The 55,156-nt window shown below is 69.5% G+C and carries 55 protein-coding genes and 1 tRNA gene (1 of these 56 cut by a window edge); 37 read left to right on the top strand and 19 right to left on the bottom strand.

All coding sequences use genetic code 11. From position 1 onward, the window contains the following. Nucleotides 1-892, bottom strand: partial view of an HWE histidine kinase domain-containing protein gene (locus VGT80_RS08370; protein ID WP_327454727.1) — the 5' portion only. Its footprint begins 134 nt before the window's first position; 892 of the gene's 1,026 nt are visible here — the first part of the coding sequence; the start codon lies at nucleotides 890-892; the stop codon falls past the left edge of the window. Between the two features lie 195 nt (nucleotides 893-1,087). Between VGT80_RS08370 and VGT80_RS08365 the strand changes: the two genes are divergently transcribed. Beyond that, nucleotides 1,088-2,035 (top strand): calcium-binding protein, encoded by a 948-nt coding sequence (locus VGT80_RS08365; RefSeq protein WP_327454725.1) that lies wholly within the window; start codon nucleotides 1,088-1,090, stop codon nucleotides 2,033-2,035. 76 nt (nucleotides 2,036-2,111) lie between these two features. Here VGT80_RS08365 and VGT80_RS08360 read toward each other — a convergent pair whose 3' ends face one another. Then, complete coding sequence (locus VGT80_RS08360) at nucleotides 2,112-2,360, bottom strand: hypothetical protein (protein ID WP_327454723.1); 249 nt, start codon at nucleotides 2,358-2,360, stop codon at nucleotides 2,112-2,114. Nucleotides 2,361-2,700: 340 nt separating this feature from the next. Between VGT80_RS08360 and VGT80_RS08355 the strand changes: the two genes are divergently transcribed. The 4 genes from VGT80_RS08355 to VGT80_RS08340 all read left to right on the top strand — a co-directional run bounded on the left by VGT80_RS08355 (nucleotide 2,701) and on the right by VGT80_RS08340 (nucleotide 7,389). Then, nucleotides 2,701-2,943: a hypothetical protein gene (locus VGT80_RS08355; RefSeq protein WP_327454721.1), complete on the top strand. Its 243-nt coding sequence runs from the start codon at nucleotides 2,701-2,703 to the stop codon at nucleotides 2,941-2,943. Nucleotides 2,944-3,061: 118 nt separating this feature from the next. After that, the gene (locus tag VGT80_RS08350) at nucleotides 3,062-4,738 is read left to right on the top strand and encodes an electron transfer flavoprotein-ubiquinone oxidoreductase (RefSeq protein ID WP_327454719.1); all 1,677 of its coding nucleotides are present in this window, start codon (nucleotides 3,062-3,064) and stop codon (nucleotides 4,736-4,738) included. 58 nt (nucleotides 4,739-4,796) lie between these two features. Further along, nucleotides 4,797-6,494, top strand: coding sequence for a tetratricopeptide repeat protein (locus VGT80_RS08345; protein WP_327454715.1), 1,698 nt, complete (start codon nucleotides 4,797-4,799; stop codon nucleotides 6,492-6,494). Nucleotides 6,495-6,498: 4 nt separating this feature from the next. Beyond that, on the top strand, nucleotides 6,499-7,389 hold the full coding sequence (locus VGT80_RS08340; RefSeq protein ID WP_327454713.1) for a 4-(cytidine 5'-diphospho)-2-C-methyl-D-erythritol kinase: 891 nt from the start codon (nucleotides 6,499-6,501) through the stop codon (nucleotides 7,387-7,389). Between the two features lies 1 nt (nucleotide 7,390). Here VGT80_RS08340 and VGT80_RS08335 read toward each other — a convergent pair whose 3' ends face one another. From VGT80_RS08335 to VGT80_RS08325, 3 genes are all read right to left on the bottom strand, one after another. Continuing rightward, on the bottom strand, nucleotides 7,391-8,671 hold the full coding sequence (locus VGT80_RS08335; protein WP_327454711.1) for an NAD(P)/FAD-dependent oxidoreductase: 1,281 nt from the start codon (nucleotides 8,669-8,671) through the stop codon (nucleotides 7,391-7,393). A 133-nt stretch (nucleotides 8,672-8,804) separates the two neighbouring features. Then, entirely contained in the window at nucleotides 8,805-10,253 is a 1,449-nt protein-coding gene (locus VGT80_RS08330) for an ammonium transporter (protein WP_327454709.1), read from the bottom strand. A 30-nt stretch (nucleotides 10,254-10,283) separates the two neighbouring features. Continuing rightward, complete coding sequence (locus tag VGT80_RS08325) at nucleotides 10,284-10,622, bottom strand: P-II family nitrogen regulator (protein ID WP_327454708.1); 339 nt, start codon at nucleotides 10,620-10,622, stop codon at nucleotides 10,284-10,286. A 365-nt stretch (nucleotides 10,623-10,987) separates the two neighbouring features. On the opposite strand from VGT80_RS08325, the gene VGT80_RS08320 reads away from it, so the two are divergent. The 7 genes from VGT80_RS08320 (at nucleotide 10,988) to VGT80_RS08290 (ending at nucleotide 19,692) form a co-directional block, all read left to right on the top strand. After that, nucleotides 10,988-11,746 (top strand): fasciclin domain-containing protein, encoded by a 759-nt coding sequence (locus VGT80_RS08320; protein ID WP_327454706.1) that lies wholly within the window; start codon nucleotides 10,988-10,990, stop codon nucleotides 11,744-11,746. Nucleotides 11,747-11,807: 61 nt separating this feature from the next. Further along, a complete protein-coding gene (locus VGT80_RS08315; RefSeq protein ID WP_327454704.1) occupies nucleotides 11,808-12,164 on the top strand; it encodes a hypothetical protein in 357 nt (118 codons plus the stop codon). A 112-nt stretch (nucleotides 12,165-12,276) separates the two neighbouring features. After that, nucleotides 12,277-13,176, top strand: coding sequence for a glycine--tRNA ligase subunit alpha (locus tag VGT80_RS08310; RefSeq protein WP_327454702.1), 900 nt, complete (start codon nucleotides 12,277-12,279; stop codon nucleotides 13,174-13,176). Further along, nucleotides 13,176-15,185: a glycine--tRNA ligase subunit beta gene (glyS, locus tag VGT80_RS08305; RefSeq protein ID WP_327454700.1), complete on the top strand. Its 2,010-nt coding sequence runs from the start codon at nucleotides 13,176-13,178 to the stop codon at nucleotides 15,183-15,185. The genes VGT80_RS08310 and glyS overlap by 1 nt, the downstream gene beginning before the upstream one ends. A 5-nt stretch (nucleotides 15,186-15,190) precedes the next feature. Next, a complete protein-coding gene (gene ppdK, locus VGT80_RS08300; RefSeq protein ID WP_327454698.1) occupies nucleotides 15,191-17,887 on the top strand; it encodes a pyruvate, phosphate dikinase in 2,697 nt (898 codons plus the stop codon). 3 nt (nucleotides 17,888-17,890) lie between these two features. Next, nucleotides 17,891-18,421, top strand: coding sequence for a GNAT family N-acetyltransferase (locus tag VGT80_RS08295; protein ID WP_327454748.1), 531 nt, complete (start codon nucleotides 17,891-17,893; stop codon nucleotides 18,419-18,421). 83 nt (nucleotides 18,422-18,504) lie between these two features. Further along, nucleotides 18,505-19,692 (top strand): M48 family metalloprotease, encoded by a 1,188-nt coding sequence (locus VGT80_RS08290; RefSeq protein ID WP_327454693.1) that lies wholly within the window; start codon nucleotides 18,505-18,507, stop codon nucleotides 19,690-19,692. A 150-nt stretch (nucleotides 19,693-19,842) separates the two neighbouring features. On the opposite strand, the gene VGT80_RS08285 is transcribed toward VGT80_RS08290, so the two are convergent. Next, nucleotides 19,843-20,973 (bottom strand): beta-ketoacyl-ACP synthase III, encoded by a 1,131-nt coding sequence (locus tag VGT80_RS08285; RefSeq protein ID WP_327454691.1) that lies wholly within the window; start codon nucleotides 20,971-20,973, stop codon nucleotides 19,843-19,845. A gap of 220 nt (nucleotides 20,974-21,193) precedes the next feature. Between VGT80_RS08285 and VGT80_RS08280 the strand changes: the two genes are divergently transcribed. Together VGT80_RS08280 and VGT80_RS08275 are read left to right on the top strand one after the other, a co-directional pair. Then, nucleotides 21,194-21,586, top strand: a complete 393-nt coding sequence (locus VGT80_RS08280) for a hypothetical protein (RefSeq protein ID WP_327454689.1) — start codon at nucleotides 21,194-21,196, stop codon at nucleotides 21,584-21,586. Continuing rightward, nucleotides 21,583-22,494, top strand: a complete 912-nt coding sequence (locus VGT80_RS08275) for a sterol desaturase family protein (protein ID WP_327454688.1) — start codon at nucleotides 21,583-21,585, stop codon at nucleotides 22,492-22,494. Before VGT80_RS08280 ends, VGT80_RS08275 begins: the two co-directional genes overlap by 4 nt. On the opposite strand, the gene VGT80_RS08270 is transcribed toward VGT80_RS08275, so the two are convergent. The 3 genes from VGT80_RS08270 to VGT80_RS08260 are packed head-to-tail and all read right to left on the bottom strand — an operon-like array spanning nucleotide 22,491 to nucleotide 24,697. Continuing rightward, nucleotides 22,491-23,468: an NUDIX hydrolase gene (locus VGT80_RS08270; RefSeq protein WP_327454686.1), complete on the bottom strand. Its 978-nt coding sequence runs from the start codon at nucleotides 23,466-23,468 to the stop codon at nucleotides 22,491-22,493. The genes VGT80_RS08275 and VGT80_RS08270 overlap by 4 nt on opposite strands. Beyond that, nucleotides 23,465-24,043 (bottom strand): hypothetical protein, encoded by a 579-nt coding sequence (locus VGT80_RS08265; protein WP_327454684.1) that lies wholly within the window; start codon nucleotides 24,041-24,043, stop codon nucleotides 23,465-23,467. The genes VGT80_RS08270 and VGT80_RS08265 overlap by 4 nt, the downstream gene beginning before the upstream one ends. Before the next feature lie 6 nt (nucleotides 24,044-24,049). Next, nucleotides 24,050-24,697, bottom strand: a complete 648-nt coding sequence (locus tag VGT80_RS08260) for a YfbR-like 5'-deoxynucleotidase (RefSeq protein WP_414693899.1) — start codon at nucleotides 24,695-24,697, stop codon at nucleotides 24,050-24,052. A 105-nt stretch (nucleotides 24,698-24,802) separates the two neighbouring features. Between VGT80_RS08260 and VGT80_RS08255 the strand changes: the two genes are divergently transcribed. The 3 genes from VGT80_RS08255 to VGT80_RS08245 all read left to right on the top strand — a co-directional run bounded on the left by VGT80_RS08255 (nucleotide 24,803) and on the right by VGT80_RS08245 (nucleotide 27,107). Next, complete coding sequence (locus VGT80_RS08255) at nucleotides 24,803-25,615, top strand: universal stress protein (protein ID WP_327454680.1); 813 nt, start codon at nucleotides 24,803-24,805, stop codon at nucleotides 25,613-25,615. Between the two features lie 17 nt (nucleotides 25,616-25,632). Continuing rightward, nucleotides 25,633-26,007 (top strand): hypothetical protein, encoded by a 375-nt coding sequence (locus VGT80_RS08250; RefSeq protein WP_327454679.1) that lies wholly within the window; start codon nucleotides 25,633-25,635, stop codon nucleotides 26,005-26,007. A gap of 344 nt (nucleotides 26,008-26,351) precedes the next feature. Further along, nucleotides 26,352-27,107: an alpha/beta hydrolase gene (locus VGT80_RS08245; RefSeq protein ID WP_327454677.1), complete on the top strand. Its 756-nt coding sequence runs from the start codon at nucleotides 26,352-26,354 to the stop codon at nucleotides 27,105-27,107. Between the two features lie 16 nt (nucleotides 27,108-27,123). Here VGT80_RS08245 and VGT80_RS08240 read toward each other — a convergent pair whose 3' ends face one another. From VGT80_RS08240 to VGT80_RS08230, 3 genes are all read right to left on the bottom strand, one after another. Further along, nucleotides 27,124-27,954: a hypothetical protein gene (locus tag VGT80_RS08240; protein ID WP_327454676.1), complete on the bottom strand. Its 831-nt coding sequence runs from the start codon at nucleotides 27,952-27,954 to the stop codon at nucleotides 27,124-27,126. Nucleotides 27,955-28,040: 86 nt separating this feature from the next. Beyond that, complete coding sequence (locus tag VGT80_RS08235; protein ID WP_327454675.1) at nucleotides 28,041-28,913, bottom strand: MoxR family ATPase; 873 nt, start codon at nucleotides 28,911-28,913, stop codon at nucleotides 28,041-28,043. Nucleotides 28,914-29,035: 122 nt separating this feature from the next. Beyond that, nucleotides 29,036-29,563 (bottom strand): hypothetical protein, encoded by a 528-nt coding sequence (locus VGT80_RS08230; protein WP_327454674.1) that lies wholly within the window; start codon nucleotides 29,561-29,563, stop codon nucleotides 29,036-29,038. A 226-nt stretch (nucleotides 29,564-29,789) separates the two neighbouring features. Here VGT80_RS08230 and flbT point away from each other — a divergent pair, with 226 nt between their 5' ends. The 9 genes from flbT (at nucleotide 29,790) to ssb (ending at nucleotide 37,692) form a co-directional block, all read left to right on the top strand. Beyond that, nucleotides 29,790-30,215, top strand: a complete 426-nt coding sequence (flbT, locus tag VGT80_RS08225; protein WP_327454673.1) for a flagellar biosynthesis repressor FlbT — start codon at nucleotides 29,790-29,792, stop codon at nucleotides 30,213-30,215. Next, nucleotides 30,175-30,546, top strand: coding sequence for a flagellar biosynthesis regulator FlaF (flaF, locus tag VGT80_RS08220; RefSeq protein ID WP_327454672.1), 372 nt, complete (start codon nucleotides 30,175-30,177; stop codon nucleotides 30,544-30,546). The genes flbT and flaF overlap by 41 nt, the downstream gene beginning before the upstream one ends. Nucleotides 30,547-30,812: 266 nt before the next feature. Continuing rightward, nucleotides 30,813-31,709, top strand: a complete 897-nt coding sequence (locus tag VGT80_RS08215; protein ID WP_327454671.1) for a flagellin — start codon at nucleotides 30,813-30,815, stop codon at nucleotides 31,707-31,709. 122 nt (nucleotides 31,710-31,831) lie between these two features. After that, nucleotides 31,832-32,110 carry a flagellar protein FlaG gene (locus VGT80_RS08210; protein ID WP_327454669.1) on the top strand — a complete coding sequence of 93 codons (279 nt, stop codon included), beginning with the start codon at nucleotides 31,832-31,834 and terminating at the stop codon, nucleotides 32,108-32,110. A 165-nt stretch (nucleotides 32,111-32,275) separates the two neighbouring features. Then, nucleotides 32,276-33,094, top strand: coding sequence for a hypothetical protein (locus tag VGT80_RS08205; protein ID WP_327454667.1), 819 nt, complete (start codon nucleotides 32,276-32,278; stop codon nucleotides 33,092-33,094). A 92-nt stretch (nucleotides 33,095-33,186) separates the two neighbouring features. Beyond that, on the top strand, nucleotides 33,187-36,018 hold the full coding sequence (locus tag VGT80_RS08200) for a hypothetical protein (protein WP_327454665.1): 2,832 nt from the start codon (nucleotides 33,187-33,189) through the stop codon (nucleotides 36,016-36,018). A 14-nt stretch (nucleotides 36,019-36,032) separates the two neighbouring features. Further along, on the top strand, nucleotides 36,033-36,665 hold the full coding sequence (locus VGT80_RS08195) for a hypothetical protein (protein ID WP_327454663.1): 633 nt from the start codon (nucleotides 36,033-36,035) through the stop codon (nucleotides 36,663-36,665). A gap of 42 nt (nucleotides 36,666-36,707) precedes the next feature. Then, nucleotides 36,708-37,091 carry a hypothetical protein gene (locus VGT80_RS08190; RefSeq protein WP_327454661.1) on the top strand — a complete coding sequence of 128 codons (384 nt, stop codon included), beginning with the start codon at nucleotides 36,708-36,710 and terminating at the stop codon, nucleotides 37,089-37,091. A gap of 124 nt (nucleotides 37,092-37,215) precedes the next feature. Beyond that, nucleotides 37,216-37,692, top strand: a complete 477-nt coding sequence (gene ssb, locus VGT80_RS08185; RefSeq protein ID WP_327454659.1) for a single-stranded DNA-binding protein — start codon at nucleotides 37,216-37,218, stop codon at nucleotides 37,690-37,692. 17 nt (nucleotides 37,693-37,709) lie between these two features. Here the strand turns inward: ssb and VGT80_RS08180 are convergent, their stop codons facing one another. Then, on the bottom strand, nucleotides 37,710-38,180 hold the full coding sequence (locus VGT80_RS08180; protein ID WP_327454656.1) for a DUF3617 domain-containing protein: 471 nt from the start codon (nucleotides 38,178-38,180) through the stop codon (nucleotides 37,710-37,712). A gap of 141 nt (nucleotides 38,181-38,321) precedes the next feature. On the opposite strand from VGT80_RS08180, the gene VGT80_RS08175 reads away from it, so the two are divergent. Continuing rightward, the gene (locus VGT80_RS08175) at nucleotides 38,322-39,824 is read left to right on the top strand and encodes a phospholipase D-like domain-containing protein (RefSeq protein WP_327454654.1); all 1,503 of its coding nucleotides are present in this window, start codon (nucleotides 38,322-38,324) and stop codon (nucleotides 39,822-39,824) included. Here the strand turns inward: VGT80_RS08175 and VGT80_RS08170 are convergent. After that, nucleotides 39,785-40,840, bottom strand: coding sequence for a 2OG-Fe(II) oxygenase (locus VGT80_RS08170; protein ID WP_327454652.1), 1,056 nt, complete (start codon nucleotides 40,838-40,840; stop codon nucleotides 39,785-39,787). The genes VGT80_RS08175 and VGT80_RS08170 overlap by 40 nt on opposite strands. A 119-nt stretch (nucleotides 40,841-40,959) precedes the next feature. Here VGT80_RS08170 and VGT80_RS08165 point away from each other — a divergent pair, with 119 nt between their 5' ends. The 6 genes from VGT80_RS08165 to VGT80_RS08140 all read left to right on the top strand — a co-directional run bounded on the left by VGT80_RS08165 (nucleotide 40,960) and on the right by VGT80_RS08140 (nucleotide 47,089). Beyond that, complete coding sequence (locus VGT80_RS08165) at nucleotides 40,960-41,727, top strand: CatB-related O-acetyltransferase (protein ID WP_327454650.1); 768 nt, start codon at nucleotides 40,960-40,962, stop codon at nucleotides 41,725-41,727. A gap of 132 nt (nucleotides 41,728-41,859) precedes the next feature. Further along, nucleotides 41,860-44,661 carry a DNA gyrase subunit A gene (gene gyrA, locus VGT80_RS08160; RefSeq protein WP_327454648.1) on the top strand — a complete coding sequence of 934 codons (2,802 nt, stop codon included), beginning with the start codon at nucleotides 41,860-41,862 and terminating at the stop codon, nucleotides 44,659-44,661. An 80-nt stretch (nucleotides 44,662-44,741) separates the two neighbouring features. Beyond that, entirely contained in the window at nucleotides 44,742-45,236 is a 495-nt protein-coding gene (gene coaD, locus VGT80_RS08155) for a pantetheine-phosphate adenylyltransferase (protein ID WP_327454646.1), read from the top strand. A 52-nt stretch (nucleotides 45,237-45,288) separates the two neighbouring features. Beyond that, nucleotides 45,289-46,155: a peptidylprolyl isomerase gene (locus VGT80_RS08150; protein WP_327454644.1), complete on the top strand. Its 867-nt coding sequence runs from the start codon at nucleotides 45,289-45,291 to the stop codon at nucleotides 46,153-46,155. Next, a complete protein-coding gene (locus VGT80_RS08145; protein ID WP_327454642.1) occupies nucleotides 46,155-46,616 on the top strand; it encodes a peptidylprolyl isomerase in 462 nt (153 codons plus the stop codon). Before VGT80_RS08150 ends, VGT80_RS08145 begins: the two co-directional genes overlap by 1 nt. Nucleotides 46,617-46,627: 11 nt before the next feature. Further along, a complete protein-coding gene (locus tag VGT80_RS08140; RefSeq protein WP_327454640.1) occupies nucleotides 46,628-47,089 on the top strand; it encodes a hypothetical protein in 462 nt (153 codons plus the stop codon). On the opposite strand, the gene VGT80_RS08135 is transcribed toward VGT80_RS08140, so the two are convergent. Beyond that, a complete protein-coding gene (locus VGT80_RS08135; protein ID WP_327454638.1) occupies nucleotides 47,016-48,032 on the bottom strand; it encodes an endonuclease/exonuclease/phosphatase family protein in 1,017 nt (338 codons plus the stop codon). The genes VGT80_RS08140 and VGT80_RS08135 overlap by 74 nt on opposite strands. Before the next feature lie 62 nt (nucleotides 48,033-48,094). Between VGT80_RS08135 and queA the strand changes: the two genes are divergently transcribed. Both queA and tgt read left to right on the top strand, forming a co-directional pair. Next, nucleotides 48,095-49,171, top strand: a complete 1,077-nt coding sequence (queA, locus tag VGT80_RS08130; RefSeq protein ID WP_327454636.1) for a tRNA preQ1(34) S-adenosylmethionine ribosyltransferase-isomerase QueA — start codon at nucleotides 48,095-48,097, stop codon at nucleotides 49,169-49,171. Beyond that, complete coding sequence (gene tgt, locus VGT80_RS08125) at nucleotides 49,171-50,301, top strand: tRNA guanosine(34) transglycosylase Tgt (RefSeq protein ID WP_327454634.1); 1,131 nt, start codon at nucleotides 49,171-49,173, stop codon at nucleotides 50,299-50,301. Before queA ends, tgt begins: the two co-directional genes overlap by 1 nt. Here tgt and VGT80_RS08120 read toward each other — a convergent pair. Then, nucleotides 50,222-50,866, bottom strand: coding sequence for a hypothetical protein (locus VGT80_RS08120; RefSeq protein WP_327454632.1), 645 nt, complete (start codon nucleotides 50,864-50,866; stop codon nucleotides 50,222-50,224). The genes tgt and VGT80_RS08120 overlap by 80 nt on opposite strands. A 92-nt stretch (nucleotides 50,867-50,958) precedes the next feature. Here VGT80_RS08120 and VGT80_RS08115 point away from each other — a divergent pair. After that, nucleotides 50,959-51,033, top strand: a tRNA-Lys gene (locus VGT80_RS08115). Nucleotides 51,034-51,043: 10 nt separating this feature from the next. On the opposite strand, the gene VGT80_RS08110 is transcribed toward VGT80_RS08115, so the two are convergent. Genes VGT80_RS08110 through VGT80_RS08100 form a run of 3 tightly spaced genes read right to left on the bottom strand, consistent with a single transcriptional unit; the run spans nucleotide 51,044 to nucleotide 53,657 of the window. Then, a complete protein-coding gene (locus VGT80_RS08110; RefSeq protein WP_327454630.1) occupies nucleotides 51,044-52,102 on the bottom strand; it encodes a glycosyltransferase family 9 protein in 1,059 nt (352 codons plus the stop codon). Next, nucleotides 52,102-52,905: an ABC transporter permease gene (locus VGT80_RS08105; RefSeq protein ID WP_327454628.1), complete on the bottom strand. Its 804-nt coding sequence runs from the start codon at nucleotides 52,903-52,905 to the stop codon at nucleotides 52,102-52,104. The genes VGT80_RS08110 and VGT80_RS08105 overlap by 1 nt, the downstream gene beginning before the upstream one ends. After that, nucleotides 52,905-53,657 (bottom strand): ABC transporter ATP-binding protein, encoded by a 753-nt coding sequence (locus VGT80_RS08100; RefSeq protein WP_327454626.1) that lies wholly within the window; start codon nucleotides 53,655-53,657, stop codon nucleotides 52,905-52,907. The genes VGT80_RS08105 and VGT80_RS08100 overlap by 1 nt, the downstream gene beginning before the upstream one ends. Before the next feature lie 272 nt (nucleotides 53,658-53,929). Between VGT80_RS08100 and VGT80_RS08095 the strand changes: the two genes are divergently transcribed. Further along, nucleotides 53,930-54,997, top strand: coding sequence for an acyltransferase (locus VGT80_RS08095; RefSeq protein WP_327454624.1), 1,068 nt, complete (start codon nucleotides 53,930-53,932; stop codon nucleotides 54,995-54,997). Nucleotides 54,998-55,156 lie beyond the last annotated feature (159 nt).

Below are 55,156 nucleotides of genomic sequence, written 5' to 3'. Positions count from 1 at the left end.
GGCCGCCGTCCTCGGACCAGCAGAGCACGAGCCGAGCGCCCGACTCGGCGCGCCAGTCGATGGTGACCGTGCCGGTGGGGGTGCTGAGCGCCCCGTACTTGGCCGCGTTGGTGGCCAGCTCGTGCAGGACCATGCTCATGGATTGCACCCGTTCGGGGGGCAGCAGGGTCGGCGGGCCGGAGACGCGGCAGGCGCCGGGGAAGGCCAATGCGGCCAGCTCGGCCTCGACGACGTCCTTCAGGAACGCACCCTCCCACTTGCGCCGCGCCAGCGAGGTCTGGGCGCGGGCCAGCGCCTCCACGCGGCCCTGCACCACGTGCTTGAAGGCAGGCACGGTCTCCGCCTCGGTCAGCCGCACGATCGACTGCACGACCGTCAGCGCGTTGCGGGCGCGGTGGTCGACCTCGCGCATCAGCAAGGCCCGCGCCTCCGTGGTCTGGCGCTCCTTCACCTCGGCGGTGACGTCGCGCACGCTGGAGAGGATGTGGGTCATCTGCCCGCCGGGGCCGAACACCGGGGTCTGGGTGGCGCCCCAGAAGCGTTCCTCCGGGGCGCCGTCTGCCCCCGCCACGGCATAGGGTTGCACCGCCATCTCGTCGGGCCGGCCGCTGCTCATCACCCGCTCCAGCGAGCGGCGGATGGTCTCCAGGAAGGCGGCGGTCACCGGATCCGGCGGATCGGGGAACACCTCGAATAGGCCTCGGCCCCGCAGGGCGTCAGGCGTGGTGCGGAAGGCGTTGGCGTGGGCGCGGTTGACGGCGACCATGGTGAAGCGCGGCGCGTCGGCCGCCATCAGCAGCATGGGGCTCGGCGAGGATTCGAAGACCGCGTCGAAGTCCGGGCGGCCCGCGGCCGCGGGCTCGGGCCTCCGAAGATCCGTGCTGTCGCTCAAAGGGCGGCTCCCCTCCAGACCTCCATCTAGGGCCTGCGCCAACAAGTTCAACGCACAAGCGGGACCGTTCGATCAAGCCTCGGGCCACCCTGGCGGGAAATTGCGAGCCGCCGGGATGAAACGGCGAAGCTTCGTCGTTGGTGCTTCCGAGGGACGTCAACTGCGGCTTCGGCCGTGAACGTAGGGAGTGGGCGCTTGTCCAAGCATTCCGACAATAACCAGGGCCGCCACGGCGGCGACGATGACAACAACAAGGTGGTGACCCCGGTCGCCGCGACGAGCACGACCCCGACGACGAGTCCGACGCCCGGTCCGGAGGACCACGGAGGTCACGGCGGCCACGATGGCGACAACGGCCGTGACGACGACGACAACAACAACCCAGTCGCGGCGCCGCCGCAGACGCTCACCGGCACGGCGGGCGACGACGTCCTGCACGGCGGGACCGGCGCCGACAGCCTCAGCGGCCTGGCCGGCAACGACACCCTGCTGGGTGGCGGCGGCAACGACACCCTGGACGGCGGGGCGGGCAACGACCTGCTGGTCGGCGGTCGCGGCTCAGACAGCATGACCGGCGGCGACGGCGACGACCGGCTGCAGGGCGGCCACGGCGCCGACACGCTGGACGGCGGCGCTGGCAACGACACGCTTTCGGCCGGCGAAGGTAGCGACAGCCTCTCCGGCGGCCAGGGCGACGACCTGCTGCGCGGTGGGGAGGAGGGGCGCAGCACCCTCGACGGCGGGGCGGGCAACGACACCCTGTCGGGCCATGGCGGCGACACCCTGACCGGCGGCGACGGCAACGACCTGTTCCGCATCGACGGCGGCCATATCGGCACGACCGCCGACAACCTGGCGCACATCACCGACTTCACCCACGGCCAGGACCATCTGTCCTTCGACAACGAGGGGACGACGGCCGTGACCGCAGCCAACTTCGCCACGGCGACAGCGGCGACCTTCGCCGATGCGCTGACGGCGGCCAAGGCCGACATCGCGGCCGGCACAGCCGACGTGGTTGCGGTGCAGGTGGGCGCTGACGTGATCGTCTTCGCCGATGAGGACAACCTCAACGAGATCGGCGCGGCGGCGGTGCTGGTGGGCAAGACGCTCGCCGATATCTCGCCGGGCGACTTCGTCTAGCGGACGTGGTCTAGCGGCAAGCGGACCCGGGCGGGATCACCCCCGAGCCGTCCGGGTCTTGCCTCAAGCGTTGGGATCAGGCGCCGGCCCCATCCAGGCCGTCGCCGCCATCGCCCCCGTTGTGATCGACGACGCCGAAGTCCTTGGAGCGGGTGCGGCTTTCGGGCGCCAGCACGCCTTCGGTCTGCAGGCCGCGGCGCAACAGTTCGCGCACGGCGGCGGCGCGGCTGGGCATGCGCTGGGTGAAGCGCCAGTCGTCGAGGGCCGTCAGCTCCTCCTCCGTGAGCATGATCTGCAACCGCTCGGCGCGATTGATCTCAGACACCTTCGATCCCCCTCGGGCGGCGATTCGCGGCCTCAGCGGCCTGCGCTATCCGGCCAAGCTTGAAAACGCACAACCGCCAAATGAGTTTCTTACTCAGAGTCAGCAAGCGGCCGCGGCCACGCCGCAGACTTGCAATGAGCCAGGTACTCATCATGTATAGATTACCATTGTTGGATGGCATAGAAATAAAGACTTGCGCAATAGACTTGATGAAGATCGAGAAATGAGCGACACTAGATATTCGGAAGGCTATCAAATGAATGTTCATTCATCGACCGCTTTGAACCCGATGGTGTCGGCCCCCGCGGCCAGCAGCTTCTGCTGAATGGGAGCCTGGGCCTTGAACAGCTTCGAGATCTTCGTTCATGACGACCGCTACTCGGTGCCGACGCTGCAGCTGGTGACGGCCGCCGACGACACCTCCGCGGTGGCCGCTGCCGAGAGCCTGTTGCACGCCAGCCCGCACCACCGCGGCGTGGAACTGTGGGGCGGCGGCGAGCGGTTGATGGAACTGGGCGCCTGCGCCGAACGGCGGCGCACCGGGCGCGGGGCCGACGCGTTACGCGTGGCGAGCGCCGGCTGAGGCCGCCCTGCCGCGCCGCCGGGGGGTTTTGCTTGACCGCCCCGGCGTGACATCCCGATAAGTCCCGCCAATGCACACGGGCGTGCCGACGCGCCCGGGCACGAGGGAGCTTAGGGGCATGAGCGAAGACGCCGCCAACGCGGACTCCGGCCGCGAGTCCATGGAGTACGATGTCGTCATCGTCGGCGCCGGACCCGCCGGCCTCGCCGCAGCGATCCGCCTGAAGCAGCTCAGCCCCGACATCACGGTCGCGGTGCTGGAGAAGGGCTCCGAGGTGGGCGCCCACATCCTGTCCGGCGCGGTCATCGATCCCAAGGGCCTGACGGAACTGCTGCCCAACTGGAAGGCGCTGGGCGCGCCGCTGGAGACGCCGGTCACCGCGGACAAGTTCCTGCTGCTGGGCCCGCAGGGCAGCCTGGACCTGCCGATGTGGGCCATGCCCGGCTATATGAACAACCACGGCAACTACATCGCCTCCCTGGGAAACGTCTGCCGCTGGATGGCGACCCAGGCCGAGGGCCTCGGCGTCGAGATCTATCCCGGGATGGCCGCCTCCGAACTGGTGTTCAACCCCGACGGCTCGGTGAAGGGCGTCGTGGCCGGGGTGTTCGGCATCGACAAGGATGGGAACAAGGGCCCCGACTACCAGCCGGGCGTCGAGCTGCACGCCAGGTACACCTTCATCGGCGAGGGCGTTCGCGGGTCGCTGGCCAAGGTGCTCAAGGCGAAGTTCGGGCTGGGCGAAGGCCGCGAGCCAGAGAAGTACGGCATCGGCATAAAGGAGCTGTGGCAGGTCCCCGCCGACCGCTTCGTCCCGGGCCTGGTGCAGCACACGACCGGTTGGCCGCTGGACAACCACACCGGCGGCGGCAGCTTCCTCTACCATTTCGGCGACAACTACGTGGCCATCGGCTTCGTTGTGCACCTGAACTACAAGAATCCCTGGCTGTCGCCATTCGATGAGTTCCAGCGCTTCAAGCACCATCCGGACGTGGCCAGATACCTGGAAGGCGGCAAGCGCATCTCCTACGGCGCGCGGGCGATCGCCGAGGGCGGGCTGCAGTCGCTGCCGAAGCTCTACTTCCCGGGCGGCGTGCTGCTGGGCGACAGCGCGGGTTTCCTCAACGTGCCGCGCATCAAAGGCAGCCACAACGCCATGAAGAGTGGGATGATGGCCGCCGAGGCCGCCTTCGCCGCCATCCAGGCCGGCCGCACGGGCGACGAACTCACCGCCTATGACGAAGCCTTCCAGACCTCGTGGGTGAAGACCGAACTGCGCAAGGTGCGCAACGCCAAGCCGCTGCTCTCGAAGTACGGCACCACGCTGGGCGGCGCGCTCGGCATGTTCGACATGCACGTGGCCAATGTCTTTGGCGGCTTCTCCTTCTTCGGCACGCTCAAGCACGGCAAGTCGGACGCAGAGTCCACGGGCCTGGCCAAGGACTACAAGCCCATCGTCTATCCGAAGCCGGACGGGGTGCTCAGCTTCGACAAGCTGTCGAGCGTCTTCCTGTCGAACACCAACCACGACGAGAACCAGCCGGCGCACCTGAAGCTGAAGGACCCGGCGATCCCCATCGCGGTCAACCTGCCGGAGTATGGCGAGCCGGCGCGGCTCTACTGCCCGGCTGGGGTCTATGAGGTGCTCTACGACGACAACGGGAAGAACCCGCGGTTCCAGATCAATTTCCAGAACTGCGTCCACTGCAAGACCTGCGATATCAAGGACCCCTCGCAGAACATCAACTGGACGACCCCGCAGGGCGGTGACGGGCCCAACTATCCGAACATGTGAGGCGGCGCGGTTGTCTGTCGCCTTGCGGCCGACACGATATCCGCCGAAGGTCAGAGCCATGCGCTCAAGCCTGCTCCTCGCCGCCGCCCCCCTGGTCCTGCTCTGTGGGTGCGCCACCGCCCCGGCCCCGACCGCAACCGTCGCCCGGGGCGAGCCGGGCATCACCTCGCCCTACGGCCGGTTCCTGGCCGGTGAGGCGGCGCTGAACGAGGGCCGCAGCGCCGACGCGTCGAAATACTTCGAACAGGCCCGCGCCGCCACCGACGGCGACGCCCTGGTCTCCGAGCGCGCCTTCACCGCCGCCCTGCTAGCCGGCGACATCGACAAGGCCGCCGCCCTGGCGCCCAACGGCGACCAGGACGCGGAGGTCGCCAAGCGGCTCGGCAAGCTGGTCATCGCGGTCAAGGACATGGCCGACGGCAAGGGCAAGGACGCTTACGCCCTGCTGGCCGGCGACCAGATCGCCTTCCCGCACAAGGCCGCCGCGGCGCTGCTGGCCCCCTGGGCGGCCGCGCAGGCCGGCGACGTCGAGAATTCCATCGTGCGGCCCGAGGTGCGCGGCGACCGGATCGTCGACTACTTCGGCCAGCTCGGCCAGGCGCTGCTGTTCGAGCGCGCCAAGCGCTACGGCGAGGCGGAGACCGACTACAAGGCCGCCATGGGCGGCGTGGCCCGGACCGAGACCGCGACCATCGCCTACGGCGCTTTCCTGGAGCGACGCGGCCGGCGCGCCGAGGCTCAGGCGATCTATGACGCCTCGCTCGCCCAGGAGCCGTCCAGCGTGGCGGTGAAGGCCGCCCGCGCCCGCGTCGTCGCGGGCAAGGCGCCGCCACCCGCGCCCACCATCCGCCAGGGCGCGGCCTTGGCGCTGCTGACGCCGGCGGCGATCATGACCTCGGCCAAGCAGACGCAGTTCGCGCTGGCCTATCTGCGGCTCGCCCTGAAGCTCGATCCCGAGCGCGACGAGGCCTGGGTGATGCTGGGCGACGTGATGTCGGCGGCCAGCGACAACACCAGCGCGCGGCAGGCCTATGCGATGGTCAAGCCGGGCTCGCTGGAATTCTCGACGGCCCAGGCCAAGCTCGCCTGGACCTACCAGAACGCCGGCGACAAGGAGACGGCCCTGAAGCTGGCGCGGACCGCCGCGGCCACCGGCGGCGATGAGGGCCGGCTGACGCTGGCCGACCTGCTGCGCGCCGACGAGAAGTTCGCCGAGTCCGCCGAGATCCTGACCACCCTGATCCACGATTCCAAGACGCCGGACTGGCGGCTGCTCTACGCGCGCGGCGTCGCCTACCAGCGCACCGGCCACTGGCCGGAGGCCGAGGCCGACCTGAAGGCCGCGCTCGCCGCCCAGCCCGATGAGCCGGAGCTCCTGAACTACCTGGGATATTCCTGGATCGATCGCGGCGAGCACCTGAAGGAAGCCATGGCCATGGTCGAGAAGGCGGTCGGCTCCGACCCCCGCTCGGGCGCCATGGTGGACAGCCTGGGCTGGGCCTATTACCGGCTCGGCGATTACCCCAAGGCCACCGAGAAGCTCGAGGAGGCGGTCGAACTGGACGCCGGCGATCCGGAGATCAACAACCACCTGGGTGACGCCTACTGGAAGGTGGGCCGCCGCGACGAGGCCGTGTTCCAGTGGCGGCGCGTGCTGACCCTGCAGCCCGACGACAAGATCAAGGCCGACGCCGAGCGTAAGATCGCCTCGAACGCCGGTCCCGACGGGCCGACGCAGAAGCTCGCCGAGCACTAAAGCCATGGCGAAGGCGGCGTTCGCGCCGGCCAAGGTCAACCTGTTCCTGCACGTCGCAGCCCCCGAGGCCGACGGCTACCACCCCATCTGCAGCTTGATGGCCTTCGCCGACGTCGGCGACGAGGTCATGGCCTATGAGGCCGAGGCGCTGGAGCTGCGCGTGGTGGGCCCGTTCGCCCGCGCGCTGGCCGGGGAGGGCGACAACCTGGTCCTGCGCGCGGCGCGCGCCCTGATCGCGGCGGCCAAGCGGCCGGTGGCGCCGTTCGGCCTGACGCTCACCAAGCGGCTGCCAGTGGCGGCGGGGCTGGGCGGCGGCTCGTCGGACGCCGGGGCGGCGCTGCGGCTGCTGCGCGAGGCGTTGGACCTGAAGCTCGGCGACGCGGCCCTGGAAGCGGTGGCGGCGGGGCTCGGCGCGGATGGCGCGGCCTGCCTGTGGGGTCGGCCGGTGATCGCCGAGGGGCGTGGCGAGCGGCTTGGCTCGGCGCCGGGCCTGCCGGTGATCGACGCGGTGCTGGTGAACCCCGGCGCGCCGGTCTCGACCGCCGAGGTCTATCGCGCCTTCGATGCGGGCGGCCGGTTCAGCGACGTGGCTCCGCCGCACGCGCCGGAGGCCTTCGAGGACGCCGCCGACCTCGCCGCCTGGCTGGCCGGCCAGCGCAACGATCTGCAGGGCGCGGCCATCGCCGCCGCGCCGCAGGTGGGCGACGTGCTGGAAACCCTGGCCGGCGAACCGGAATGCCTGCTGGCCCGCGTCTCCGGATCGGGCGGCACCTGCTTTGCGCTCTGCCGCAGCGACTATGAGGCCGAGGGGCTGGCCGAGCGGATCGAGGCCCTGGCGCCCAACTGGTGGGTCCAGCGCTGCCGGCTGGGCGGTCCCTGGCCGGACCCGGATTAGCTCAATCCGGCGCCGGATCGATGATCAGGCGTGAGCGGCGGCCGAAGGTGACGTAGTCCCAGAGCCAGCTGGAGGCGACGGCGACGCGGTTGCGCACGCCGATCAGGAAATAGACGTGCACCAGGCCCCAGAAGGCCCAGCCGACGAAGCCGGTGAGCGTCAGGCGGCCGAGCTTCACGATCGCCGACTTGCGCCCGATGGTGGCGAGATCGCCTTGGTGGCGGTAGCGGAACGGCGTGGGGTTGGACGCGCCGCGCAGCCGCGCCGCGATGGCCCGCCCGGCGTAGTCCCCCATCTGCTTGGCGGCGGGCGCGAGGCCCGGGACCGCGACGTCCGCCGCGTCGGTGACGGCGGCGGTGTCGCCGATGACGAACACCTCGGGATGGCCGGGCAGGGTGAGGTCGGCGCCGACCCGCACGCGGCCGGCCCGGTCGGCCTCGGCGCCCAGCCAGCGCGCGGCGGGGGAGGCCTGGACGCCCGCCGCCCAGATCACCGCGCCGGCCGCGATCCGCTGGCGTCCCAGCATCACCCCCGCAGCGTCGATGCCAGTGACCGCCGAGCCGGTCAGCACCTCGACGCCCATGCGGCGCAGCGAGGCGGCGGCATGCGCGCTCAGGCCCTCGGGGAAGCTCGGCAGGATGCGCGGGCCGGCCTCGATCAGCAGGATGCGCGCCTGGGCGGGATCGACGTTGCGGAAGTCCGGCGGCAGGGCGTAGCGGGCCACGTCGGCGATGGCGCCGGCCATCTCGACGCCGGTGGGCCCGCCACCCACCACCACGAAGGTGGTCAGCGCCTGACGGGTGACGGGGTCGGCGGAGAGTTCGGCGCGCTCGAAGGCGATCAGGATGCGACGGCGGATGGCGGTGGCGTCCTCCAGCCGCTTCAGGCCCGGCGCGAAGGCCGCCCAGTCGTCGTGGCCGAAATAGGCGTGGGTCGCCCCCGTCGCGAGCACAAGCAGGTCGTAGGCGAAGTCGCCGCCGGTGGTGCGGACCAGGCGCTTGTCGACATCGATGGCCGTCACCTCGGCCAGCAGCACCTGGGTCGCGCCCTGGCCGCCGAGGATGGCGCGAATCGGCCAGGCGATGTCGGCCGGCGTCAGGGCGGCCGTCGCCACCTGGTAGAGCAGGGGCTGGAAGGTGTGGTGGTTCGCGCGGTCGATGACAATCACGTCGCAGGGCGCATCCCGCAGCGCCTTGGCGGCGGCGAGGCCGGCGAAGCCGCCGCCGACGATGATGACCCGCGGCCTTGGGGTCGTGCGGTCGGTCGATGGAGGCTGCGGCATCGCGCCTGAGACTGCCGCACCCGTCAGGCTTCGGCTATCGGCGAAATTTTCGACGACGCCGCGCCTGGCGCTCACGAAAACGGGAGCCCCGAAGGACCCCCGTTCCCAACTCTCCAAGACTGATGTCCGCGGATCAGGCCTGGACGACTTCCCCATGGAGGTTGATGTCGAGACCCTCGACCTCGACCTCTTCGGAGACCCTCAGGCCGATGGTGAACTTGATCACCGTCAGGATGATGAAGGTGACGATCCCGCAGTAGAGGAAGGTCGCGCCCACGTCGTAGACCTGGAGGAGCATCTGGTGGGCGTTGCCCTCCAGCAGGCCGCCCTTGGGCGCCGATCCCGGGTTGATCAGCTTGCTGGCGAAGACGCCGGTGAGCAGGGCCCCCAGCGCACCGCCGACCCCGTGCACGCCCCAGGCGTCGAGCGCGTCGTCGTAGCCGAACATCCGCTTCACATGGACCGCCGAGATGTAGCAAACCACACCGGCCGCAAGGCCGATGATCAAGGCGCCCATCGGGTTGACGAAGCCGGAGGCGGGCGTGATCGCCACCAGGCCCGCCACCGCGCCCGACACCATGCCGAGCACGGAGGGCTTCTTGGAGACGACCCATTCCGCGGTCATCCAGGCCAGCGTCGCGGCGGCCGTGGCGATCTGGGTCGCCGCGGCGGCCATGCCGGCGTTGACGTTGGAGGTCACCGCCGAGCCGGCGTTGAAGCCGAACCAGCCGACCCACAGCAAGCTGGCGCCGATCACCGAATAGGCGAGGTTGTGCGGCGCCATGTTCTCGGTGCCGAGCCCCTTGCGCTTGCCGAGCATCAGGGCCGCGACCAGGCCCGCGGTGCCGGCGTTCAGGTGAACGACGGTCCCCCCGGCGTAGTCGAGCGCGCCCATGGTCCCGAGCCAGCCACCGCCCCACACCCAGTGGGCGATCGGGCAGTAGACGAGGATCAGCCAGGACCCCATGAAGGCCAGGAAGGCGGTGAACTTCATGCGGTCCGCCAGCGCGCCGGCGATCAGGGCCGGGGTGATGATCGCGAAGGTCATCTGGAAGAACATGTAGACGGACTCAGGGATCGTCGCGGCCAGCGCACTGGTCGAGTTGAGCCCCATCGGTCCGAGCAGCAGGTACTTCACCCCGCCGATGTAGGCGTTGTTCTTGCCGCCGTCGGTGAAGGCGATGGAGTAGCCGATCACCATCCAGAGCACGGTGATCAGCGCGGTCGCCCCGAAGCTCTGGGCGAGCGTCGCGAGGATGTTCTTCTTGCGCACCATGCCGGCGTAGAAGAGCGCCAGGCCCGGGATGGTCATCATCAGGACCAGCACCGAAGAGGTGAGCATCCAGGCGGTGTCGCCGGTGTCGATCTTGGGCGCCGGCGTCGCGGCCGGCGCGGCGGCGGCGGGCGCAGCCGCCGGGGCGGCCGCGGCCGCCGGAGCGGCCGCTGTGGTGTTGGTGGCCGTGGTGTTCGACGCCGTGGTGTTGCTGGCGTCCTGAGCCAGCGCGGAGCCCGCCATCGCGCCTCCGGCCAGCGTGGCGACCAGCGCGAAGGCGGCCAGTCGCTTGAGCTTGAAGAAGGTCATCAGAATTCCCCTTATCCCCGATGGTGTCCGCTAAAGCGCCGCCGAGCCGGTCTCGCCGGTCCGGATGCGCACGGCTTCCTCGACGTTCAGGACGAAGATCTTGCCGTCACCGATCTTGCCCGTGGCGGCGGCGGCCTTGATGGCTTCCACCGCCTTGCCGACGGCGGAGTCCTCGACCACCGCCTCGAGCTGCACCTTCGGCAGGAAGTTCACCTGGTACTCAGCCCCCCGGTAAATCTCCGTCTGGCCTCGTTGCCGGCCGTAGCCTTTGACTTCCGAGACCGTCAGGCCCTCGACACCGGCGCCGACGAGCGCTTCGCGCACGTCGTCCAGCTTGAAGGGCTTCACGATCGCCTTGATGAGTTTCATCCGCTCGCTCCCGCGCGACCCCACGAAGACAGAAGGGCCCCACCACGTGTTGCTATGAGCCGTCGGCTTGGTCCCCCTCGCGACGACGGGGCGAACGCTAGCCGTGCAGCGGGGCCGCGGAGCCGGGCGCGAGGCTTTGACGCCAAAGAAGGCGGCCAGCGCTCAAGCTTTGAGCGCCGCGCGGCCCCGGCGCCCGATCTTTAGGCGCCGAAAGGCGTCGAGCCGTCACGTGAGGGCTTGATTCACGAAGCCGTGAAGTTGGAAACTCCGCCGGTTGACCGCGCGTAGTGCGGCCGAGCCCCGCCAGGTCCGGCGTCGGGGGAATTCGGGGTGCGCGCCTTTCTCTATTCTCCTCGAGGAGCCCAATGAACGCCAATCGCCTGCTGACCGCCGCGGCCGCCGCCGCCCTCGCCGCCGGAGGCTTCGGCGTCGCTGCGGCCCAGACCCCGCAGACCGCCCAGACCCAAGCGCAGGCGCAGGCCGCGACCGGCAAGCCCACCACCGACGCGCCGGCCAACACCCGGGTGCAGGGCACGGCCGCCGCCGTCGCCCAGGGGACCGGGGCCGCGCCGGCCGCCGCCGCCGCGCCCGCGCAGTCGGTGCACATCGCCCCGGCCGGCGACATCATCCAGACCCTGCAGGCCGGCGGCCAGTTCACCACCCTGATCAAGGCGCTGAACGCCACCAACCTCACGCCGGTGCTGAAGAACAACAAGGGCCTGACGATCTTCGCGCCCACCGACGCGGCGTTCGCGGCCTACATGCCCACCGACAAGCTGATGGCCGACCTGCCGGGCCTGCAGAAGCTGCTCGTGCATCACATCATCAACGCCGAGGTCGACAGTTCGAAGTTCAAGGGCGCGCATGGCCCGGTGAACGACGGCGCCGGCGGCAAGATCGTGCTGGATGGCGTCGGCGCGATCATGAAGGCCGACCAGGCCGATATCCTCCAGGCCGACGTGCGGGCGTCAAACGGCTTGATCTTCGTGGTCGACCAGGTGCTGAAGGCAGGCTCGGTTCCGGAGACCCTGCCGCAGGCCGCAGAGCCGGTCGCAGAACCGGCCGCGCCGGCGAAAACCGAAGCGCCCGCCGCCAAGAAGAAGGGAACCAAGCGGGGCCACTAGCCTTAAGTACAGAGATTGCCCGGGTGGGGCTTTCGTTCCGACCGACAGGAGTCCGATAGCCATGAACCTGAAGTATCTCGCCGCCGCCGGCGCAGCGTCCCTGCTGATGGCCGGCGCCGTCTATGCCCAACCCGCCAGCACGACCCCGGCGCCCGCCTATCCGAGCACCGGTGGGTCGGCGACCACGACCACGACCACGACCGACACCCAGACCGGCGCCACCACGACGGTTACCGGCTCGAGCACGGGCGTGACCACGTCCAGCACGAGCACCTCGGCCGACGTCAACGGGGCGAACGCCAGCGTGACGACCAGCACGACGACCAATGGTCCCGTGCCCGACACCCCTGAGAACCGTCGCAAGTACGGCGGCCCGATGTCCCACGCCGGCAAGCACACGGCCGCCAAGGGCAACTGATATCCCGCCCCGGTCCCAGGCTAAGCCCTGAGGCCGGTTCGGCTTGAAGCCAAGGTCGGCGGGCCCTATAGGTCCGCCGACCTTTTTCGCGCCTGCGAAGGCCCCGAATCCTATGCCCGACAAGCCGCTCTCGTTTCAGGGCCTGATCCTGAAGCTGCACGACTATTGGAGCCGTCAGGGCTGCGTGATCCTGCAGCCGCACGACGTGGAGGTGGGGGCCGGCACCCTGCACCCGGCGACGGTGCTGCGCGCGCTTGGGCCCAAGCCCTGGCGGGCGGCCTATGTGCAGCCCTCGCGCCGGCCCGCCGATGGCCGCTACGGCGAGAACCCCAACCGGCTGCAGCACTACTACCAGTACCAGGTGATCCTGAAGCCCAACCCCGACGACCTCCAGGACCTCTATCTGGGCTCGCTGGCGGCCATCGGCCTGGACGCCCGCCTGCACGACATCCGCTTCGTCGAGGACGACTGGGAGAACCCCACGGTCGGCGCCTGGGGCCTCGGCTGGGAGGTCTGGTGCGACGGGATGGAGATCACCCAGTACACCTATTTCCAGCAGGTCGGCGGCCTGGACGTGAGCCCGGTGGCCGGCGAGCTGACCTACGGCCTCGAACGCCTGGCCATGTACCTGCAGGGTGTCGACCACTTCACGCAGCTGGCGTTCAACGATCCGGATGGCCCGGCGCCCATGACTTATGGCGACGTCTTCCTGGAGAACGAGCGCCAGCAGTCGGAGGCCAATTTCCATCTCTATGACGTCGAGACCCTGAAACGGCAGTTCGAAGACATGGAGCGCACCGTGCCGCACTTGCTGGCCGGGCGCGGGCCGCAGGGCCAGGCGACCGTGCTGCCGGCCTACGACCACGTGCTGAAGGCCAGCCACCTGTTCAACCTGATGGACGCCCGCGGCGCGATCGCGGTGGCCGAACGCCAGAGCTACATCGGCCGCATTCGCGACCTGACCAGGATGTGCGCCGAGGCCTGGGTGGCGAACGAAGGCGTGAACGGGTGATGCCCCAGCTTCTCCTCGAACTGTTCTCCGAAGAGATCCCCGCCCGCATGCAGGCGCAGGCGGCGAAGGACCTCGAGCGGCTGGCGCGCGAGAAGCTGGCGGCGGAGGGCTTCATCCCCGAGGCGCTGAAGACCTTCGCGGGGCCCCGGCGGCTGACCCTCGTCGCCGAGGGGCTGCCGCTGGCCCAGCCCGACCGGCATGAGGAGCGCAAGGGGCCCCGCGTCGGGTCGCCCGACCCGGCCATCGAGGGCTTCCTGCGCTCGACCGGGCTGACGCGCGACCAGCTCACCGAGCGCGACGGGGTCTACTTCGCCCACATCGATCGGCCCGGCCGGCCGACGCCGGACATCGTCGCGGCGATGGTCGACCAGATCGTGCGGGCCTTCCCCTGGCCCAAGTCGATGACCTGGGGGAGCGGGACCCTGCGCTGGGTGAGGCCGCTGCACGGCGTGCTTTGCGTCTTCAACCGCGAGGTCGTGGCCTTCAACATCGAGGGCGTCGACAGCGGCGAGACCACCCGCGGCCACCGGTTCATGGGCTCTGGCCAGGCCTTCAAGGCGCGCGATTTCGACGAGTACCAGGACGGGCTTGCCAAGCACTTCGTCGTGCTCGATCCGGAGGAGCGCAAGGAGCGGATCATGGATGCCGCCCGGACCCTCGCCTTCGCGCGCGGCTTCGAGCTGGTGGAGGACGAGGGCCTGCTGGACGAGGTCGCCGGTCTCGCCGAATGGCCGACTCCGGTGCTGGGCGACATGGACGCGGGCTTTCTCGACCTGCCGCCGGAGGTGATCCGCACCTCCATGCGCGTGCACCAGCGCTTCTTCGCCGTGCGCGACGCCCGCACCGGCTTCCTCGTCCCGCACTTCATCACCGTGGCCAATATCGAGGCGGAGGATGGCGGCAAGGCGATCGCGGCCGGCAACGCCCGGGTGCTTTCGGCGCGGCTGAGCGACGCCCGGTTCTTCTGGGAAGAGGACAAGAAGGTCGCGCTGACCGACCAGCTGGCCAAGCTGATGGGCGTCACCTTCCACGCCAAGCTCGGCTCCATGGCCGACCGGGCGGCGCGGATCGAGGCGCTGGCCGAGCAGATCGCGCCGTTCGTTCGCGACGACGCCCAGACGCGGGCCTGGGCCAAGGTGGCCGCCGCGCTGTGCAAGGCCGACCTGGTCTCGGCCATGGTCGGCGAATTCCCCGAGCTGCAGGGCGTCATGGGCGGCTACTACGCCGAGGCCCAGGGCTATGACCCGGAAGTCGCCGACGCCATCCGCCACCACTACAAGCCGCAGGGCCCGCACGACGACGTGCCGGTGCAGGCGGTGGCCGCGACCGTGGCGCTGGCCGACAAGCTGGACACCTTGATCAGCTTCTTCGCCATCGACGAGAAGCCGACCGGATCGCGCGATCCCTACGCCCTACGCCGCGCGGCGCTGGGCGTGATCCGCATCCTGCTGCAATCGCGGACGAGACTGCCGCTGCGCAGGTTCGTCAGCGACGAGCTGGTGGCCTTCTTCGCTGACCGGCTGAAGGTCCTGTTGCGCGAGCAGGGCCAGCGGCATGACCTGGTGGACGCGGTCTTCGCGCTGGGCGACGACGACATCGTGCGCATCGTGCTGAAGGTGAATGCGCTGGGCGAATTCCTGCAGACCGAGGACGGGGCGAACCTGCTGGCCGGCTACAAGCGGGCGGTGAACATCCTCAAGGCCGAGGAGAAGAAGGGCAAGCTGCCCACCGGCGCGCCGGTGGAGATGGCGGGCGCGCCCCCGGAAGAGGCCGGGCTGGTCAACGCCCTGGGCCACGCCGAGATCGAGATCGGCAAGGCGCTGGAGGCGGAGGACTTCGCGGCCGCCATGCGCGAGCTGGCGGCGCTGCGGGCGCCCGTGGACGCGTTTTTCGACAAGGTGCTAGTGAACTCGCAGGTTGCGGCGGAACGCGAGAACCGCCTGCGGCTTTTGGCTGGCGTGCGCGACGCCATGGGGCGGGTCGCGGATTTCGGTCAGGTTACGGGATAGGTATGATGGCTGTCGACACGGCGGTTAAGACGCGTTGGGTCTATACCTTCGGCGGCGGGCGCGCCGACGGCGACGCCTCGATGAAGAACCTGTTGGGCGGCAAGGGCGCGAACCTGGCGGAGATGTCCTCGCTCGGCCTGCCGGTGCCGCCGGGGTTCACCATCACCACCGAGTGCTGCACCTTCTACTACGCCAACGAGAACACCTATCCGGCCGAACTGCAGGCGCAGGCGGCCGAGGGCCTGAAGCAGGTCGAGCAGATCACCGGCAAGACCTTCGGCGACCCCGCCAATCCCCTGCTGGTCTCGGTGCGCTCCGGCGCGCGGGCTTCCATGCCCGGCATGATGGACACGGTGCTGAACCTCGGCCTCAACGACGAGACCGTGGAGGGCCTCGCCAAGCTCGCCGGCGACCGCCGCTTCGCCTTCGACAGCTATCGCCGCTTCATCCAGATGTATTCCAACGTGGTGCTCGGCCTCGACCACCACATGTTCGAGGAGATCCTCGACGAGCATAAGGACCGGCTCGACGTCACCGTCGACACCGCGCTCGGCGCCGAGGACTGGGAGGCCGTGGTCGCCGACTACAAGCGCGCCGTCCAGTCGGACCTGGGCGAGGCCTTCCCGCAGGACCCGCAGGCCCAGCTCTGGGGCGCCGTGGGCGCCGTCTTCGCCAGCTGGATGAACGACCGGGCGAAGTTCTATCGCCGCATGCACGACATCCCCGAGAGCTGGGGCACGGCGGTCAATATCCAGGCCATGGTGTTCGGCAACATGGGCGAGACCTCGGCCACCGGGGTCGCCTTCACACGCAACCCGTCCACCGGCGAGAACCGGCTCTACGGCGAGTTCCTGATCAACGCCCAGGGCGAGGACGTGGTGGCCGGCATCCGCACCCCGCAGGCCCTGACCAAGATCGCCCGCGAGGAGATGGGCGAGAAGCAGCCCTCCATGGAAGAGGCGCTGCCGGACGTCTTCACCCAGTTCAAGTCCGTCGTCGAGAAGCTCGAGCAGCACTATCGCGACATGCAGGACATCGAGTTCACGGTCGAGAAGGGCCGTCTGTACATGCTGCAGACGCGCAACGGGAAGCGCACCGCCAAGGCCGCCCTGAAGGTCGCCGTCGACCTCGCCAGCGAAGGCCTGATCACCCGCGAGGAAGCGGTGATGCGGGTCGAGCCCGCCAGCCTCGACCAGCTGCTGCACCCGACCATCGATCCGGGATCCCCGCGCGAGGTGATCGCCACCGGCCTGCCCGCCTCGCCGGGCGCGGCCACCGGCAAGGTGGTGTTCACCGCCGAGGACGCCGAGCGGCTGGGCAGTTCCGGCGAAGCGGTGATCCTGATGCGCGAGGAGACCTCGCCGGAGGATATCCGCGGCATGGACGCGGCCCGCGGCATCGTCACGGCGCGCGGCGGCATGACCAGCCACGCTGCGGTGGTCGCGCGCGGCATGGGCCGGCCCTGCGTCTCGGGCGCCGGCGAGATTCACATCGACCTGAAGGGCCGGGAGTTCCGGGCCCGCGGCCGGACCTTTAAGGAAGGCGACATCGTCACCATCGACGGCTCGACCGGCGAGGTGCTGTTCGGCGCGGTGAAGATGATCGAGCCGGAGCTTTCCGGCGACTTCGCGACCCTGATGGGCTGGGCCGACGGCGTGCGCCGGCTGAAGGTGCGGGCCAACGCCGAGACCGCGCTGGACGCCCGCACGGCGCGCCAGTTCGGCGCGGAGGGCATCGGGCTTTGCCGCACCGAGCACATGTTCTTCGATCCCGACCGGATCGCCGCGGTGCGCGAGATGATCCTGGCCGACGACAAGGCCGGCCGGGTGACGGCGCTGGCCAAGATCCTGCCCATGCAGCGCAAGGACTTCGTCGAGCTGTTCCAGATCATGGAGGGCCTGCCGGTCACCATCCGGCTGCTCGATCCGCCGCTGCACGAGTTCCTGCCGCACACCGAGGAGGATGTGGCGGCGGTCGCCGAGGCGACCGGCCTGGACGCCAAGAAACTGCTGCGCCGCGCCCAGGAGCTGCACGAGGTGAACCCCATGCTGGGCCACCGCGGCTGCCGGTTGGGGGTCGCCTATCCGGAGATCTACGAGATGCAGGTGCGCGCCATCATCGAGGCGGCCTGCGAGATCGTCGCCTCCGGCAAGGCTGCGCCGATCCCGGAGATCATGCATCCCCTGGTCGCCAAGGGCGAAGAGATGAAGTTCCTGCGCGAGCTCACTGACCGGATGGTCAAGCAGGTGATCGAGGAGACGGGCTGCCAGATCGCTTACCAGGTGGGCGCCATGATCGAGCTGCCTCGCGCCGCGATCCGGGCGGCGGATATCGCGCAATACGCCGAGTTCTTCTCCTTCGGCACCAACGACCTGACCCAGACGACCTTTGGCATCAGCCGCGACGACAGCGGCCGCTTCCTCAACGCCTACATCGAGAAGGGTATCTTCGAGCGCGATCCCTTCGTGACCATCGACCAGGAGGGCGTCGGCGACCTGATCCGCATCGGCGCCGAGCGCGGCCGCGCGGCCCGGCCTGACGTAAAGCTGGGCATCTGCGGCGAGCACGGCGGCGACCCGGCCTCCATCGCCTTCTGCGAGTCCGTGGGCCTCGACTACGTGAGCTGCTCGGCCTACCGCGTGCCGATCGCGCGCCTGGCCGCCGCCCAGGCCGCCATCGGCGAGCGCGAGAAGGACCGCTAGGCCCTGGCCAGCCTGCACCGCGCGCGGCCCGATGAGCTGGCCGCCATCGCCGCCCTCGTCAACTCCGCCTATCGGGGCGACGTCTCACGCCAGGGCTGGACCACCGAGGCCGACTACATCGAGGGCCAGCGGACCTCCGCCGAAAGCCTGGCCCGCGACCTGGCCGCGACGCCGGGCGGCGAACTGCTGGTGCTGAAGGACGCCGAGGGCGCGCCGCCGCTGGGGAGTGTCTGGCTGGAGCCGGTGGGTGACGGCGAGACCTGGTACCTCGGCATGCTCACGATCAGGCCCGACCTGCAGGACCGCCAGCTCGGCCGCACCCTGCTGGCGCAGGCCGAGGCCTGGGCCGCGAAGGCCGGCGCGCGGCGCATCCGCATGACGGTGATCGGCCTGCGCGACAGCCTGATCGCCTGGTACGAGCGCCGCGGCTACGCCGCTACCGGCGAGACGCGGCCGTTTCCCTATGACAACCGTGAGGTCGGCACGGCCTTGCGGCCCGATCTCGACTTCGTGGTGCTGGAGAAGGCGCTCTAGGGCGCGCGCCGCATTACCGCTTTTCCACGTGACAAGCGGCGCCGCGAGGGGCCTCCTCGGCAAAAGGGTTCGGGGGGATTCTCATGGCTCAGGCGTTCGATCCGGTCGCGGCGACGGCCGCCTATCTGGCGCAGTTGCCGCCGGCGCTGCACGAGAAGGCCAAGGCCTACACCCAGGGCGGCCACTGGCTGATCCTGTGGGGCGCGGTGGTGGCGGTTCTGGTCGCCTGGATCGTGCTGCGCTCCGGGATCCTGGTGCGGGTGCGCCAGGGCGTCGAGCGGACCAGGCCACGGCCCTGGCTCGCCGTCGTGGCGGTGATCGCGGTCGACGCGGTGGTCGAGGCGGTGCTGGGCCTGCCCTGGGACGTCTATGCCGGCTGGTGGCGCGAGAAGAGCTATGGCCTGACCAGCCAGGCGTTCGGCGGTTGGTTCGGCGAGCATCTGATGGGGGCCGCCATCGCGGTGGTGCTGACGGCGATCCTGGCGAGCGGCCTCTACTTCCTGATCCGGCGTGCGCCGCGCAGCTGGTGGCTGTGGGGCGGCGTGCTGGTGGGCCTGGCCTTCCTGGCGCTCAACGTGGCCCAGCCCATCGTCATCGAGCCGCTGTTCAACACCTATACGCCGGCCCCGCCCGGCGCCGTGCGCGACGAGGTGGTCGCCATGGCCAAGCAGGTGGGCGTCCCCTACGACAAGATCTACATCTACAACGGCTCCAAGCAGTCCAACCGCTACACCGCCAACGTCGCGGGCGTCATGGGCACGGCCCGGATCGCCATGAGCGACGTGATGTTCAAGAAGGACGCGGACCTGGCCGAGGTGCGGGGCGTCGTGGGCCATGAGATGGGCCACTATGTGATGGACCACCTCTACGTGCTGGCGCTCGCCTTCGGGCTCCTGGCCATGGCCGGCATGTTCCTGGTCGATCGCCTGTTTCCGCTCACCGCCAGGCTCGCCGGCGCGAGCGGGGTGACGGGCCTGGCCGACCCGGCGGGCTATCCCGTGATCGCCATCATCCTGGCCATTCTGGGCGTGCTCTCGACGCCGATCGTGAACTCGATCAGCCGCGTCGAGGAGAGCCAGGCCGACCAGTTCTCGCTCACCCACTTCAACGAACCCGACGGGCTCTCCAAGGCGCTCGTGAAGACCATCGAGTACCGCTACGATTCGCCCGGCCGGCTGGAGGAGATCATCTTCTACGACCACCCCTCCGTGCGCAGCCGCGTGCAGCGCGCGATGGAGTGGAAGGCGGCGCATCCGAAGGCGGGTTCATAGTTCGGAGTGTCATCCCGGTTTCGCGAAGCGAAGACCGGGACCCTCAGCTCCTGATCGTGGAGCAGGCGCCGCGGCGCACGGTCCTGAGACATCGACGCAAGGGGTCCCAGTCTTTGGCCTGCGGCCAAAACCGGGATGACACCGCGTTGGTCACCGCTTCCGGACGAACACGGTCCCCGCCGAATAGCCGGCTCCGAACGAGCAGATCAGGCCTGTGTCGCCGGCGCCGAAGTCGTCGTTGGCCTTGTGGAAGGCGATGATCGAGCCGGCCGAGGAGGTGTTGGCGTATTCGTCGAGGATGATGACGTTCTCGCCCGGCGCCGGTTCGCGGCCCAGCACGCGGCGGCCGATCATCTCGTTCATGTTGATGTTGGCCTGATGTAGCCACAGGCGCTTCAGCCCCTTCGGGTCGACGCCGATGTCGCGGGCATGCTCGACGATCATGTCGGAGACCATCGGCACCACCTCGCGGAACACCTTGCGGCCCTCCTGGGTGAACAGCTTGTCCTTCTGGCCGACGCCTTCGGGCGCGGCGCGGTTCAGGAAGCCGAAGTTGTTGCGGATGTTGTTGGAGAACTGGGTCTTCAGCCGCGTGCCGAGGATCTCCCAGCCGGCGTCATGGCCGTCCTGCACAGGCTGATCCGCCCGCTCGACGATGGCCGCGGTGGCGACGTCGCCGAAGATGAAGTGGCTGTCGCGGTCGCGGAAATTCAGGTGGCCCGAGCAGATTTCCGGATTGACCATGAGCACCGCCCGCGCCGAGCCAGAGGCCACGAAATCCGCCGCGGTCTTCAGGCCGAACGTCGCCGAGGAGCAGGCGACGTTCATGTCGAAGGCGAAACCCTCGATGCCCAGCGCCTGTTGCACCTCGATGGCCATGGCCGGATAGGCGCGCTGCATGTTCGACGCCGCGCAGATCACCGCGCCGATCTCGCTGGCGGGCTTGCCCCAGCGGGCCAGCGCGTCCCTGGCCGCCTCGACGGCGATCTCGGCCAGGATGGAGAGCTCGTCGTTCGACCGCTCCGGGATCACCGGGCGCATCAGCTCGGGGTCCATCAGGCCGGACTTGTCCACCACGAAACGCGACTTGATGCCCGAGGCCTTCTCGATGAACTCGGCGGAGGAGGGGATCAGCGCCCCGATGCGCCCGGCCGCGATGGCCTCGGCATTGGCGGCGTTGAAGCGCTCGACATAGGCGTTGAAGGTTTCCACCAGCTCGGCGTTCGAGAGGCTCTGGGGCGGGGTGTAGAGGCCCGTCGCGGCGATCACGGCATCCGGCAAGCTGGAACCTCCTACTGACGAGCCGGAGTGATAGCACGCGTGGCCGAAGCGTCATCGGGCGATGTGGCCGCGACGCAACAGGGCGCGGCCCGCGACCGCCTCGCCGTAGAACCAAGGCGAAGCCGCCGGTTTCCGTCGCTCACCTGCGGAGCGCCGGGGAGGGCTTTTCCTTGACCGCGGGGCCCGGCGCTCGCGACAGTGCGGGCGGAGGATCACATCGGTGCTGAGCCAAGCTTTCCTGATCCAGGTGGCGGCCTCGGGCGCCGCGGTGGCGGCGTTGGTGGGCCTGGCGGCCTGGGCGCGGATCGCCCGGCCGCTCAATCCGCTGGATGACCGGACCGCCCGCTTCTACCTCTCCGAGGAGTTCCCCGGCCGCACGGTCGACCAGCTGTGGGTGGCGACCGACGGCGCGGGCGCGCTGGCGCGATCGGGCGCCTCGGCCCTGGTGCTCTGCCGGGTCGGCGACGCCTATATCGGCCGCCAGATCCCCTGGGCCCAGGCCCTGTCGGCGGCCTTCCGCGACGGCCAGATCACCATCGACCTCGCCGATGTCGCCGCCCCCAAGGCGGTGATCGTGCTGCCGGCCTGGCCGCCGGCCGACCTCGCCGCATGACGAATTTCGATCCGGTCACCCTGGCCACGCCGTTCTTCATCGCCACGGTGATCCTGGAGATCGTGCTGGCCCGCCTCAACAAGGTCGAAGCGCGCTACGAGGTGAGGGACACGGCGGTCTCGCTGACGCTGGGCCTCGGCTCGACCATCGCCGGGGTGCTGATCGCCGGCGTCACCTTCGCGGCCAGCCTGTGGGTCTATCAGCACCGCCTGTTCACCATCCCGATGAACGCCATCTGGGCCTGGGTGGCGGTCTTCCTGTTGGAGGACCTGACCTATTATGTCTTCCACCGGCTGAGCCACGAGCGGCGCATCTGGTGGGCGGCCCACGTCAACCACCACTCGAGCACCCACTACAATCTCTCGACGGCGCTGCGGCAAACCTGGACGGGCGGCGTCGCCGGGACATGGCTGCTGTGGCTGCCGCTGTCCCTGCTGGGTTTCCCACCGGCCATGGTGGCCATCGAGAAGGGCGTCAGCCTGGTCTACCAGTACTGGATCCACACCGAGACGATCCGGCGCCTGCCGCCCTGGTTCGAGGCGATCTTCAACACGCCCTCGCACCACCGGGTGCACCATGCGAGGAACCCGCGCTACCTGGACCGCAACTACGCCGGCATATTGATCGTCTGGGACCGCATGTTCGGCAGCTTCCAGCCCGAGCTCGACGAAGAGCCGTGCCGCTACGGGATCGTGAAAAACCTCGGCACGTTCAATATCGTCCGCGTCGCCTTCCACGAGTGGATCGCGATCGCCCAAGACCTGGTGAGGTCGCCGCGCCACGCCTTGGGCTGGCTGCTCGGCCCGCCCGGCTGGAGCCCCGACGGCAGCCGCGAGACCAGCGCTGCGATCAAGGCGCGGTGGGAGGCGGAGCGGGCGGAGACGCCCAAGGCGAAGCGCGCCGCCTAGTCTCTCAGCAACGGCAGGCTCAGCCCCGAGACCGGCCGCGCGCTCAGCAGTTCTTTCCGGAAGCGGAACAGCTCGGCGGGCCGGCCGCCGGTGTCGGCGTCCATGCGGCCCAGGCCCTCCACCAGCTCGGCGCGTTCGAGCGCGCGGCGGAAGTTCTGCTTGTGCAGTGGGACGCCGGCGATGGCCTCCACGGCCCGCTGCAGGGCCGACAGGGTGAAGGCCTCGCCCATCAGCTCGAACACCACCGGGCGGTACTTGATCTTGCCGCGCAGCCGCGAGACCGCGGTCGCCAGGATGCGGCGGTGGTCGGAGAACATCGGCTCGCCCACCGCGGCGGCCAGCGCCGCGGGCAGGGCGGCGGTGTCGGCGCGGTCGCGGGCCGCCTCCTGGGCGAGGCCCGCCTCGTAGAGCAGCTCATAGCGCTCCAGCACGCGCTCCTCGTTCCATGGCGCGCCGTCGAGGGCGAAGGCCAGGCGCGCGCGGGCCATGCGGTGGGCGGCGTCGCGCGCCTGTTCGGCCCAGGCGCGCAGGGCCTGCTCGATGGGGTCGAGGGCGGCCGGCCGGCCCTCGCGCCAGTCCTCGTAGGGGAAGAACCGCGACCAGGGCCGCCACTGGCTGTCCGGCGCGTGGGTGTCGACGGCGGCCGGCGCCAGGGCCAGATAGCCGACGGAAATGACCCGGGAGGCCGCCGGGCCGGACCCCATGTCGGCGATGGGCGCGTCGCGGCCCTTGTCGCCGAAGGTGTAGAGCTGCTCGACGTAGCCGAGGTTGAAGCGGGTCTGCTGGGTCACGAAGGCCCGCATGGCGAGCTCGAACGTGCGGTGGCCGCCGGGATCGAAGGGTCCGAACGGCAGGCCCTCCAGTTCGGCGTCGGGCGGCCGCACGGTGAGCACCACGGCCTCGCCGTCCTGGACGGCTACCACCACGGCCGAGAGGCCGATGACCACCGCGGGGCTGGGCGAGGGCGGCGTCATGCGCGGCGACCAGGCGTCGCGACCGGGGCGCCGATCGGAAAGTCGAAGGGGCAGGCGGCGGCGTAGTCGTATTCGCCCATGGCCTCGACCGCCTCCACCATCGCCCCGCCGCGGCCCATCAGCTGGTCGGCGAGCGCCACGATCCGGCGGTTGGGCGAGGCGTGCGGCGCGGCGCGGCGCAGCGCCTGGGCGATGGTGCGCTCGTCGACATCAGGGCTGCGCGCGCAGGCGAGGAGGAAGGCGGCCGCCGTCGAGCGGCTGATGCCGGCCCAGCAGTGGATCAGCATGGGATCTGCGCCGTCCCAGGTGGCGCCGAACGCCAGGATGGCGCCGACCACGGTCTCGTCGGGGACGATCATCGCCTCCATCGGCTCGACGATGTCGTTGACGCCCAGCTTGAGGTGCCGATGCGGCGCGACGCCGGGCGGGGTCTCGATCATGCTGGCGGGATCGAGCAGGGTGATCATGTGCGAGGGCCGGCGCGCGGCGATCAGCGGCTCCACATCGGCCAGTCCGCAGACGATGATGGTCTGCGGGACGGCCCCACGGACGGTCTTCGGGACGGTCTCGGGCACGGGCCGCTACTCCGTGTCGAAGGCGACGTCGACCGCGCCGCTGTAGCCCGCCGCCTCGGAGAGCAGGTTGAAGCGGTGGACGTAGCGCTCCTGGGCGATGGAGGCCGGCTGCGGCTCGATGTGCAGGGCATAGCCGGCCGGCGGCGCGCCGAAGAAGTCCAGCGCCTCGTGAGGCTCGAAACCGGCCAGCTGGATGGCCTCGAAGAAGGCGCTGGCGCGGTCGGCCTGCTTGATCAGCGCCTTGATTTCCGCCGGCGTCTTGGCGGGCAGGCCGAAGCGGACGTGGATGGCGGTCTCCAGCCGGTCCTCGAAGGTGCGGTAGTCGACGCCCAGCGCGGCCTTGAACGGCGAGATCATGTCGCCGATCACATATTCCGGGGCGTCGTGCAGCAGGGCGGCCAGGCGCCATCGCGGCGCCACGTCGGGCCGGATGTGGGCCATGATCTCCTCGACCACCATGCAGTGCTGGGCGACGGAAAAGGCGTGCTCGCCGGTGGTCTGGCCGTTCCAGCGCGCGACGCGGGCCAAGCCGTGGGCGATGTCCTCGATCTCGATGTCCATGGGCGAGGGGTCGAGCAGGTCGAGGCGGCGGCCGGAAAGCATGCGTTGCCAGGCCCGCGGCTCAGCCTTCGAACGACGCAGCCCTTTCCTCACCGGCGCATTACCTCCACAGTCGTCTGCAGGAACTGACGCAGGCCCTGACAAAGATCAATGCGAGCATAGGGTCTTGGATCGAAAGGTCACGCGAAGGAACAGGCGATGAGCTGGGCACGAGTGATGGCGCCGCTTTCCGGAGGACAGGGCGACCGCGCGGCCATGGCGGCCGCGGTGGCGCTGGCCAAGCCGTTCGGGGCGGAGCTGTCGGGCGTCTACACCCCCGCCGACGTGGCCGACGTCATGCCCTGGATGGGCGAGGGCTTCATGGGCGGCGTGCAGACCACGGCCCTGGAATCCCTGAAGGAAGCCGCCCAGGCCGGCGAGAAGCACGCCCGCGAGGTGATGGACGCCTGCGGCTACGCCAAGAAGCAGTTCGTCAGCCTGCAGACCCCGGTGTGGGCGGGGCTGTCGGCGGAGGCCCGACTCGCCGACGTGGTGGTGTTCACCAACGATCCGGCGCGCGGACGCGGGCCCCTCGGCGAGGCGTTCCAGCAGGTGCTGGCCGACGAGCAGCGGCCTGTCCTCATCGCGCGGGAAGGGCTGAAGGTCGGCGGCTGTGTGGTGGTCGCCTGGGACGGCGGCAAGGAGGCCTCGCGCGCCGCGCGGCTGGCCCTGCCGCTGTTGGAGAAGGCCAAGACGGCGGTGATCCTGGCCGCGCCCAAGGCCAGCTCGCGCAGCTTCGATCCGGCCAAGCTGCAGGCCTACTACGCCGCCCGCGGGGTGAAGGCGCAGATCGAGCTGCTGCCCGAGAGCGGGGACGCCGCCCCTGTGCTGCTGCACGCTGCCCAGAGGGCCGGGGCCGACATCCTGGTGGCCGGCGCCTTCGGCCATCCGCGGTTGCAGGAATTCATCTTCGGGGGAACGACACGGACGCTGTTGAACTCCGACCATCCGTCGTTGTTCTTGTCTCATTAGTTCAAAGAGGAAGACCCATGTCCCTGTCGCGCATCGTGATGCGGCTTGCCCGCAATCCCGGCACCGAATTCTCCGGGGGCGACGACCACCGCGGCTATGCGCTCACCGCGCCGCTGACCGGCGAAGGCCGCCTGGACGAGGGCGCCTATTCCAAGAGCCGCGAGCGCTGCCTGGTGCGCCGCTTCTCCCCCGACGAGGATCCGGTCGACGGCCGGCTGGCGCGCCGCGGCCAGCGCTGGTTCTTCGACTACGACGACACCGAGGTGGTCGACGACGAGCCGGTCTATCGGCTGGGCGAGCACCGCTTCGCCGTGGGCGAATACGTCACCGTCACGGACGAGGACGGCCGTCCGCTGACCTACAAGGTCGTCGAGGTCCAGCCGGCGGGGTGAGGTCAGCTATCGCGTTCTTATCATTTGCGATGGGGGACCGAAACAAACGACCGTCGCTCTGCCCCTATCCTGGGATGAGGTTCTCGCATCAGCGAAGGGGAGGGCCTACGCCGGTTTGCCGGGTCGTCAATAGCGAGTTCGCTCGCCCGCCTGGACGCGCCGGTTTCCGCCAGATTTTCGCGCTGGCGGGATGCCTTCTGACGTTGGTCTGCTGCGGGACCGCCGTTCGCGCCGAGCCAACCGCCTGGCAGTCTTCGCCAGGGCACACGCAAGTTCCGATCTGGCCGGGAACGCCGCCCGACCAGCCATCAATGCCGGGCCCGGAAACCGCCAAGCAAGGCGGGGTGACCAACGTCGCCCGGCCCACGCTGACGGTCTACGCTCCACGCACGAATGCCACTGGGACTGCAGTCGTGGTCATCCCGGGGGGCGGCTTCCAAGGCCTGGCCATGGACCTGGAAGGCACGGAGATTTGCGACTGGCTGTCCTCGCGCGGCATCACCTGCGTACTGCTGAAATACCGCGTCCCGAGCATCCCCTATGTCTGGCAATGCGCTTGCCGCCCTCACAACCATTCTCTCTCACTACCGTCGTTGGAGGACGTGCAAAGAACCTTGAGGCTGGTGCGCGCTCACGCCGCCCAGTGGCGGATCAACCCTCACAAGGTCGGGGTGATCGGTTTTTCAGCGGGCGGGTTTCTGGTGGCGGAGGCGAGCACATACTTCGAAGCTCGACTTTACCCGCGAGTGGACGCCGCGGACCAGCTGAGCAGCCGTCCGGATTTCGCCATTGCTGTTTATCCCGGGCACCTGTCGATGGCGAAGAACAGCATCGCGCTGAATCCGCTCATTGAAAGCCACGTCACGGCCCAAACGCCGCCAACGTTCCTCCTGCAGAACGAGGATGATCATGTGGACCAGATCGAAGATTCGCTGAGCTACTACATGGCGCTGAAGAAAGCGGGTGTCCCGGTCGAGCTGCACGCCTACGCGCAAGGTGGCCATGCGTTCGGATTGCGCGCGACCCACCTGCCGGTCGGCAGCTGGCCGAAGCTGGTGGAACAGTGGCTCGGCACGATCGGCATGCTCGGCCCTCGATAATTTATGAGCCCGCGACCTAGGCCCCGCCGTTGCGGCGCACCAGGCGCTGGATGTCGCGATAGAGCCGGCCGCCGTCGAAGATCTCGTCGCGCGACTTCACCACGGCGATGGTCAGGGGCCCGGCCTTGGGGCCCGAGGCCTGGTAGCCCACGAAGCGATAGCCGTCGGGCATGTTCTCCCGCTTGGCGATGAAGGTGGCGCGAAGGCCGTTGCGTTCGCGGGAGAAGCCCTGGCCGCGCAGCCGCACGTCGCGCACCACATGCACCGTGGCGTTCTCGTCGTTGGCGTCGATGTGCACGCCGGCGACGTCGATCTTGGCGCTGTCGCCCTCGGTGTCGATGTGCAGGCCGGGGAAGTTGACGTGGGCGTGCTCATCGCCGCCGCCGACCCCCACGACGCGAACATGCTTGTCGCCCGCGTTCCAGTCGGAGCCGCCCGAGCCGCCGGCGTCGGCGCTGGCCTCGCGGGCGGCCTGGGCGGCGTCGCCGCCGCCAGCCGGCGGCGCGGGCGGCGCCGGTGGCGCGAGCTTGGCCGGAGCCTCGGGCGGGGCGGGCGGTTTCGGCGCGCCGGACGCCTCGGGCGTCGCAGGTCCCACGAGGCTCGTCTCGAGGGCGCTGAGCGTGGCGCCGGCGTCGCCGTTCACCGGCGTCAGCTGAAGGGCGATCTCGGCGCCCTCGTTGGACGCATAGGTGCAGCTCTTGCCGTCGGCGGCCGCCCCGGTGCGTCGCAGTTCGCCCTGCCGGTCCGGGCAGTCGAGGGAGGTGCGATGGGCGTAGTCGATGCGCGGCCCGCAGGCCGAGGCGCCGAGCGCGAGGGCCGAGACAGCAGCGAAAGCCAAGAGGCGCATGAAGAGGGCTCCGTCAAATTCGTATTGAATCTGATCGGAGCCCCTGAAGAAAGCGAGTGAATTCGATGTAACGGCGAGGTGCGCTGTTACTGCCCGGGCCGCGAGCCCGCCGTGCCTTCGCGCCTAGCCAGGAACGCCAGGCGTTCGAAGAGGTGGACATCCTGCTCGTTCTTCAACAGCGCGCCGTGCAGCGGCGGGATCAGCTTGGTGGGATCTTTTTCCCGCAATGCTTCCTCGCCGATGTCCTCGACCATCAGCAGCTTCAGCCAGTCCAGCAGCTCCGACGTGGAGGGCTTCTTCTTCAGGCCGGGCACCTTGCGCATGTCGTAGAAGATGCGCATCGCCTCGGCGACGAGCTTCTGTTTGATGTTGGGATAGTGGACGTCGATGATCGCGTTCATCGTCTCGGCGTCCGGGAAACGGATGTAGTGGAAGAAGCAGCGGCGCAGGAAGGCGTCGGGCAGCTCTTTCTCATTGTTCGAGGTGATGAGCACGATCGGCCGCACCTTGGCGGCGATCGTTTCGTTGGTCTCGTAGACGTAGAACTCCATCCGATCGAGCTCCTGCAGGAGATCGTTGGGGAATTCGATGTCGGCCTTGTCGATCTCGTCGATCAGCAGGACGGGGCGCTTCTTGCTCTCGAAGGCCTCCCAGAGCTTGCCCTTCTTGATGTAGTTCTTGACGTCCTTGACCCGCACGTCGCCGAGCTGGCTGTCGCGCAGGCGGGTGACGGCGTCATATTCATAGAGGCCCTGGATGGCCTTGGTGGTCGACTTGATGTGCCAGGTGATCAGCGGCGCATCGAGCGCCTTGGCGATCTCGTAGGCCAGCACGGTCTTGCCGGTGCCGGGTTCGCCTTTGATCAGCAGCGGCCGCTCCAGCGCGATCGCGGCGTTGACCGCGACCTTCAGGTCTTCCGTGGCGACGTAGTCTTCCGTGCCTTCAAAACGCTGGCTCATTCCGGCTCCCGGCGGGCGGCGCGCCCGCATTCGAACAACTGTTCAACTCGGGGCCAGACTACGGACAGGCGCGCGACATGCAAGCGCGTTCCTGCCCCTGCCTTGATGGGAATGGCGGGCGGTCAGGGCTTGGCCCGGCCCTCGGCGTCGGAATAGCCGAGGCGCTGCAGGTCGTCGTCGTCGAGGCCCTTGGACTGGAAGTTGGAGACGTCGTCCTCGCCGCCGGTCACCTGGTCCGCGTCCTCCACATCCTGCGCCAGGCCGTCGATCTCGCTGCGGGTGTCGAGGCGGTCCTCGTTGAAGCCGTCCTCCGGACCCTGGCCGTCGAGGTCGTCCTCGCGCTCCTCGGTGGCGGCGTGATAGTCGAGCTCGTCGTCCTCCTCGAGGTCGTTGTCGGTGATCGCGTCTTCGTCGAACTCGTCGGCGTCGAGGGCCACGGCCGCGTCGTCGTCGGCATCGCCCACCGCCCTCGTCACGTCCTCGACGTCCGGCAGCTCCTCGAAGGTGCGCATCTCCGAGGCCGGGCTGACCGGAGCCTCGAAGTCCAGCGCGCTGTCGCCCTCGCCGCCGACCACATTGCTCTCGTCGAAGGTCTCGGCCTGATCCTGGGGATCGCCTTCGGAATCGGTGTCGTAGCTCGAGCCAGGCATGACGGACCTCCTTGCGCGCGCCCGCGCGACGCGTCTGGAGGCTCAACCCTCGGGGCCGATGGGCGTTCCGCCGAGCATTCTTGCGATCTGCAACCTCGGGGCGTGCAAGGCGGCGTTAACGAGTGCACGGGTATGCGTGGGTGCGTCGGGACCTCAGGAGAGCGACAATGGGGCTCCAGGCGAATCGAGGAGGACGGTTCGCAGCTGTGAAAGGTCAGGAGCCGACGTGCCGCTCAAACTGTCGCTGAAGCCGGGAGAGAAGTTCGTCCTCAACGGGGCTGTCGTCCAGAATGGCGATCGCCGGGGGGTCCTCGTCCTGCAGAACAAGGCTTCCGTCCTGCGGGAAAAGGACATCATGCAGCAGGAGGACGCCAAGACGCCCGCCCGCCGCATCTACTTCCCGGTGATGATGATGTACCTCGATGAGGCGGGGGCCCAGAATTACTACCACGAGTTCGCGCAGCGCCTGACCGAGTTCATGGGCGCCATCAGCAACCCGAAGGTCTTGGTGGAATGCGTCGATATCTCGAAGCTGTGCATGTCCGGCGAGTACTACAAGGCTCTCATGCTTTGCCGGCGATTGATCGAGTACGAAGACGAGAGGTTGGGTAATGTCGGTACAGGCGTACCAGCAAGCAGCCGCGCGGGCTGAGTCCCCCCGGGACATCGAGTACCGGCTGTTCGGCCAGGTCACCCGAGCGCTGATGACGGCCTCGGAGACCGAGGCCCTGGAGATCGGCGCCCGCATGGACGCGCTCGATTGGAACCGACGCCTGTGGTCGGTGCTGGCCGCCGACTGCGCCTCCAACGGCAACCAGTTGCCGGCCCCCCTGCGGGCCAACATCATCTCGCTCAGCTTGTGGGTGAACCGCCACACCAGCGCGATCATGCGCAACGAGGCGGAGTTCGGGCCGCTGATCGACGTCAACAAGATGATCATGCAAGGCCTGGAACCCCGCGGCGAGGCATCCGCCGCCGCTTGAGGATGTCCATGTCCGGGAGACGCGACGCCGGCCGGCTGGCCGGCGTTTTTCGTTGGCGCGGCCCGCGAAACGGTCCGGCGGTCCGGGCCAGGGTGGGCAGGAAATGCCGATCAAAATCGGCGCTGCCAGCGCTTTTTTCCCAGTGATTCGTCTCGGACGGCAGAGCTTTAACCTGCCGTCAAGGGTGGCCGGTGCTTAGTGGCCATCGGGCAAAAAGCCCCCGGCGCCAGAAAGACGTCCGGACCTGAGAAGAAGGACAGCCTCCGATGGCTATGAACTCCATTAACACCAACGTCGCCGCCATGACGGCGCTGCAGAACCTGGCTGCGACCCAAACGCAGCTCAGCGTCACTCAGAACCGGATCAACACCGGTCTGAAGATCGCCAGCGCCAAGGACAACGGCGCCATCTGGGCCATCGCGCAGACCGAGAAGGCGCAATCCGTCTCGCTCGACGCGGTGACGAACTCCCTGAACAACGGCAAGTCGGTTCTCGACACGACGTTGCAGGCCGGTTCGCAGATGACCGACATCCTGAACCAGATGCGCGCCAAGGCTCTGGCCGCGTCTGACGCCGGTATCGACGACGCTTCCCGCACCCAGTACGAGAACGAATTCGCCAAGCTCGGTCAGAGCTATGCGAACGTGGTCGCGTCCGCGGGCTTCAACGGCGTCAACCTGATCGACGCCTCCACGGGCGCCATCTCGGCCATCGGCTCCGCCGACGCCGGGATCAAGATCACCTCGGCGCACGACTCTCTGAACGCCGCCACCCTGTTCACCACCTCGCTGACCACCGTCGCCGGTACGGTCGTGGCTCCGTCCACGGTCGCCTCGGTCGACACCGTGACCAGCAAGGGCAACTGGGCCGATGGCACCGGCGCCAACGCCAAAAGCGCCCTGACCGAGATCGACGCGGCCATCAAGTCGGTGACGCAAGGTCTGTCCGGCTTCGGCGTGGACTCCAAGGCTATCGACAACCAGACCACCCTGGTGTCGAAGCTGCAGGACAGCCTGAACGCCGGCATCGGCAACCTGGTCGACGCCAACCTGGCTCAGGAAAGCGCCAACCTGCAGTCCCTGCAGACCAAGCAACAGCTCGGCGTGCAGGCCCTGTCGATCGCCAACCAATCGACGGGCATCCTGCTCGGCCTCTTCCGATAAGGCTTCGCGGACGCGCCTCGCGCGCGTCCGTAGGCTTCCATCGGCGGCGGGGAGGGAAACCTCCCCGCCGTTCCTTCGCAAGAGGAGCCGCCCCATCCGATCCGTCGGGGGGCGGATGCGTCATGGAGACCAAGCTCGCCCTCGATACCCTGGGCCCCATCGCGGCGGTGACCCCGTCGCCGGCGCCGCCTGCGCCGACCTCCGACGCCGCCATGATGCAGGACGACGTCGCCGATCTGCGGCTGGTCATCGAGAAGGATCAGGCCAGCGGGATCTTCATCTACAAGACCATCGACCGCCGCACCGGCGACGTAGTGCTGCAACTGCCTCGCGAAGAGGTGGTGCGCATGTACGCCGCCGCCGACTACGCGGCCGGAGCGATCGTCAAGACCAAGGCCTGAGGGTCCAACGCCCGCGACGGGCATCGAGACGGGATCGCCAGAGCGGTCCGATCCGCCGCCGGTCCCCCGGCGCGCGGTTCTTTGCGTTCCCTGGGACGAGGGACTCGGCCTACCTCTGGTCTGTCGGGCGCGGACGCGCCTTGGAGCGGACGGAAGAGGCGCGAGATGGTCAACAGCGTGAGCAGCAGCGTCCTGGCGGCCCTGCAGGCGCAGGAACAGGCGCTGGCCAACCGCGCCGCCGACGCCCAGACGACCGGAACCACTTCCGGCGCCGGCCCCGACACCCAGACCCAGGCCGCCGATCCGGCGGTGGTCTATGCGGGCGCCAGCGCGCCTTCGCTGAGCGGCATCCTGTCGGTGCAGGACAGCCTGAACCGCGCGGCCTCGATCTCCGACGTCGGCATCAACGCCGGCCAGACGATCTCCGGCCTCCTGAGCCTGGTGCGCGAGAAGGTGGCGGCGGCGCAGGGCGCGGCGGGCCCGGGCCAGGCGGACACCCTCAATGGCGACTACCAGCAGCTGCTGCAGACCATCGACCACGTGGCGGGCTCGGCGTCGTTCCAGGGCGTCAAGATGCTGGACGGCAGCTCCAGCGCCGACCTGCAGTTCCAGGCCGACCCCTCGGGCGCCACCACGCTCGGGCTGACGCCGCAGGACTTCACCACCGCGGGCCCTGTGCTCGGCTTGGCCAATACCGACCTGCTCGGATCCCAGGACGATCTGGCGACCTTGCTGGGGCAGGTGGATTCGGCGAGCAGCGCCATCACCGCGCAGCTCTCCCAGATGAGCGCCCAGTCGCAGCAGATCCAGACCCATCTGGGCGTGGTGAGCCAGCTCTCCAGCGCGCTCGGCGGCGGGGCTACGCCCGATCTCAACGCCGACACCGCGCGGCTGCAGGCCCTGCAGATCCAGCAGACCCTGGCCGGGCAGTCGCAGGCCATAGCCAATCAGGCGCCCCAGGCGCTGCTTTCGCTGTTCCGCTGAGCCTCTCCGCGCCTCGAAAACCGGCCATTTCTTAACGCCTCTTAAGCCGTTCGCGTGCGACCCTTGCGGGTATCTCGTGAGGCGGTCCCCCCGTGACGATCAGTTTCGACCCGAATCTGCTGATCAGCTGGTACCAGGCCAAGGCGAGTCTGGCCGGGTTGGCGACGGCTGGCCAATCGAACAATGCGACGGCGGGGACCGCGGCCCAGGTGCCCACCGCGCCGTGGAACAGCTCCTCCAGCCAGACGCCCAGCGACAGCGCCCTGGTCACCGCCGCGCTCACCGGCCAGCCGTTCATCAACGAGAACGCGGCCAAGCTGGACGTGCCCACCGCCAATGCGGACTACAAGAAGCTGTTCGCCATCAACCAGGGGCTGAGCACGCTGACGGCGCTCGCCAACGCGGCCAACAACCCCACCACGCCGTCGTTCCAACTGCCGGCCATCCAGGCCGCGTTCGCCCGCGGGATGAGCGAGATCCAAGCCTATGTGAACACCTCGACCTTCGGGGAATTCCGCCTCACCACCGGCATCGCCACCAGCACCGCAACCAGCGCCACGCCGGTCGCCGATCCGAGCCGGCAGGACACCTACCAGACCGCCGTTCTGGCCACGGGCTCGTCAATCGATCCGGTGGCGGCCTTCCAGGGCGCCGTGCAGTTCGATGCGACCGTGAAGAAACCCTCCGGCGCGACGGTCACCGTCAATTTCGACCTCTCGGAGATGGGCGCGACGCCGCGGTCGATGAGTTCCGTCGCCGCGTACATGAATTCCAAGCTGTCGGCGGCGGGTGTCGGCCTGACCGTCTCGGTCGATCACAACACGGTCGCTGCGCAGACCATCACCGTCAACGGCCAGCCTGTCGAGGTGACGCCAGCCCAGACCCAGCTGTCCTTCCAGATCTCGGGGCTTTCGACCGAAACCCTGACCCTCTCGGCGCCGACCACCAGCCCCGCGGTCTATGTGACCCAGACGGCCGGCGACCCGAACCCCGATGGCGACCCGGCGACCAACGACGGGACCCAGCAGCAGGAGCTGCTGAAGCTCGAGACCGGCGGGGGCGCGGACGCCGCGCGGCGGCCGAACGACGCCACCTTCGTGGCCGGGCAGGTGCTGTCGGAGAAGCTTCCCGACGGCGTCACCAACGTCCACTCAACCACCACCGGCGCCGACGGCTCGGTCTATGTGGTGGCCGACGGCAGCGGCACGGTCGACGGCCAGGGGATCAAGGGTTCGCAGGACGCGGTGCTGCTCAAGTACGATACCGCAGGCAACCTCGTTTACACCCAGACGCTCGGCGCGGGCGTCACCGCGAGCGGCGTCTCCGTGGCGGTGGGCGCCGACGGCAAGGTGGCCATCGCCGGCTCGGTCACCGGCGAGCTCGACGCCGGCGACGCGGGCGCGGATTCCGCCACCAGCGACAGCTTCGTCACCCTGTACGACACCAAGGGCCAGGAGCTCTGGACCGACCGGACCGGGGCGCTGGGCGCCGACCGGGCCAGCGCGGTCGCTTTCGACGGCGCCGGCAACGTCTATGTGGCCGGCCAGGCGCAGGGCTCGATCGGCGGCGGGACGGCCAGCGGCGGTTGGGACGGCTATCTGCGGGCCTACAACGCCACCGGCCAGGTGCAGTCGACCCGGCAATTCGGCTCCTCGGCCGACGACAGCGTCGGCGCCATCGTGGTCAGCGGGACCAACGTCTATGTGGCCGGCCAGGACGGCGGGGCGGGCATGGTGCGGTCCTTCGACATCACCAATCCCAAGCAGATCTCGCTCACCGCCAGCCGCAGCCTCGGCAGCCTTGGCGGCGGATCGCTGGAGGCCATCGGGCTGGACGGCGCCGGCAACCTGCTGATCGGCGGCTCGACCGGTCAGGACCTCGGCATCGGGACCACGACCCTGGCCCGCGGTGGTGGGCTGGATGGCTTCGGCGCACGCCTGTCGACCGATCTCACCTCCACGGCCTCCGACGCGGTCGCCTACTTCGGCGGCACGGGCAAGGACCAGACGACCGCCGCGACCATCTCGGGCGGCCAGGTGTGGCTGACGGGCACGACCACGACCGACCTGCCGGGGCTGGCCCCGGTGGGCAAGCAGGACGGCTACGTCGCCGCCCTCGACATCGGGGCCGGCGCCGTGACCTATTCGCAGCGCTTCACCGCCAAGGACCGGATGGACGCTCCGACCTCCATCGCGGTCGGCGCCACGGGGGCGAGCGCGCTGGACCGCCTGGGCCTGCCGTCCGGCGCGATCCAGCTCGGCGCGGCCGCCCTGAACACCAATCCGTTCGTGGTCGACAACGGCCCGCTGGTCACCACCGCGACCTCGCTCAGGGCGGGCGACCAGTTCCAGATCAAGGTCGGCACGAGCCCGGCCAGCACGATCACCATCGCGGCCGACGACACCATGTCGAGCCTGGCGGACAAGATCCGCTCCGCGGGCCTGTTCGAGGTCAATGTCCAGACGCTCACCGGCACAGCCGGCGCGACCCTGGAGCTGACGCCGGACAACGATCGCACCAGCTTCCAGCTGCTGCCGGGGCCCGGCGGGCGCGACGCCCTGACGGCGCTGGGCCTGAAGCCCGGCCTAATCCGCAACACCATCGTCGACAAGACCAAGGGCGTGATGCCGGCCGACAAGGGGACCCAGACCTACGGCCTGCGCTTCACCACGGCGCTCGACCTCAATTCCAAGACCGACATCGCCGCCGCCCTGACCGCCGTCGGCAATGCGACCACCACCGTGCGGGCGATCTATGCGGATCTCAAACAGGCGGCCACGCCGAAGCCGCCGAGCGCCAGCAGCGGGTCGGTGCCGGCCTATATCACCAACCAGATCGCCGACTATCAGGCCGCGCTTGACCGCCTGACCGGCGGCGGCACGGACACCAGTTCCGGTTCATCGCTTGTCAGCCTGTTCGGCTGAGTCTAGCGAGGGCCATGGATTCCGCGAACCCTAGCCGGATCGCGCTGCTCGTGGGCGGCGGGGCGGCGGCCTTGGCCGCGGGCCTGGCGATCGCCTGGACGCTGAGCCACAGCCATCGCGGAGAGACGACGCCGGCTCCGCCTGCCTCCAAGGCCGGCCTGGTCATCGATTCCACCGCCGCGCCCGACACCAAGATCGCCGCGACCAAGTCGCTGCGCTGTTTCGTGGCCGGCCAGCTGGTCGGCGAATTCACCCTCGCCGAATGCGCCAGGCGCAACGGGGTGGCGACCGACGCCCTGGACGTCGGCGTCGATCCGACGGGTGCGCTGGCCGCCGCGCCGCAGGCGGGGACCGTGCTGACCCCGCTGCCGCCGCGCGAGGCCGTGGCCGCGGAGCCCAAGGTGGAGGCCGCCGGACCGGTCGGCGCCTGCTGGCGCTACGACGGCGGCTGGCGACGGCTGAACGGCGACCTGACGCTGCCCGCCTGCACCCAGGCGCTGTTCGCCGGCCGCTGCGAGAAGCCGGGGCAGGCGCTCTACGGCCGCTGGGCGCAGCAGACGGTGCGGTTGGTGCCCGGCAAGATCGAGATCTCCTCCGACAACCGCAGCTTCCACACCCTGGCCGATCTGCCCGCGAGCTGCGGCTGACGAACCTCGCCTCCGGCGCCGCGCTTGTGTAGGCTTCCGCCCATGACCCGACCGATCCTCACCGCCGCTCTGGGACTCCTCACCGCAACCGCGCTCAGCGCCTGCGTCAAGCGCACCGAGCCGCCGGGCGACGTGGGCGTCTGCTACGACGTGGTGGCGGGCAAGGGCGGCCAGCTGAAATACAACAAGCTGGTCAACGCGCCGAACCTGGAGACCTGCGCGGCCAACCTGGAGGCCATGCGGCTGAAGTTCCTGCGGATGGGTTCCAGCGCCTCGGAACTGCTCGGCGCATACCAGGCGAATTTCATTTTCATTCAGAACGCTGGCGTCTTTACCTCGACCACTCTGGAGGGTCCGAGGTACCTGGCCCTGGTGCGCACCGGCGACGGCCGGCTGGCCATCCCGGGCGCCATGCCGCAGCAATAGGCTGTGGGTAACCGGCTCCGGCGTGAACGGAACAAGAACGAAATGCTTGCCGAGAGGTTAACGGCGCGCTAGCGTGCCGGCGCTAGGGCGAGAGCCCGCAATCACGGAAGCTTAGGACATCGACATGGCGGGCAGCGTCAACAAGGTCATCCTGGTGGGCAATCTCGGGGCCGATCCCGAGATCCGCTCCCTCAACTCTGGCGACCGGGTCGCCAACCTCCGCGTGGCCACCTCCGAATCCTGGCGCGACAAGTCCTCGGGCGAGCGCAAGGAGAAGACCGAGTGGCACCGGGTGGTGATCTTCAACGACAATCTGGTGAAGGTCGCCGAGAGCTATCTGCGCAAGGGTTCGAAGGTCTACATCGAAGGGTCGCTGCAGACCCGCAAATGGGCCGATCAGTCGGGCCAGGAGAAGTTCTCCACCGAGGTCGTGCTGCAGAAATTCCGCGGCGAACTGACCATGCTGGACGGCCGCGGCGACAATGCCGAGGCGGGCGAGGGCGGCGGCTATTCCGGCGGCTTCTCGTCGGGCCCCAAGGCGCCGGCCAACGGCCCGCGGGAAGAGTTCTCCGCCGACCTGGACGACGAGATCCCCTTCTAGCCTCGGCCTTGAAGGCCCTAGGGCGCGTCCGGCGCCGGGCAGGTGTCGCCGAGGCGGTGCGCGTCGGTGGAGGCGCGGCCCGAAATGGGAATGCCCAGGAAGGTGGCCGCGATCGTCGCGTCCAGGTGGAAGCTGGTGGGCGTATAGCTCCCCGCGCCGCTGACCGCGATCTTGCGGCCCTTGTTGTCGGTGCAGACGCCCTTCATGGCGATCTTGCCGCCCGCGACCCGTTGGGTCGGGTAGACGCAGGTGTAGTGGTGGTTGATCGGGCCGCCCAGGAACTTGCCGACGTCGGCCGGCGTGATGCAGCGCCGCTCGGTGGTGGTCTGGTGATAGGGGGAGACCACCGCATTGGTGGATTCCCAATAGCCGGGCGTGATCGGCGACTCGGCCGCGGCGGCCGCGCCGGCGGTCGCAAGCGCGGCCAGCAAGGGCGCCGCGAGCCGGCGGGGCGAGATCGGTTTCATGAGCGCCATATAGGTCGTCATCGCGGCCTCACCATGGCGCGCCACGCCTGAACGCCCCATTACCGACCGGGCCAGGCGTGCTTTTCCGGGCCCGGGCGCGGCGACAGGCGGAACCACGGCCGCTGCGAGCCCTTACCCAAGCTCAGCTGGAGATCCCGCGGCGTGCTGCTCGAACCCGGAACCACCTGCTGGCGGCGCGAAACCTCCGACCGCGCCGCGCTCCTCATCGACATGGCCGACTATTTCGACGCCGCCATGATCGCCATGGAGAAGGCCAAACACACGATTCACCTGCTGAACTGGGCCTTCGAGCCCGAGACCCTGTTCCATCCCAAGGACGGCTGCACCGGCCCCGACAGCGACCGCATCGGCAACTTCCTCAAGCGCCTGGCCAAGGCCAATCCGAAGCTCGACGTGCGGATCCTGTGCTGGAAATCGGCCATGCCGGTGGCGGCCACCCAGCATTGGTTCACGCTGGCCGACCGCAAGGTCTTCGCGGGCAGCCAAGTGAAGTTCGTGCTGGACGGCAAGCTGCCGATGGGCGCCAGCCACCACCAGAAGATGATCATCGTCGACGACGCCATCGGGTTCTGCGGCGGCGGCGATATCGGGCCGGACCGCTGGGACACGCCGGAGCACCTGGACGACGATCCGCGGCGCCAGCGCAGCGAGCACAAGAACGACAAGAAGGACTACGACTCCCGCCACGAGGTAATGGGCCTGGTCGAAGGCGCGCCGGCCCGGGCCCTGGGCGCCCTGTTCCGCGACCGCTGGGCGCGGGCGACGGGCGAGATCCTGCCGGAACCGCCGGCGACCCGACCCGCCTGGCCGGCCGGCGTCGTGTCACAGTTCAAGGGCGTGGAAGTCGGGCTGTCGCGCACCGTGGGCGTCTGGCGCGACTATGCGGAGGTCCGCGAGGTCGAGGCGCTGCACCTGGCCGGCATCGAAGCGGCGCGGCGCTGCATCTACATGGAGAACCAGTATTTCACCTCGCCGCTGATCGCCGCCGCCCTGGCCCGGCGGCTGGCCGAGCCCGACGGACCGGAGGTGGTGCTGATCGGCACCGAGCGGTCGCCCAGCTACTTCGACCAGATGACCATGGACGGCACGCGGGTGAAGTTCATCCAGCGGCTGAAGCGCGCCGACAAGCACGGCCGCTTCCAGGCCTACAGCCCGGTGACGACGCTCGGCCGGATCATCATCGTCCATGCCAAGCTGACGATCATCGACGATCGGCTGCTCAGGATCGGCTCAGCCAATATCAACAACCGCTCCATGGGCTTTGACACCGAGTGTGACATGAGCTTCGAGGCGACGGGGCGGTCCGGAACCGGCAATCGCGGCGAGATCCAGCGCCTGCGCACCCGCCTACTCGCCCACTGGCTGGGCTGCGACGACGCGACCATGGACGAGGCCATCCGCAAGGCCGGGGGCGTGGGCCGCGGGCTGGAAGCCCTGCGCAGCGCCGGTTACGCCCGGCTGCGGCCCATCGAGCTGCCGCCGCTGAAGCCCCTGGCCGAACTCGTCGCCGCCTACCACCTCGGCGATCCCTGGGGTCCGCAGGACAGCTGGCGGCCCTGGAAGCGGCGCACCCTCAACGAGAAGGCCAACCGCCAGGCGCGGGCTCACTCCGGGTCGGCGCGCGCGGCCACCCGTGCGTCATAGGCGGCGCGCACCGCGGCCCCAGCCTCGTCGGTGAAGAACGGCAGGAAGGCGTAGCGGCGGCCCTGCGTCACCCGCAGGGCCTCATGCAACAGGGCGCAGGAAAACACCACCGCGCCGCCGAGCGGCGGGCGATAGCTCTGCGGCCCGAACTCCGGGAAACGCAGGTCGCCCCCCTCGAAGTCGTCGTTGAGGTTGATCGAGCAGGCGAACTTGCGGTGCGCGGTCTGGAAGGTGACGTTGTCCCGGTGCGGGTGGAAGACCCCCCCGTCGGTGGCGTCGTAGCAGCTCACCAGATAGCGCTCGATGCGGGTGACCTCGAAGGCGAAGGCGCGCGCGATCAGCGGGAACAGCCGCCGCTCCAGCCGCTCGCGGATGGCGTCCTGCAGCTGCGGATCGTCGATGACCAGATCGCGGCGCCGCTTGAGGTCGTCCATGACCGCCACCGTGACCTCGCCGCGGTCGCGCATCACGCCGGTGAACTCGGAGCCCTGTGCCTCGTGCAACTCGATCAGCCTGCGGCAGAGCTCGGGTTCGAACAGGCGAGGGGCGATGAGAACGGGCGCGGCGGGCGCCGCGCCGGTATGGGCCTCCGGCGCCGGCAGGGCGGCCAGGTAGCGGAAGATCGCCTGAGCCTCCTCGATGGGCTTGGCGCCCAGCACCCGCAAGGTGGGGTCGAGCACCAGCCAGAAGAACTCCTCCGTCCCGTCCTCGGCCAGCGCGCCATAGAGCCGGCTCACCGCGCCCTCGGCGTCGAGGAACCAGCGCAGGCCGCGGATGTCGCGCGCCGTGGCCGCGGTCTCAGGATCGCGCACCACCACGAAGGCCGAGGCGCGGAGATCGTCGAACAGCCCCTGATGCGCCGCCAGCGCCTTCAGCGCCGCGCCGCGGGCCTCGTCCTCGATGGGGAGGAAGACCAGCAGCACATAGCGCCCGGCGACGGTGTCGAAATGGTACTCGGGGTTGGATGGCGTCGGCGCCTTGAACCAGGGCGCGGCCTCGCCGGGGACAAGCGGCATCTGAACTTCGGCTCCTGGCCGGACTCTTAGGGGTTTCGCGGCCGCCGGTCACCCCGCGGCTTTGGGGGCGGTTTGACGGGCGGTTTCGCAGGCCCGCCGCGGCATGCTAGGGCCGCGCCATGGCGAGGATCCGCGTCACCGCGCAACTCCTGGAGCTGTTCCGCAAGGGGCGGATCTTCCACGCCGTGGGCCAGGGCGACCGCTGGCGGGTGGGCCAGGTGCTGACCACGGCCACCACCGTGGCGCTCGAGCCCTACTGCCAGATTTTCGGCGGCGAGGTGCTGCCGATGAGGATGGGGGCCTTCTCCTACACCCACTCCGCGGTCACCGGCCACGTGCGGATCGGCCGGTACTGCTCGATCGGCGAGCGGGTGAGCTGGATGGGCGATGCGCACCCGGTGGGCTGGGCCAGCACTTCGCCGTTCTCCTATGGACCGGACCCGCTGCAGGGCGTGAAGGCCTTCTTCGAGGATCGCGGCCAGGCGCCGCGCCCGCGGCCGTTCCCAGGCCCGGACCGCGCCATCGTCGTGGGCCACGACGTCTGGATCGGCGACGAGGCGATGATCGCCCAGGGCGTCACCGTGGGCCACGGGGCGGTGATCGGGGCCCGCAGCCTGGTGCTGCACGACGTGCCGCCCTACGCCATCGTGGTCGGCAGCCCCGCCCGGGTGCTGCGCATGCGCTTCGACGAGGGCCTGGCGGCGCGGCTCGAGCGGGCGGGCTGGTGGGACTACATGCCGGACTTCCTGCAGAACCTGCCCGTGGAGGACCCGGAGCGTTTCCTGGAGGCCTTCGAGGCCGGGGTGGCGGCCGATGGGCCCCAGCGGATCAACCCACGCCTGGTGACCTATGCCGAGATCGCCGCGGCGGGCGAGGAGGTGGGCTGAAACCGCCGCCCTCGCGCGCACGCGCTCATACGCGTGCGAGCGTACGCGCGCGCAGCGTTGGCGCTGCCCCCTTCAGAATGCTAAGAACAATCCCCACATAAGCCTCCCGATTCGAACGGCGAAATCCCTCCCTTGACCGACGAAAACACCACCCCACCGGACGACCGGCGCGGGGGCGTCGCCCCTATCGCGATCGAGGACGAGCTGAAGCGCTCGTATCTCGACTACGCCATGAGCGTGATCGTCAGCCGCGCGCTGCCCGACGTGCGCGACGGCTTGAAGCCGGTGCACCGGCGGATCCTGTTCTCGATGAACGAGCAGGGGCATACGCCCGACCGCGGCTATGTGAAGTCGGCCCGCGTGGTCGGCGACGTGATGGGCAAGTACCACCCGCACGGGGACCAGGCGATCTACGACACCCTGGTGCGCATGGCGCAGCCCTTCTCGATGAGCCTGCTGCTGATCGATGGCCAGGGCAACTTCGGCTCGGTGGACAACGATCCGCCGGCGGCCATGCGCTACACCGAAAGCCGCATGACGCGGGCGGCGATGGCGATCCTGGCCGACCTCGACAAGGACACCGTCGACTTCAAGGACAACTACGACGGCTCCGAGAGCGAGCCGGTGGTTCTGCCCTCGCGCATTCCGAACCTGCTGGTCAACGGCGCGGGCGGCATCGCGGTCGGCATGGCCACCAACATCCCACCACATAACCTGGGCGAGATCGTCGACGCCTGCCTGGCCTATGTCGACAATCCCGAGATCGCGCTGGACGAGCTGCTGGACATCGTCCCGGGCCCCGACTTCCCAACCGGCGGCGAGATCATCGGGCGGACCGGCGCGCGCCAGGCGCTGATGACGGGCCGCGGCTCGGTGATCATGCGGGGCAAGGCCTCCGTGGAGGAGATCCGCAAGGAGCGCGAGGCGATCATCATCCACTCGATCCCCTACCAGGTGAACAAGGCCGCCCTGGTGGAACGCATCGCCGAGCTGGTGCGGGAGAAGCGGATCGAGGGCATCGCCGACCTGCGCGACGAGAGCGACCGCGACGGCATGCGCATCGTCATCGAGATGAAGCGCGACGCGCCCGCCGACGTGATCCTGAACCAGCTCTACCGATTCACGCCCCTGCAATCCTCGTTCCCCGTCAACATGCTGGCGCTGAACCGCGGGCGGCCCGAGCAGATGGGCCTGAGGGATATGGTCGGCGCCTTCGTGGAGTTCCGCGAGGAAGTCGTCGTCCGGCGAACCAAGTTCGAGCTGTCGAAGTCCCGCGACCGGGGCCATGTCCTGGTGGGGCTGGCGACGGCGGTGGCCAACATCGACGAGTTCATCCAGATCATCCGCTCGTCGAAGGACCCGACCGAGGCCCGCGAGCGCCTGGTGGCGCGCGATTGGCCGGCGGGCGACATGCTGCCGCTGGTCGAGCTGATCGCCGATCCGCGCACCCTGATCATCGACAAGACTCTGATCCGCCTCTCCGACGAGCAGGCGCGGGCCATCCTGTCGCTGACGCTGTCGCGCCTCACCGGACTCGGGCGCGACGAGATTTTCGGCGAGGCCGAAAGCCTGGCCGAGGCGATCCAGGGCTACCTGACCATCCTTGCCTCGCGTGAGCTGGTCATGGCCATCGTCCGCGAGGAGCTGGTCGAGGTCCGCGAGGCCTTCGCCGTGCCGCGCCGCACCGAGATCGTCGAGGGCGACGCCGACGTCGAGGACGAGGACCTGATCGCCCGCGAAGAGATGGTGATCACCGTCACCCACGGCGGCTATGTGAAGCGCACGCCGCTCGCCACCTACCGCACCCAGCACCGGGGCGGGAAGGGCCGCTCGGGCATGGCCACCAAGGAAGAGGATGCGGTCACCCGCGTCTTCTCCGCCAACACCCACACGCCGATGCTGTTCTTCTCGAGCGGCGGCAAGGCCTATCAGCTCAAGGTCTGGCGGTTGCCGATCGGCACGCCCACCTCGCGCGGCAAGGCGTTCGTCAACCTGTTGCCCATCGAGCCCGGCGAAAGCATCACCTCGATCCTGGCCCTGCCCGAGGACGTGGCGAGCTGGGACCAGTACGACGTGATGTTCTCCACGCGCTCGGGCGGCGTGCGGCGCAACAAGCTCAGCGACTTCATCGGCATCAAGCGCAACGGCAAGATCGCCATGAAGCTCGATGAGGGCGACTCCATCGTGGGCGTCGCGGTCTGCAACGCCCAGGTCAACGACGTCCTGCTGACCACCGCGCTCGGCCGCTGCATCCGCTTCGCCGTGGAGGAGGTCCGGGTCTTCGCCGGACGCGATTCCACCGGCGTGCGGGGCATCCGCCTCGCGGCGGGTGACAGCGTCATCTCCATGGCCATCCTGCGGGCCGTGCAGGCCACGCCCGAGGAGCGCGCGGCCTACGTCAAGCACGCTCGCGCCATGGCCCGGGCGGCGGATGGCGCCACGGACGACGGCGAGGAAGCCGCCGCCGAGGACGACGCCGAGGTCACCGACGCGATCAGCCTGCCGACCGAACGCATCGCCGAGCTGGGGGGCGCGGAGGAGATCATCCTCACGGTCTCCACCGAAGGCTTCGGCAAGCGCACCTCGGCCTATGAGTTCCGCCGCACGGGCCGCGGCGGCCAGGGCCTGCTGGCCCAGGACCTCACCAAGCGCGGCGGCAAGCTCGCCGGCTCCTTCCCGGTCGACGAGGGCGACCAGCTGTTGCTGGTTTCCGACCAGGGCCAGCTGATCCGCGTGCCGGTCAACCAGGTGCGGCTGGCCGGGCGCAACACCCAGGGCGTGATCATCTTCCGCAAGCACGAGGACGAGCACGTCGTCTCCGTCGAGCGCCTGCCCGACCAGGGCGAGGACGACGGCGACGTTGACGACCTTACCGAAGATGGCGGCGGCGAGGGCGGCGGGCCCGGCGACGAGGTTCCCGAAGGCGAGGCCTAGGCTCTGTTCGAAGTTTGCCCTTGCCAGATCGCCGCCCGGCGGCGAAAGGCGAAGCAGACAGTTGGGGGACCTGAAGCCGCATGACCCGCGTCGGTCTTTATCCGGGGACCTTCGATCCCATCCACAACGGCCACATCGACATCATGGGCCGGGCCGTGAAGTTCCTCGACAAGCTGGTGCTGGGCGTCGCCATCAACACCGGCAAGGGCCCGATGTTCTCCCTGGAAGAGCGGGTGGCCATCGCCGAGGAGGCGGTGCAGCCGCTGCGCGAGAAGGCCGAGATCGTCATTCGCCCCTACGAGGGCCTGACCATGCATTTCGCCCGCGAGGTGGGGGCCCAGGTGGTGGTCCGCGGCCTGCGCGCGGTCGCCGATTTCGAGTTCGAGTTCCAGATCACCGCCATGAACCAGCAGCTCGACCGTGAGATCGAGACCGTGTTCCTGATGGCCGACCCCCGTCACCAGGCGCTCAATTCGCGACTGATCAAGGAGATCGCCTTGCTGGGCGGCGAGGTCTCCAAGTTCGTCTCCGAAGGGGTGAGGGCGCGGCTGATGGCCAAGGCCGGACGCACATAATCTCCCGCCGAAGGGCTCGTCATCGACTCCGCCGCCCATTACGAGTGATCCCATGAAACCTGTACTCTTCGCGGCGGCCGCCCTGGCCGTCATCGCCACGGCCGCCATGGCGGCTCCGAAAAAGCCGGCCGCGGAACCGGTCGCCGCCAAACCGTCCGGCCCGGCCGCCGCCGACTGGCGCACGCCCGATCCCAACGACGTGATGGTGATCGACACCAACAAGGGCCGGGTGATCGTGGAACTGGTCCCCGAGGCGGCGCCGCTGGCCGTGCAGCGCATGCGCGAGCTGGCCCACGAGCACTTCTTCGACGGCCTGCGCTTCTTCCGGGTGATCGAGGGCTTCATGGATCAGACCGGCGACCCGCAGAACAGCGGCGTCGGCGGCTCCTCCAAGCCCAACATCCCCGGCGAGTTCATGTTCAAGCGGGCCGCCGCGACGCCCTTCGCCCTGGTCGACGACCAGCAGGTGGTCGAGAACGGCTTCATCAAGTCGCTGCCGGTGTCGAGCCAATCGATGCAGCTCGCCGCCATGACCAACGACCACACGGTCAAGGCCTGGGCCTACTATTGCCCAGGCGTCGCGGGCCTGGCGCGGGACGACGACCCCGATAGCAACAACAGCCAGTTCTTCCTGATGCGGGCGAGCCACCACAACCTCGAGAAGCGCTACACCGCCTTCGGCCGGGTGATCGCCGGCGAGGACGTGGTGCGGGCCATCAAGACCGGCGAGCCGGTGGAGGCGCCGCAGGACCGGATGGAACAGGTTCGCCTCCTGGCCGATATGCCAGAGGCCAGCCGCCCGAAGATCCGCGTCATCGATCCCCGGAGCGCCTGGTTCAAGGCCGAGGTTGCGCGCGTGAAGGCGGCCAACCCGAATGAATTCATGTGTGACGTCGAAATCCCCGCCGAGGTGAAGTGATGGACCCCGAAAACACCCTGATCCTGGAGCTCGACACCGGGCCCGTGACGATCAAGCTGCGGCCCGACCTGGCGCCGGGCCACGTGGAGCGCATCAAGGAGCTGGCCCGGGAGGGCTTCTACGACGGCGTGGTCTTCCACCGGGTGATCCCGGGCTTCATGGCCCAGGGCGGCGATCCCACCGGCACCGGATCCGGCGGCTCCGAGAAGCCGAACCTGAAGGCCGAGTTCAGCCGCGAGCCGCATGTGCGCGGCGCGTGTTCGATGGCTCGGACCCCGAATCCCAATTCCGCCAACAGCCAGTTCTTCATCTGCCTCGACGACGCCACCTTCCTCGACGGCCAGTACACGGTCTGGGGCGAGGTCACCGAGGGCATGGAGAACGTCGACGCCCTGCCCAAGGGCGAGCCGCCGCGCGATCCGGGGAAGATCGTCTCCATGAAGGTCGCGGCGGACGCCTGAGGGCCGATGTCATGGCCGCGCGGCTGAAGGTTTTCGTGACCTCGGACGGGCTCACCGACTACGTGGTCGCCGCCTCGTCCAGGCCCAAGGCGCTGGCCGCCTGGGGCAGCCGCCAGGATCTGTTCAAGACCGGTCTGGCGCATGAGACCGACGATCTGGAGCTGGTGAAGGCCGCGACGGCCAGGCCGGGCGAGGTGCTGCGCCGTCCGGCCGGCGCGCGGCCCAGCCTGGCCAAGCTGACGCCGGCGAAGCGGACGAAGCCGGCCGGGCCGTCCAAGGCGGCGCTGAAGAAGGTCGCCGACCTGGAGACGAAGCTCGCGGGCCTCGACGCCGACCAGGCCGACGCGCTTGCCCAGATCGACCAGGCGCGCGCGGCGCTAGACCGCAAGGCCAGGAGCCTCACTTCACGATTTGCAGCCGATCGGCGCCGCCTTGCGCAGGCGCTGGCGGCGGCGAAACGGGCGCGAGGATAGCCAGCACCGGATAGTGGTCCGAGCCCAGCTTCGGCCCGCGGGTGACGCTCACCGTGGCCCAGCCGGGGCCCGCGTAGACGTGGTCGATGGGCAGCACCGGGACGGGCACCTTGATCCGCCGTTGGGTGATCCGCCCGGCGGGCCAGGAGAACAGCGCGCGATCGCGCCTGGGGATCGCGAAGGCGGCGTCCCAGCTCCGCCGCGCGAAGGACCAGGGCGTGGAGTTGAAGTCGCCGGTGACGATCAGCCGGTCGTGCGGCAACTCGGCGATCACCCGGGCCAGGCGCGCCTCCTGGCGCTGCTGGTCGCCGCCGTCGGTGGGCCAGGCGTTGTGCACCCCCACCACGTCGAAGGCGCCTTGGCCGTCGCGGAACACCGCATGGGCCAGCGGGCCTACCGCCGGCCCGCCGCCCACATAGCCCTTGGCCATCGGCAGCCGGGAATAGATCATCACCTCGCAGTCGCGGCAGGTCGATCGCCAGCCGGTGCGGGCCTCGACCATGCGGCGGAACTCCGGCGTGGTCTCCTCCAGGATGACGATGTCGGGATGCTGGGCCGCGATCCAGTCGATGGTCGCCTCCGGCTCGGCGTTGTGGCTCCAGACGTTGAACTGGACGATCCTGAGCTGGCCCGGCGCGTCGGCCCCCGCGTGCGGCCCGGTGGCCCGGGTGAACTCCGGCGCCATCAGCGATCCGGCCGCCATCACGCCCACCACGCCCATGGTCGCGATCAACCAGCGCGACAGGCCGCGCAGGGCGACGAGCGCCACCAGGGCGGCCGCCAGCGCGCCTGCCAGCCAGATTGGCGCGAAGTGGGTGAGCAGGTCCCAGCGCAGGCTGTGACGCCCCTGCTGGGCCGCCATGCCGGCGCCGGCGCACAGCGCCGCCACCAGAAACAGCGGCGGGCCGAGCAGGAAGGTGAGGGCGAGTCGCAGGAGACCCATGGACCCCTCTAGCAAGTGCGGTGCTTGACGCGCCAGCCGGCGCATGGCCTCAGGGCGGCCGCATGCAGCTCGCCGACTTCGATTTCGACCTGCCGGAGGACCGGATCGCGCTTCGCCCGGCGGTCCCGCGCGACGCCGCGCGCCTTGTGGTCGTGCGGCCGGGCGCGCCGCTACGGGACCTGCGCGTCGCCGATCTGCCGCGGCAGCTCCGCCCCGGCGACGTCCTGGTGCTGAACGACACCCGCGTGATCCCCGCCCGGCTGAAGGGGGTGCGGGCGCGCGAGGCGAGCCGCGTCGCCGTCGAGGCCACCTTGCACCGCCGGCTCAGCGCCCACGTCTGGACGGCCTTCATGCGGCCGGGCAAGCGGCTGGCGGAGGGTGACCGGATCGCCTTCGGCGAAGCGGAGGATCGCGCCTGCTTCCTGGGCGCCCTCGACGCCACGGTGAAGGCCAAGGGCGAGGGCGGCGAGGTGACCCTGGCCTTCGACCTCGCCGGGCCGGATCTCGACGCGGCGATCGCCGAGCGGGGCGCCATGCCGCTGCCGCCCTACATCGCCGCCAAGCGCCCCGAGGACGCCCAGGATCGGGCGGACTACCAGACGGTCTATGCCGAGGAGGACGGCTCGGTGGCGGCGCCCACCGCCGGCCTGCATTTCACCGCGGAGCTGTTGGCGAGCCTCGCCCAGGCGGGCGTGGAGACCGCGCGGGTCACCTTGCACGTGGGCGCGGGCACGTTCCTGCCGGTCAAGACCGAGACGCTCGCCGAGCACCGCATGCACGCCGAATGGGGCGAGATCGACGCCGCGACCGCCGAGCGTCTGAACGCCGTGCGCGCGGGCGGCGGGCGGATCGTCTGCGTCGGCACCACCTCGCTGCGCCTGCTGGAGACCGCGACCGGCGAGGACGGCGTGGTGCGCCCCTTCCTCGGCGAGACCGACATCTTCATCACGCCAGGCTACCGCTTCCGGGCCGCCGACGGGCTGATGACCAACTTCCACCTGCCGAAGTCGACCCTGTTCATGCTGGTCTGCGCCTTCGCGGGAACGCAGACGATGAAGGCCGCCTACGCCCACGCCATCGCGAGCGGCTATCGCTTCTATTCGTACGGCGATGCAAGCCTGCTCTGGCGGGCGGCCTGATGGCGACGTTCCCGTTCACCCTCGCGGCGACGGACGGCCAGGCGAGGACCGGCGTGCTGGCCACCCCGCGCGGCGAAATCCGCACCCCGGCCTTCATGCCGGTGGGCACGGCGGGCACGGTGAAGGCGCTGACCGTCGATCAGGTCGCCGAGGCCGGCGCCGACATCCTGCTGGGCAACACCTACCACCTGATGCTGCGGCCCACGGCCGAACGCGTGGCCCGGCTCGGCGGCCTGCACAGGTTCATGCGCTGGGAGCGGCCGATCCTCACCGACAGCGGCGGCTTCCAGGTCATGTCGCTCTCCAAGATCTCCAAGGTGACGGAGGAGGCGGTGACCTTCCAGAGCCATCTGGACGGTTCGAAGCATGTCATGTCGCCCGAGCGGTCGATGGAGATCCAGGCCGACCTGCTGGGCTCGGACATCGTCATGCAACTCGACGAGCTGGTGGCCCTTCCGGCCGAGGCGGAGGTCGTCGCGGCGGCCATGCGGCGCTCCGCCCGCTGGGCGGAGCGGTCGAAGAGCGCATTCGGCGAACGCGATACCCAGGCCCTGTTCGGCATCCAGCAGGGCGGCGTGGACGAGGCCCTGCGCCGCGAATCCGCCGAGCGGCTGACCGGCATCGGCTTCGACGGCTACGCCATCGGCGGCCTGGCGGTGGGCGAGGGGCACGAGGCGATGGTCGAGGTGCTCGACTATGCGCCGGCCATGCTGCCGCAGGACCGCCCTCGCTACCTGATGGGCGTCGGCAAGCCGATCGACATCGTGGAGGCCGTATATCGTGGCGTCGACATGTTCGACTGCGTGCTGCCGACCCGCTCCGGGCGGCACGGCCAGGCCTGGACCTGGGACGGTCCGGTCAACCTCAAGAACGCCCGCTTCGCCGAGGATGAGAGCCCGCTAGACGCCGAAAGCTCGATCCCTGCAAGTCGCAATTATTCAAAGGCTTATCTGCATCACCTCGTGAAGTCGGAGGAGATCCTCGGCCAGGTGCTGCTGTCCTGGCACAACGTCGCCTTCTTCGAGGCCCTGATGGCCGAACTGCGGGCCGCTATCGCGGAGGGTCGGCTGGAGGCGTTTCGCCGCGCGTTCCGGGCTCGGGCGCAGGCTTCGTCGGATAGCGCGGCTTGAGCGACTGATCGATCACCGGCGTGCCGGCGCGCACATGCGAGGGCGTGGCGGGCGGCGGGCAGCCGCGCGATTCGCCCAGGCCCTTCAGATAGGCGCGGCGCACGGCGCCGGCGGTGATGGCGGCTGTGACATAGCTGTCGTGCCGTTCGGCGCCGGTCAGCTTGCGCACCCAACTGCGGAACGGGATCACCCCCGAGGTCGCACCGGCCACCAAGCCGAACGCCGTGGTCGTGCCCCGGTCGCGCATGGCCTCGCCGGGCTTGGGCGTATCGAGGTCGGGGCCGAGCGAGGCGTCCAGCGGTTCGATCATGATGGTGATGTCGTCGCAGCTGAGCTTGCCCGGCGGTCGATAGTAGGGATCGGCCATGGCCTCCAGGAGCGCGGCGGGGATCTTGGTGCGCAGCACATTGAGGTCGCGCAACGGCGCGCCCACCGCGCCCCCCAGGTTCTCCCGCTCGGCCTGGGTGGTGGTCTGGACGCGGTTGGGATCCTTAGCCGAGGTGGTCGTGCAGGCGCATAGCGCCGCGGCGGCGAGGATCGACGGGGCGGCGAGGACGAGACGCATGGAAGGCAATCTAGCCGAGCCTGCGCCGCTGTTAAGGGTTCGTCCCTTGCGCCGGTGATCGCGCCCGCTCTATTACGGCCCACGCGCGCTGGGGGCCGGTAGCTCAGTGGTAGAGCATTCGACTTTTAATCGAATGGTCGTGAGTTCGAACCTCACCCGGCCTACCACCCCGGCTCGCTAGCCGAGCGCTGCGATCACCGCATCGACGACGCCCGGCCAATCGTTGATCCGCGGCTGCCGGAACAGCCTCGCCGCCGGGTACCAGGCCGTCTGCTCGCCGGAGAGGCCCCATCGCCAGTCGAGGCCGATGGTCGGCAGCAGGATCCAGGTCGGCTTGCCCATGGCGGCGGCCAGATGGGCCACCGATGTGTCCACGGAGATGACCAGGTCGAGGCCGGCGATGATCGCGGCGGTGTCGGCGAAATCCTGAGCCCCGGTGCTGTCGGGGTGCAAATCGAGGGCGCCCGGAACGTCGAGCAGCCGCTGCGCCTGCTCGGGCCACAGCGAGCGGTGCGCATCGTTCAGGTGCTGTGGGTTGCCGCGGCCCATGACGCCGAGGCGGGGGCCGCCGACGCGCCGGGTGGCCGTGGCGGTCAGGTAGGGCGGGGCGGGCGCGGTCTGCGGCGTGAGGCCGAGCCGCCCCGGCAGGAAGCCCGACATGGTCCAGCAGTCCGGCTGCGGCAGTTCCACCCGCACGGTGAGCGCCACCACGAAGGCGCTCAGGTTGGCGGCGAACAGGCGCTGGAGCGGCAGGGAGCAGCAGACGGCGAGGTCGGCGCCGTCGGCCTGCAGGGGCAGGGCGAAGCGCAGGAACTGGATCTGGTCGCCGATGCCCTCGTCGGGCCAGATCAGCAGCCGCCGGCCCTCCAGCGGCTCGCCGCGCCACTCGGGGAAGGGCAGGGTCGGCTTGGGCCGCTGCGCGCCGCCCAGCTCGTAGCGCGCCTCGTAGAGCGGCCAGCCCTCGGCGTAGTTCTGCTGCGCCAGCAGGGCGAAGCCCAGCGTGACCTTGGTCTCGGCATCGGCGGGCTCGATCGCGTGGGCGGCCCGCAGGAAGGGCTCGGCGAGGTCGGCGCGGCCCAGCCGGTTGAGCACCGCGCCGCAGGCCTGCTGGGCCTCATGGCTCTGCGGATGGTCGGCGGCGATCTCCCGCAGCCTGCGCACCGCCTCGCCGAACCGGCTCTGGGCGAGCTCGGCATAGGCCGCGCTGATCCGCTGGGCCAGGAAGGCTGAGGCCATCAGTTGGCGGTCTCGGCGCTGTAGCGGGCGATCAGGCCGGTGCGGATGGCGAAGCGGTAGACGCGGGCGAACACCCAGCAGGCGAGCAGCAGGTAGAAGAACGACAGGCCCAGGGCGAAGGCCAGGGCGCCTTCGGGGGCGGGGCGGCCCGCCACGATGGCGCGCATGGCCTCGAACACATAGGAGGGCGGCAGGATGCGCCCGATGGCCTGCATCCAGCTGGGCAGGACGGCGAGCGGATAGAAGACGCCGGCGAAGGGCGAGAGCAGGGAGGGGATCGGCCAGATCAGCCACTCCGAGGCCGGGCCGAGCCTGAGGACGATGGCCGCGCCCAGCACGCCCAGCGAGATGCCGGTGACGAACAGCACCATCAGGAACGGCGCGATCGCCGCGCCATAGGCGAGGAACGACAGGCCGAAGACCGTGGTCGCGAGCGTCATCATGACGATCAGGCCCATGAGGCTGGTGCCGATGCCGGTGAGCACCAGGCCGCCCAGGTAGTCGGCGATGGTCAGCGGCGTGGCGAAGATGTTGAGGAAGTTGCGCGACCAGACGTCCTCGAAGAAGGCCGTGGTGACGCCCTGCATGACGCGGCCGAGGAAGTCCCACAGCAGCACCGCCCCGAGGATCGAGGCGACCAGGTTCACGCGCGGACCGGCGAGCGCGCCGAGGTAGCGGGTGATGAAGCCCCAGAGCACGATGTCGATGGCCACCCAGGCGACCATGGGCAGGAGCCGGGTCGGGCTGCCGCGCAAGAGGTAGATCTGCCGAAGCACGATGGCCGCCGTCGCCGAGGCGCGCATCAGGAGGCCGCCGCCGCTTCGGGGTTCAGCGCCTCGTTGGCGACAGTGACGAACAGGTCCTCGAGGCTGGACGCCTTGTGCTCGGCCACCAGCTGCGCCGGATCGCCCGACAGCAGGATGCGGCCGCGCGACAGGAACAGCACCCGGTCGCAGACCTCGGCCACCTCGTACATGTTGTGGCTGGTCCACAGCACCCCGGCCCCGGCCTTCTCGGCCACGTCGACGATGTGGCGCCGCACGCGCCGCGCGGTGGCCGGATCGATCGAGGCCGTGGGCTCATCGAGCAGCAGCAGCTTGGGCCGGTTCAGCATGGCCTTGGCGAGCGTCACGCGGGTCTGTTCGCCGGAGGACAGGACGCCGGTCTTGGTCTTGCGGAAGGCCGTGAGATCGTACTCCTCGACCAGCTCGTCGATGCGCGCGGTGAGGTCGCGCACGCCATAGATCATGCCGAACACCCGCAGGTTCTGCTCGACGGTGAGGTTGCCGGGCAAGGGGGCGTAGGCGGCGGCGAAATTGGTCTGCGCCAGGGCCTGGCTGCGGCGACGACCGATGTCGCAGCCGTCGATGCTGACCTGGCCGGCGGTGGGCGCGAGCACGCCCATGACCATGCTGATGGTGGTGGTCTTGCCCGCGCCGTTCGGACCCACCAGGCCGACGATCTCGCCCGGCCGCACCTCGAAGGAGACGCCATCGACCGCCCGCGTCGCGCCGAAGGTCTTGCAAAGGCCTGTGACGGCGAGAACCGGCTCCATGGCCGGACCTTAAGCAGCTTGCCCTGCGTCGGCTAGCCGCGCGGACGGCTTTCGCCGGACCGCATGGACGCCTAGATTGCACCTGCTGCGGCGGGCTACGACGGCCCATCGGCGCGCCACATCGGCCCCATCCGGACGGTGGGCCTGAGCGTCTCGCAAGAGCGCTTTCCCGCCGCAGCGCCGGCTCCCGCGATGAACCTTCCGCCAGCGCCGCTGTTATGGCAGTGCGCCGCCCACACCCCCGGGCGGCCCTGGTCGCGGAAGGGGCGTGGATGCTCGTCAATGTGCAGGCGCTGAGAGGGCTCGCCGCCTTCCTGGTGGTCTTCGTGCACCTGGAAGTGCTGGCGCGGCTGGCCGGGCTGCCGGCCGGCGTCACGGCCTTCGGTAATTGCGGCGTCGACGTGTTCTTCGTGATCAGCGGCCTGATCATGGTGGTGACCACCTCGGGACGGAAGCAGACGCCGCAGGGCTTCCTGCGCAACCGGCTGACTCGCATCGCGCCGCTCTACTGGGCGATCACGCTGGCCGTGTTCGCCATCGCCATGATCGCGCCCAGCCTCCTGCAGTCCACGACCGCCGATCCCGTGCATCTGCTGAAGTCGCTGGCCTTCATCCCCTACGAGCGGGGCGACGGGACCATGCACCCGGTGGTGTTCGTCGGCTGGACCCTGAACTACGAGATGGCCTTCTACGTCATCTTCGCCCTGGGCCTGATGCTGCCGAGCCGGCTCATGGGCCTGGCGCTATCGATCGCGGTGCTGATCGGCGCGGCGATCTTCGGACAGCTGGCCGAGCCCAGGAACCCGATCCTCGCCTTCTATACGACCCCGATGATCCTGGAGTTCGGCGCCGGCATGGTGCTGGGCGCCCTCCTGGTGCGCGACCGGCTGCCCAAGGCGCCGCGCTGGGGCGTCCCCGCCGTCGTCCTGGGCGCCGCCGCGCTCGCGGTGATGCTGGCCGGGCCGTGGCTGTGGCCGCAGGTCGACCGGGCGGTGATGTTCGGCATCCCGGCCGTGGTGATCGTCGCCTGTGGCCTGGTGGCCGAACGGGCGGGGCTGGCCCTCAAACAGGGCTGGATCCAGCTGCTCGGCGCGGCCTCCTACTCGACCTACCTCTCCCACTTCTTCTGCACCCAGGTGGTGACCAGGGCGGCCGAGCGGCTGGCCTTCCTTGGACCCGTGGCCATGTGGGCCCTGGTTCCCATGGCCTTCATCCTGGTGGCCATCGTCGGCGTCTTCGTCCACCGGCGCGTCGAGTTGCCGCTCACCGACCTCGCCCGCCGCTGCATCGCTCCGCTGGGACCGCGGCCGCGCCCGACGATCGCGGGCGGCGCCTGGTAGCCGCGCCTACCGGATCAGCCAGTCGGCGCTGGTGATGGTGGTGGGATCGACGTGCTGCAGGTGGATGATGTTGAGGCCCCACTGCTGGGCCGTGCCGGGGCCGTCGGCGTCGAACAGCACGGTGGTCCCGCCCTGGCCGTCGGAGATGAAGCTCAGGTA

This window comes from Phenylobacterium sp., from assembly GCF_035944335.1.
Taxonomy (GTDB): Bacteria; Pseudomonadota; Alphaproteobacteria; order Caulobacterales; family Caulobacteraceae; genus Phenylobacterium.
Note: the sequence above shows the minus strand (reverse complement) of the source record. Positions and strands in the feature narration are given on the sequence as shown.

Excerpts from the sequence above, each read along its gene's own strand:
- VGT80_RS08350 (WP_327454719.1), top strand. The coding sequence starts at position 3,062 with ATGAGCGAAGACGCCGCCAACGCGGACTCCGGCCGCGAGTCCATGGAG.
- VGT80_RS08345 (WP_327454715.1), top strand. The coding sequence starts at position 4,797 with ATGCGCTCAAGCCTGCTCCTCGCCGCCGCCCCCCTGGTCCTGCTCTGT.
- VGT80_RS08340 (WP_327454713.1), top strand. The coding sequence starts at position 6,499 with ATGGCGAAGGCGGCGTTCGCGCCGGCCAAGGTCAACCTGTTCCTGCAC.
- VGT80_RS08335 (WP_327454711.1), bottom strand. The coding sequence starts at position 8,671 with ATGCCGCAGCCTCCATCGACCGACCGCACGACCCCAAGGCCGCGGGTC.
- VGT80_RS08330 (WP_327454709.1), bottom strand. The coding sequence starts at position 10,253 with ATGACCTTCTTCAAGCTCAAGCGACTGGCCGCCTTCGCGCTGGTCGCC.
- VGT80_RS08325 (WP_327454708.1), bottom strand. The coding sequence starts at position 10,622 with ATGAAACTCATCAAGGCGATCGTGAAGCCCTTCAAGCTGGACGACGTG.
- VGT80_RS08320 (WP_327454706.1), top strand. The coding sequence starts at position 10,988 with ATGAACGCCAATCGCCTGCTGACCGCCGCGGCCGCCGCCGCCCTCGCC.
- VGT80_RS08315 (WP_327454704.1), top strand. The coding sequence starts at position 11,808 with ATGAACCTGAAGTATCTCGCCGCCGCCGGCGCAGCGTCCCTGCTGATG.
- VGT80_RS08310 (WP_327454702.1), top strand. The coding sequence starts at position 12,277 with ATGCCCGACAAGCCGCTCTCGTTTCAGGGCCTGATCCTGAAGCTGCAC.
- glyS (WP_327454700.1), top strand. The coding sequence starts at position 13,176 with ATGCCCCAGCTTCTCCTCGAACTGTTCTCCGAAGAGATCCCCGCCCGC.
- ppdK (WP_327454698.1), top strand. The coding sequence starts at position 15,191 with ATGGCTGTCGACACGGCGGTTAAGACGCGTTGGGTCTATACCTTCGGC.
- VGT80_RS08290 (WP_327454693.1), top strand. The coding sequence starts at position 18,505 with ATGGCTCAGGCGTTCGATCCGGTCGCGGCGACGGCCGCCTATCTGGCG.
- VGT80_RS08275 (WP_327454688.1), top strand. The coding sequence starts at position 21,583 with ATGACGAATTTCGATCCGGTCACCCTGGCCACGCCGTTCTTCATCGCC.
- VGT80_RS08270 (WP_327454686.1), bottom strand. The coding sequence starts at position 23,468 with ATGACGCCGCCCTCGCCCAGCCCCGCGGTGGTCATCGGCCTCTCGGCC.
- VGT80_RS08255 (WP_327454680.1), top strand. The coding sequence starts at position 24,803 with ATGAGCTGGGCACGAGTGATGGCGCCGCTTTCCGGAGGACAGGGCGAC.
- VGT80_RS08250 (WP_327454679.1), top strand. The coding sequence starts at position 25,633 with ATGTCCCTGTCGCGCATCGTGATGCGGCTTGCCCGCAATCCCGGCACC.
- VGT80_RS08240 (WP_327454676.1), bottom strand. The coding sequence starts at position 27,954 with ATGCGCCTCTTGGCTTTCGCTGCTGTCTCGGCCCTCGCGCTCGGCGCC.
- VGT80_RS08235 (WP_327454675.1), bottom strand. The coding sequence starts at position 28,913 with ATGAGCCAGCGTTTTGAAGGCACGGAAGACTACGTCGCCACGGAAGAC.
- VGT80_RS08230 (WP_327454674.1), bottom strand. The coding sequence starts at position 29,563 with ATGCCTGGCTCGAGCTACGACACCGATTCCGAAGGCGATCCCCAGGAT.
- flaF (WP_327454672.1), top strand. The coding sequence starts at position 30,175 with ATGTCGGTACAGGCGTACCAGCAAGCAGCCGCGCGGGCTGAGTCCCCC.
- VGT80_RS08215 (WP_327454671.1), top strand. The coding sequence starts at position 30,813 with ATGGCTATGAACTCCATTAACACCAACGTCGCCGCCATGACGGCGCTG.
- VGT80_RS08210 (WP_327454669.1), top strand. The coding sequence starts at position 31,832 with ATGGAGACCAAGCTCGCCCTCGATACCCTGGGCCCCATCGCGGCGGTG.
- VGT80_RS08205 (WP_327454667.1), top strand. The coding sequence starts at position 32,276 with ATGGTCAACAGCGTGAGCAGCAGCGTCCTGGCGGCCCTGCAGGCGCAG.
- VGT80_RS08195 (WP_327454663.1), top strand. The coding sequence starts at position 36,033 with ATGGATTCCGCGAACCCTAGCCGGATCGCGCTGCTCGTGGGCGGCGGG.
- VGT80_RS08190 (WP_327454661.1), top strand. The coding sequence starts at position 36,708 with ATGACCCGACCGATCCTCACCGCCGCTCTGGGACTCCTCACCGCAACC.
- ssb (WP_327454659.1), top strand. The coding sequence starts at position 37,216 with ATGGCGGGCAGCGTCAACAAGGTCATCCTGGTGGGCAATCTCGGGGCC.
- VGT80_RS08180 (WP_327454656.1), bottom strand. The coding sequence starts at position 38,180 with ATGACGACCTATATGGCGCTCATGAAACCGATCTCGCCCCGCCGGCTC.
- VGT80_RS08170 (WP_327454652.1), bottom strand. The coding sequence starts at position 40,840 with ATGCCGCTTGTCCCCGGCGAGGCCGCGCCCTGGTTCAAGGCGCCGACG.
- VGT80_RS08165 (WP_327454650.1), top strand. The coding sequence starts at position 40,960 with ATGGCGAGGATCCGCGTCACCGCGCAACTCCTGGAGCTGTTCCGCAAG.
- coaD (WP_327454646.1), top strand. The coding sequence starts at position 44,742 with ATGACCCGCGTCGGTCTTTATCCGGGGACCTTCGATCCCATCCACAAC.
- VGT80_RS08150 (WP_327454644.1), top strand. The coding sequence starts at position 45,289 with ATGAAACCTGTACTCTTCGCGGCGGCCGCCCTGGCCGTCATCGCCACG.
- VGT80_RS08145 (WP_327454642.1), top strand. The coding sequence starts at position 46,155 with ATGGACCCCGAAAACACCCTGATCCTGGAGCTCGACACCGGGCCCGTG.
- VGT80_RS08140 (WP_327454640.1), top strand. The coding sequence starts at position 46,628 with ATGGCCGCGCGGCTGAAGGTTTTCGTGACCTCGGACGGGCTCACCGAC.
- VGT80_RS08135 (WP_327454638.1), bottom strand. The coding sequence starts at position 48,032 with ATGGGTCTCCTGCGACTCGCCCTCACCTTCCTGCTCGGCCCGCCGCTG.
- queA (WP_327454636.1), top strand. The coding sequence starts at position 48,095 with ATGCAGCTCGCCGACTTCGATTTCGACCTGCCGGAGGACCGGATCGCG.
- tgt (WP_327454634.1), top strand. The coding sequence starts at position 49,171 with ATGGCGACGTTCCCGTTCACCCTCGCGGCGACGGACGGCCAGGCGAGG.
- VGT80_RS08120 (WP_327454632.1), bottom strand. The coding sequence starts at position 50,866 with ATGCGTCTCGTCCTCGCCGCCCCGTCGATCCTCGCCGCCGCGGCGCTA.
- VGT80_RS08110 (WP_327454630.1), bottom strand. The coding sequence starts at position 52,102 with ATGGCCTCAGCCTTCCTGGCCCAGCGGATCAGCGCGGCCTATGCCGAG.
- VGT80_RS08105 (WP_327454628.1), bottom strand. The coding sequence starts at position 52,905 with ATGCGCGCCTCGGCGACGGCGGCCATCGTGCTTCGGCAGATCTACCTC.
- VGT80_RS08100 (WP_327454626.1), bottom strand. The coding sequence starts at position 53,657 with ATGGAGCCGGTTCTCGCCGTCACAGGCCTTTGCAAGACCTTCGGCGCG.
- VGT80_RS08095 (WP_327454624.1), top strand. The coding sequence starts at position 53,930 with ATGCTCGTCAATGTGCAGGCGCTGAGAGGGCTCGCCGCCTTCCTGGTG.